At 72.7% G+C, this 52,925-nt stretch carries 45 protein-coding genes and 1 tRNA gene; 22 read left to right on the top strand and 24 right to left on the bottom strand.

Annotation, left to right across the window (positions count from 1 at the left end):
• Positions 1–29 precede the first annotated feature (29 nt).
• Positions 30–419 carry a DUF4440 domain-containing protein gene (locus tag ABZ810_RS31220; protein ID WP_358409535.1) on the bottom strand — a complete coding sequence of 130 codons (390 nt, stop codon included), beginning with the start codon at positions 417–419 and terminating at the stop codon, positions 30–32.
• A 49-nt stretch (positions 420–468) separates the two neighbouring features.
• Here ABZ810_RS31220 and ABZ810_RS31225 point away from each other — a divergent pair, with 49 nt between their 5' ends.
• Positions 469–873 (top strand): helix-turn-helix domain-containing protein, encoded by a 405-nt coding sequence (locus ABZ810_RS31225; RefSeq protein ID WP_358409421.1) that lies wholly within the window; start codon positions 469–471, stop codon positions 871–873.
• Between the two features lie 365 nt (positions 874–1,238).
• On the opposite strand, the gene ABZ810_RS31230 is transcribed toward ABZ810_RS31225, so the two are convergent.
• The 4 genes from ABZ810_RS31230 to ABZ810_RS31245 form a co-directional block, all read right to left on the bottom strand.
• A tRNA-Met gene (locus tag ABZ810_RS31230) sits at positions 1,239–1,312 on the bottom strand.
• A gap of 74 nt (positions 1,313–1,386) precedes the next feature.
• The gene (locus ABZ810_RS31235; protein WP_358409423.1) at positions 1,387–2,436 is read right to left on the bottom strand and encodes a PDZ domain-containing protein; all 1,050 of its coding nucleotides are present in this window, start codon (positions 2,434–2,436) and stop codon (positions 1,387–1,389) included.
• 28 nt (positions 2,437–2,464) lie between these two features.
• On the bottom strand, positions 2,465–2,908 hold the full coding sequence (locus ABZ810_RS31240) for a molybdenum cofactor biosynthesis protein MoaE (RefSeq protein ID WP_358409424.1): 444 nt from the start codon (positions 2,906–2,908) through the stop codon (positions 2,465–2,467).
• A 10-nt stretch (positions 2,909–2,918) separates the two neighbouring features.
• Positions 2,919–3,464 (bottom strand): PPA1309 family protein, encoded by a 546-nt coding sequence (locus ABZ810_RS31245; protein WP_358409425.1) that lies wholly within the window; start codon positions 3,462–3,464, stop codon positions 2,919–2,921.
• A gap of 118 nt (positions 3,465–3,582) precedes the next feature.
• Here ABZ810_RS31245 and ABZ810_RS31250 point away from each other — a divergent pair, with 118 nt between their 5' ends.
• Positions 3,583–6,525 (top strand): UPF0182 family protein, encoded by a 2,943-nt coding sequence (locus tag ABZ810_RS31250; protein WP_358409427.1) that lies wholly within the window; start codon positions 3,583–3,585, stop codon positions 6,523–6,525.
• Positions 6,526–6,690: 165 nt separating this feature from the next.
• Here the strand turns inward: ABZ810_RS31250 and ABZ810_RS31255 are convergent, their stop codons facing one another.
• Complete coding sequence (locus tag ABZ810_RS31255) at positions 6,691–7,803, bottom strand: NAD-dependent epimerase/dehydratase family protein (protein WP_358409429.1); 1,113 nt, start codon at positions 7,801–7,803, stop codon at positions 6,691–6,693.
• A gap of 86 nt (positions 7,804–7,889) precedes the next feature.
• Here ABZ810_RS31255 and ABZ810_RS31260 point away from each other — a divergent pair, with 86 nt between their 5' ends.
• From ABZ810_RS31260 to ABZ810_RS31270, 3 genes are read left to right on the top strand one after another with little or no spacing between them, the layout of a single operon-like run.
• Complete coding sequence (locus ABZ810_RS31260) at positions 7,890–9,275, top strand: zinc-dependent metalloprotease (RefSeq protein WP_358409430.1); 1,386 nt, start codon at positions 7,890–7,892, stop codon at positions 9,273–9,275.
• Positions 9,272–9,445, top strand: a complete 174-nt coding sequence (locus ABZ810_RS31265; protein ID WP_358409431.1) for a hypothetical protein — start codon at positions 9,272–9,274, stop codon at positions 9,443–9,445. Before ABZ810_RS31260 ends, ABZ810_RS31265 begins: the two co-directional genes overlap by 4 nt.
• Positions 9,442–10,023 (top strand): NUDIX hydrolase, encoded by a 582-nt coding sequence (locus tag ABZ810_RS31270; RefSeq protein WP_358409433.1) that lies wholly within the window; start codon positions 9,442–9,444, stop codon positions 10,021–10,023. The genes ABZ810_RS31265 and ABZ810_RS31270 overlap by 4 nt, the downstream gene beginning before the upstream one ends.
• A 66-nt stretch (positions 10,024–10,089) precedes the next feature.
• Here the strand turns inward: ABZ810_RS31270 and ABZ810_RS31275 are convergent, their stop codons facing one another.
• The gene (locus tag ABZ810_RS31275) at positions 10,090–10,728 is read right to left on the bottom strand and encodes a hypothetical protein (RefSeq protein ID WP_358409435.1); all 639 of its coding nucleotides are present in this window, start codon (positions 10,726–10,728) and stop codon (positions 10,090–10,092) included.
• Positions 10,725–11,267, bottom strand: a complete 543-nt coding sequence (locus tag ABZ810_RS31280; protein WP_358409437.1) for a M48 family metallopeptidase — start codon at positions 11,265–11,267, stop codon at positions 10,725–10,727. The genes ABZ810_RS31275 and ABZ810_RS31280 overlap by 4 nt, the downstream gene beginning before the upstream one ends.
• Before the next feature lie 334 nt (positions 11,268–11,601).
• On the opposite strand from ABZ810_RS31280, the gene ABZ810_RS31285 reads away from it, so the two are divergent.
• The gene (locus ABZ810_RS31285; protein WP_358409439.1) at positions 11,602–11,976 is read left to right on the top strand and encodes a hypothetical protein; all 375 of its coding nucleotides are present in this window, start codon (positions 11,602–11,604) and stop codon (positions 11,974–11,976) included.
• Positions 11,977–12,048: 72 nt separating this feature from the next.
• Here ABZ810_RS31285 and ABZ810_RS31290 read toward each other — a convergent pair whose 3' ends face one another.
• Positions 12,049–12,828, bottom strand: a complete 780-nt coding sequence (locus ABZ810_RS31290; protein ID WP_358409441.1) for an enoyl-CoA hydratase/isomerase family protein — start codon at positions 12,826–12,828, stop codon at positions 12,049–12,051.
• A 164-nt stretch (positions 12,829–12,992) separates the two neighbouring features.
• Between ABZ810_RS31290 and ABZ810_RS31295 the strand changes: the two genes are divergently transcribed.
• Entirely contained in the window at positions 12,993–14,372 is a 1,380-nt protein-coding gene (locus tag ABZ810_RS31295; protein WP_358409443.1) for an AarF/ABC1/UbiB kinase family protein, read from the top strand.
• Between the two features lie 646 nt (positions 14,373–15,018).
• Here ABZ810_RS31295 and ABZ810_RS31300 read toward each other — a convergent pair.
• Both ABZ810_RS31300 and ABZ810_RS31305 read right to left on the bottom strand, forming a co-directional pair.
• The gene (locus ABZ810_RS31300) at positions 15,019–15,297 is read right to left on the bottom strand and encodes a WhiB family transcriptional regulator (RefSeq protein WP_151566282.1); all 279 of its coding nucleotides are present in this window, start codon (positions 15,295–15,297) and stop codon (positions 15,019–15,021) included.
• Between the two features lie 122 nt (positions 15,298–15,419).
• Positions 15,420–15,779, bottom strand: coding sequence for a hypothetical protein (locus tag ABZ810_RS31305; protein ID WP_358409444.1), 360 nt, complete (start codon positions 15,777–15,779; stop codon positions 15,420–15,422).
• 305 nt (positions 15,780–16,084) lie between these two features.
• Between ABZ810_RS31305 and ABZ810_RS31310 the strand changes: the two genes are divergently transcribed.
• Entirely contained in the window at positions 16,085–17,212 is a 1,128-nt protein-coding gene (locus ABZ810_RS31310) for a hypothetical protein (RefSeq protein WP_358409446.1), read from the top strand.
• Here ABZ810_RS31310 and ABZ810_RS31315 read toward each other — a convergent pair.
• Both ABZ810_RS31315 and ABZ810_RS31320 read right to left on the bottom strand, forming a co-directional pair.
• Entirely contained in the window at positions 17,209–17,814 is a 606-nt protein-coding gene (locus tag ABZ810_RS31315) for an FMN reductase (RefSeq protein ID WP_358409447.1), read from the bottom strand. The two genes, ABZ810_RS31310 and ABZ810_RS31315, sit on opposite strands and share 4 nt — an antisense overlap.
• Positions 17,811–18,908, bottom strand: coding sequence for an LLM class flavin-dependent oxidoreductase (locus ABZ810_RS31320; protein ID WP_358409448.1), 1,098 nt, complete (start codon positions 18,906–18,908; stop codon positions 17,811–17,813). The genes ABZ810_RS31315 and ABZ810_RS31320 overlap by 4 nt, the downstream gene beginning before the upstream one ends.
• A gap of 133 nt (positions 18,909–19,041) precedes the next feature.
• On the opposite strand from ABZ810_RS31320, the gene ABZ810_RS31325 reads away from it, so the two are divergent.
• The 4 genes from ABZ810_RS31325 to ABZ810_RS31340 all read left to right on the top strand — a co-directional run bounded on the left by ABZ810_RS31325 (position 19,042) and on the right by ABZ810_RS31340 (position 22,648).
• The gene (locus ABZ810_RS31325) at positions 19,042–19,971 is read left to right on the top strand and encodes an FAD-dependent oxidoreductase (protein ID WP_358409450.1); all 930 of its coding nucleotides are present in this window, start codon (positions 19,042–19,044) and stop codon (positions 19,969–19,971) included.
• Between the two features lie 91 nt (positions 19,972–20,062).
• The gene (locus ABZ810_RS31330; protein WP_358409451.1) at positions 20,063–20,419 is read left to right on the top strand and encodes a YciI family protein; all 357 of its coding nucleotides are present in this window, start codon (positions 20,063–20,065) and stop codon (positions 20,417–20,419) included.
• A gap of 78 nt (positions 20,420–20,497) precedes the next feature.
• Positions 20,498–21,688 carry an RNA polymerase sigma factor gene (locus ABZ810_RS31335; RefSeq protein ID WP_358409537.1) on the top strand — a complete coding sequence of 397 codons (1,191 nt, stop codon included), beginning with the start codon at positions 20,498–20,500 and terminating at the stop codon, positions 21,686–21,688.
• Between the two features lie 369 nt (positions 21,689–22,057).
• Positions 22,058–22,648, top strand: coding sequence for a dihydrofolate reductase family protein (locus ABZ810_RS31340; protein ID WP_358409453.1), 591 nt, complete (start codon positions 22,058–22,060; stop codon positions 22,646–22,648).
• 32 nt (positions 22,649–22,680) lie between these two features.
• Here ABZ810_RS31340 and ABZ810_RS31345 read toward each other — a convergent pair whose 3' ends face one another.
• Together ABZ810_RS31345 and ABZ810_RS31350 are read right to left on the bottom strand one after the other, a co-directional pair.
• The gene (locus ABZ810_RS31345; RefSeq protein ID WP_358409455.1) at positions 22,681–25,842 is read right to left on the bottom strand and encodes a BTAD domain-containing putative transcriptional regulator; all 3,162 of its coding nucleotides are present in this window, start codon (positions 25,840–25,842) and stop codon (positions 22,681–22,683) included.
• Positions 25,843–26,089: 247 nt separating this feature from the next.
• Entirely contained in the window at positions 26,090–26,761 is a 672-nt protein-coding gene (locus ABZ810_RS31350) for a TetR/AcrR family transcriptional regulator C-terminal domain-containing protein (protein ID WP_358409456.1), read from the bottom strand.
• Positions 26,762–26,907: 146 nt separating this feature from the next.
• Here ABZ810_RS31350 and ABZ810_RS31355 point away from each other — a divergent pair, with 146 nt between their 5' ends.
• The 3 genes from ABZ810_RS31355 (at position 26,908) to ABZ810_RS31365 (ending at position 31,605) form a co-directional block, all read left to right on the top strand.
• Positions 26,908–27,426, top strand: a complete 519-nt coding sequence (locus tag ABZ810_RS31355) for a hypothetical protein (protein WP_358409458.1) — start codon at positions 26,908–26,910, stop codon at positions 27,424–27,426.
• 199 nt (positions 27,427–27,625) lie between these two features.
• On the top strand, positions 27,626–29,407 hold the full coding sequence (locus ABZ810_RS31360; protein WP_358409460.1) for a hypothetical protein: 1,782 nt from the start codon (positions 27,626–27,628) through the stop codon (positions 29,405–29,407).
• Positions 29,404–31,605, top strand: a complete 2,202-nt coding sequence (locus ABZ810_RS31365) for a hypothetical protein (protein ID WP_358409461.1) — start codon at positions 29,404–29,406, stop codon at positions 31,603–31,605. Before ABZ810_RS31360 ends, ABZ810_RS31365 begins: the two co-directional genes overlap by 4 nt.
• Before the next feature lie 74 nt (positions 31,606–31,679).
• On the opposite strand, the gene tesB is transcribed toward ABZ810_RS31365, so the two are convergent.
• Positions 31,680–32,543 (bottom strand): acyl-CoA thioesterase II, encoded by an 864-nt coding sequence (tesB, locus tag ABZ810_RS31370; protein WP_358409463.1) that lies wholly within the window; start codon positions 32,541–32,543, stop codon positions 31,680–31,682.
• 64 nt (positions 32,544–32,607) lie between these two features.
• Complete coding sequence (locus ABZ810_RS31375) at positions 32,608–34,683, bottom strand: ATP-dependent DNA helicase UvrD2 (RefSeq protein WP_358409465.1); 2,076 nt, start codon at positions 34,681–34,683, stop codon at positions 32,608–32,610.
• A 138-nt stretch (positions 34,684–34,821) separates the two neighbouring features.
• Here ABZ810_RS31375 and ABZ810_RS31380 point away from each other — a divergent pair, with 138 nt between their 5' ends.
• Positions 34,822–35,109: a mycoredoxin gene (locus ABZ810_RS31380; protein ID WP_358409467.1), complete on the top strand. Its 288-nt coding sequence runs from the start codon at positions 34,822–34,824 to the stop codon at positions 35,107–35,109.
• 106 nt (positions 35,110–35,215) lie between these two features.
• On the opposite strand, the gene nudC is transcribed toward ABZ810_RS31380, so the two are convergent.
• Together nudC and ABZ810_RS31390 are read right to left on the bottom strand one after the other, a co-directional pair.
• Positions 35,216–36,121, bottom strand: a complete 906-nt coding sequence (gene nudC / locus ABZ810_RS31385; RefSeq protein WP_358409469.1) for an NAD(+) diphosphatase — start codon at positions 36,119–36,121, stop codon at positions 35,216–35,218.
• 8 nt (positions 36,122–36,129) lie between these two features.
• On the bottom strand, positions 36,130–37,512 hold the full coding sequence (locus tag ABZ810_RS31390) for a dipeptidase (protein ID WP_358409471.1): 1,383 nt from the start codon (positions 37,510–37,512) through the stop codon (positions 36,130–36,132).
• Between the two features lie 69 nt (positions 37,513–37,581).
• Here ABZ810_RS31390 and ABZ810_RS31395 point away from each other — a divergent pair, with 69 nt between their 5' ends.
• Positions 37,582–37,902: a DUF4031 domain-containing protein gene (locus ABZ810_RS31395; protein WP_358409472.1), complete on the top strand. Its 321-nt coding sequence runs from the start codon at positions 37,582–37,584 to the stop codon at positions 37,900–37,902.
• Here the strand turns inward: ABZ810_RS31395 and ABZ810_RS31400 are convergent.
• Positions 37,883–38,491, bottom strand: coding sequence for a metal-dependent phosphohydrolase (locus ABZ810_RS31400; protein WP_358409474.1), 609 nt, complete (start codon positions 38,489–38,491; stop codon positions 37,883–37,885). The genes ABZ810_RS31395 and ABZ810_RS31400 overlap by 20 nt on opposite strands.
• Before the next feature lie 134 nt (positions 38,492–38,625).
• Between ABZ810_RS31400 and ABZ810_RS31405 the strand changes: the two genes are divergently transcribed.
• Genes ABZ810_RS31405 through ABZ810_RS31415 form a run of 3 tightly spaced genes read left to right on the top strand, consistent with a single transcriptional unit; the run spans position 38,626 to position 42,979 of the window.
• A complete protein-coding gene (locus ABZ810_RS31405; RefSeq protein WP_358409476.1) occupies positions 38,626–39,789 on the top strand; it encodes a siderophore biosynthesis protein in 1,164 nt (387 codons plus the stop codon).
• On the top strand, positions 39,786–41,375 hold the full coding sequence (locus ABZ810_RS31410) for an IucA/IucC family protein (protein WP_358409478.1): 1,590 nt from the start codon (positions 39,786–39,788) through the stop codon (positions 41,373–41,375). Before ABZ810_RS31405 ends, ABZ810_RS31410 begins: the two co-directional genes overlap by 4 nt.
• Positions 41,366–42,979, top strand: coding sequence for an IucA/IucC family protein (locus ABZ810_RS31415; RefSeq protein ID WP_358409479.1), 1,614 nt, complete (start codon positions 41,366–41,368; stop codon positions 42,977–42,979). The genes ABZ810_RS31410 and ABZ810_RS31415 overlap by 10 nt, the downstream gene beginning before the upstream one ends.
• On the opposite strand, the gene htpX is transcribed toward ABZ810_RS31415, so the two are convergent.
• Positions 42,972–43,835, bottom strand: a complete 864-nt coding sequence (gene htpX, locus ABZ810_RS31420; protein ID WP_358409481.1) for a zinc metalloprotease HtpX — start codon at positions 43,833–43,835, stop codon at positions 42,972–42,974. The genes ABZ810_RS31415 and htpX overlap by 8 nt on opposite strands.
• A gap of 133 nt (positions 43,836–43,968) precedes the next feature.
• On the opposite strand from htpX, the gene ABZ810_RS31425 reads away from it, so the two are divergent.
• Together ABZ810_RS31425 and ABZ810_RS31430 are read left to right on the top strand one after the other, a co-directional pair.
• On the top strand, positions 43,969–45,585 hold the full coding sequence (locus ABZ810_RS31425; RefSeq protein WP_358409482.1) for an AMP-binding protein: 1,617 nt from the start codon (positions 43,969–43,971) through the stop codon (positions 45,583–45,585).
• Between the two features lie 177 nt (positions 45,586–45,762).
• The gene (locus tag ABZ810_RS31430) at positions 45,763–48,705 is read left to right on the top strand and encodes a LuxR C-terminal-related transcriptional regulator (protein WP_358409484.1); all 2,943 of its coding nucleotides are present in this window, start codon (positions 45,763–45,765) and stop codon (positions 48,703–48,705) included.
• Here ABZ810_RS31430 and ABZ810_RS31435 read toward each other — a convergent pair.
• The 3 genes from ABZ810_RS31435 to ABZ810_RS31445 are packed head-to-tail and all read right to left on the bottom strand — an operon-like array spanning position 48,684 to position 52,797.
• Entirely contained in the window at positions 48,684–49,157 is a 474-nt protein-coding gene (locus ABZ810_RS31435) for an SRPBCC family protein (RefSeq protein WP_358409485.1), read from the bottom strand. The genes ABZ810_RS31430 and ABZ810_RS31435 overlap by 22 nt on opposite strands.
• A 32-nt stretch (positions 49,158–49,189) precedes the next feature.
• Positions 49,190–50,887, bottom strand: coding sequence for an aldehyde dehydrogenase (locus ABZ810_RS31440; RefSeq protein ID WP_358409486.1), 1,698 nt, complete (start codon positions 50,885–50,887; stop codon positions 49,190–49,192).
• Positions 50,884–52,797 (bottom strand): MFS transporter, encoded by a 1,914-nt coding sequence (locus ABZ810_RS31445; RefSeq protein ID WP_358409488.1) that lies wholly within the window; start codon positions 52,795–52,797, stop codon positions 50,884–50,886. Before ABZ810_RS31445 ends, ABZ810_RS31440 begins: the two co-directional genes overlap by 4 nt.
• Positions 52,798–52,925 lie beyond the last annotated feature (128 nt).

Below are 52,925 nucleotides of genomic sequence, written 5' to 3' on the forward strand. Positions count from 1 at the left end.
CTCACCGCGCGGCCCGCCAAGGAAGATCGTTACCGGCCGCCGTCCCCCCGAAACCCGGCCGTCCCGAACGGGTTGTCGATGACATAGCGCCACCGCCCGTCCCGCCCCCGCCGAGCCACGTCCGTCGCCGTCCCCTCAACGTGCACCGGCCGCCCGTCACCCCCGATGACCCAGTCCACGATGAGCAACGCGATGTCGCCCGCCACATACACGTGCCGCGGCCGCACATCGATCGGCTCCCCCAGGCCCATGAACCGGGCGTTGGCCTCATGGGCCCGCTCCCCTGTCAAAGGCGAGCCCGGCTCGGGAACGAACACACCCCCACCCTCATAGACCTCCGCGACCGACTCGGCGTCACCACCGTTGAACCGTTCGGCGAAGACCGAGGGCACATCCTCAGGACGTTGAGCGAGCATCATCACTCCCTGCTGGTAGAAACTCCCGGAACGGAAGCTAGGAGGCGCCCTCGTGACTCACCAAACGGTTGGCCACCCTCCAGGCCTGCCCGACGACCCCCGCGCGCACGTCACCGAACCCACCCCGTCCTGCCCGGTCGAGATCACCCTCGAGGCCCTGCGCGGCCGCTGGACGACCTTGGTGATCCGCGAACTCCTGCAAGGCGAACGCACCTACACCGACCTCCGCCAAGCCCTCCCCGCCCTGTCCGACAAGGTTCTCAGCGACCGCCTCGCACACCTGGCCCGCTCCAACGTCGTCCACCGCGAACGCCACCCAGGCTGGCCGCCCCGAACCCACTACACCCTCACCCCCCAAGGCCACCGCCTCGCCCCAGTCCTCCAAGCCCTATGGGACTGGGCCTCCGACAACCACCAACCCCCTAATCCGCCGCACCGCACCGACCAGAGGACTTGAACGCGAATTCAGGGCGAGGGACACCCAAAGAGCAGCAAGGCGCAAACCCTGGCCCCAAAGCGCAGAAGCAGAGGCCCCCACCACCCGCACAACCAAAACCCCGCAGGGGCGAGGGGCCGAAGGCCACGAGGGGCGAAGCCCCGAGAGGGAGCGAGGGCCGAAGGCCACGAGGGGCGAAGCCCCGAGAGGGAGCGAGGGCCGCAGGCCACGAGGGGCGAAGCCCCGAGAGGGGGCAAGGGGCGAAGCCCCAAGGGGGCGTGGGGGCGAAGCCACCACATCGGGGGTTCCAGGGGGTCGTCCCCCTGGGAAAAGGCGAAGGGGTTAGCGGCTCGCGCTTTCCGCGAGCACACCAACCCCAAACCTCGTAGCGGGGACAGGATTTGAACCTGCGACCTCTGGGTTATGAGCCCAGCGAGCTACCGAACTGCTCCACCCCGCGGCGGTGTCTTCACTCTATGGCATCGGTGGGGGATGACCAAATCGGCGGCGCGCGGGGCGGGTGGGGCGGGTGGGTCAGCCGGCGCAGGTGGGGACCTGGCCCTTGCCGCTGTTGAGGGCGTCGATGGATTTGATGGTGCCGTCGAGGGTGTCGGCGCGGACGAGGCGGAGGCCGTCGGGGCGGGCGGACGCGGCGTCGGCGCAGTTGTCGGCGGGCGTCAGGAAGACGGTGGCGCCGGCCTCGCGGGCGGCGATCATCTTCTGCTGGATGCCGCCGATGGGGCCGACCTTGCCCTCGGGCGTGATGGTGCCGGTGCCGGCGATGAACTTGCCGCCGGTGAGCGGGCCGGGGGTGAGCTTGTCGACGATGGCGAGGGAGAACATCAGGCCGGCGCTGGGGCCGCCGACGTCGCCGACGCTGATGTCGACCTTGAACGGGAACTTGTACTGGTCGCCGAGGACGATGCCGACGACGGCGCGTTTGCCGTCGGGTGACGCGACGGTGGTGAGGGTGACCTTCTGCTCCTTGCCGGAGCGCTTGAGCGTGACGGTCACCGGGTCGCCGATCTTGCGCTTGGCCATCAGGTCGGTGACCTGGGCGACGCTGGTGACCTTGTTGTCGTCGACCGCGAGGAGCTCGTCGCCGGCCTTGATCTTGCCGTCGGCGGGCTTGCCCTTCTGGACGGAGTCGACGATCACCTGGGTGGAGATCGGGATCTTGAGCTGGTTGAGCGCGGCGGCCTCGGCGTTCTGCTGCGAGTCGCGCATCTGGCGGGTGTTCTCCTCGTCCACCTGCTGCTGCGTCTCGTTCTTGGGGAAGATCGTCTCTTCCGGGACGATCGCCACGTCGCCGTCGACCCAGCCGCGCAGCGCGGTGAACAGGTCGATGCGGGCGCCGGGGCCGCCGCGGTAGGTGACGGTGGTGAAGTTGAGGTGCCCGTTGTCCTGGTACGTCTGCCGCCCCTCGATCCTGACGAGCGGCTGGCCTTTCTCGTTCGTGCCGAGCGTGTTGCTCGTCGGGCCGGGCATGAGCGCCACGTAGGGCACCGGCATGAACGAGCCCACGAGGGCGAAGATGAGGACGATCACGCTCGCGAGGGTGAGCGTGGCGGCACGACGGGACATGTCGGAAACTCTATGCGGCACGGGGGCCTCAGCAGGCCCCGACCCACTCGTCGCCGCCGTCCTCGAACTCCTGGTGCTTCCAGATGGGCACCTGGGCCTTGAGGTCGTCGATGAGGCGGCGGCAGGCCTCGAAGGCCTCGCCGCGGTGCGGGCAGGACGCCGCGACCACCACGGCGAGGTCGCCGATCTCCAGGTCACCGACCCGGTGGACGGCCGCGACGGCCTTGACCGGGAAGTCGGCGACGATCTTCTCGACCACGCCGCGGAGTTCGCGTTCGACGGTCGGGTGGGCGCTGTAGGAGAGCCGGCGGACGGCGCGGGCGTGGTCGTTGTCGCGGACCGTGCCCACGAAGACGGTGGTGCCGCCCGCGCCGGGGTCGCCGACCGCGTTGAAGACCTCGTCGACCGACAGTGGGGTTTCGCGGACGCCGATCAGCCGGATGACGTTCCCGGACGGTATGACCTCGCTCACGTCAGGCAGGTTACCCGCCGGACGGCGCGCCTGTTTCGTCCGGCTCGTCGGGCTCGAACGTGGCGACGAGGGCGTCGGCGAGCGCGGGCACCAGGTCGGGGCCGACCAGGACCTCGTCGTCGGCGTCGTGCCGGCGCAGCCGCAGCGCCGAGTGGCGGGTGCCGTCGCGGAGCACCCCGACGATCATCCGGACGTCCTCGCGCTTGGGGTGCTCGGCGGCCCAGGTCACGGCCTCCCGCTCGTCCTCGGGGATCTCCTCCTCGGCGTCGGGCGGCAGCACCACCCGCTCGATGACCAGGGCACATCCGGCCACCGCCTCGGGCCACGCGATCGTCGCCAGCGCGTCCTCGACCGCGGACTGCTCGGGGAGCGCCGGCTGCTCCAGCGCGGCGAGCGTGTCGGTGTCGGCCGACAGTCCCAGTTCGTTCGCCAGCTCGGGCTCGGCCTGCCGGAGTTCGGCGCTCTGCACGAGCGCGTAGAGTTTCGGCGCGGCGTCCCATCCTTCCTGGGCGGAGTGGCGTTCGAGGTCCAGCACGACTTCTTCCAGAAGACTCACGGGGTCATCTTCCCCCCAATCCGATGAAGGAAATGCGGGAACCCCCGGCCAAGTCGGTAAGTTGCATAGACAGCACCGGTTCGGACGCCGGTGGGCATGACCAGGAACGGAGAGGCTCTTGACCTTCCGGACTCCCGGATTCGGGCGACGGCTCGGCACCGGCCGGACACGTCTGGTGTTGCCGGTGCTCATCGCATTGGCGATCCTGCTGGTCGCGTTCATGGTGTTCACGTCCGTCTGGACGAATCTGCTCTGGTACCGCTCGGTCAACTTCTCGTCGGTCTACACGACGCAGTTGTGGGCACGGGTGGGGCTCTTCCTCGGAGCGGGGCTGCTGATGGCGGCCGTGGTGGGCGCCAACATGGTGATCGCCTACAAGCTCCGCCCCGCGTACCGGCCGCTGTCGGTCGAACAGCAGGGGCTCGAGCGTTACCGCGCCGTGGTCGACCCGCACCGCAAGCTGATCGCGGGCGGCCTGCTCGGCCTGCTCGGCCTGCTCACCGGCTCGTCGGTGGCGGGTCAGTGGCCGGTGTTCCTGGCCTTCCTCAACCGCACGTCGTTCGGTGAGGAGGATCCGCAGTTCGGCAAGGACATCTCGTTCTACGTCTTCACGTACCCGTTCGTCCGGCTCGTGCTGGGCGTGGTCTTCGCGACGGTGATCCTGTCGATCCTGGCGTCGGTGGCGGTGCACTACCTGTACGGCGGGCTGCGTTTGCAGGGGCCCGGCGACAAGGCCAGCGGCCCGGCGCGCGCGCACCTGTCGGTGCTGGTCGGGCTGTTCGTGCTGCTGAAGGCGTTCGCCTACTGGTTCGACCGTTACGGGCTCGCGCATTCCGAACGCGGCGTGGTGACCGGCGCGCTCTATACCGACGTCAACGCGCTGTTGCCGGCCAAGACGATCCTGGCGGTCATCGCGCTGATCTGTGCCGCGCTGTTCTTCGTCAACATCACCCGGCGCGGCATGATGCTGCCCGGCGTGGGCTTCACGCTGCTGGTGGTGTCGGCGATCCTGGTCGGCGGCGTCTACCCGCTGCTGATCCAGCAGTTCCAGGTCAAGCCGGACGAGCTCGCCAAGGAGCGCCAGTTCATCCAGCGCAACATCGAGGCCACCCGCGCCGCCTACGGCGTCGGCAACGTCAAGCCGGAGGCCTACGGCGCGACGCCGGTCGGCGACCCCAAGCAGCTGAACCAGCAGTCGGGCCGGCTGCAGACCGACGGGGTGCGCCTGGTCGATCCGAACGTGGTCGGCGAGACGTTCCAGCGTCTCCAGCAGGGCCGCAACTTCTACAAGTTTCCGGACACGCTCGACGTGGACCGCTACAGGATCGACAACAAGACGATCGACACGATCGTGGCGATGCGCGAGGTCCCCGGTGCCCCCGCGGGCCAGCAGAGCTGGGTCAAGGACCGCATGGTCTACACGCACGGCTACGGGTTCGTGTCCGCCTACGGCGACCGCATCGCCGAGGGCGGCAACCCCGACTTCGTGACCAAGGACATGCCGGTCGACCCCAACGCCAAGATCAAGATCGACAAGCCGCAGATCTACTTCGGCGAGCGCTCGCCCGCGTACTCGGTGGTCGGCGGCCAGGGCCAGCAGGAGCTGGACTTCCCCGACGACAAGAGCCAGGGCGGCCAGGCCTACACGACCTACGAGGGCTCGCGCGGCGTGCCGATCGACTCGTTCTTCAACAAGCTGCTGTTCGCCACCAAGTTCCAGGAGAAGAACCTCCTGCTCTCGGGCGCGATCAACGACGGCGCGAAGATCCTCTACAACCGCAGCCCGCGCGAGATGGTGCAGCGCACCGCGCCCTGGCTGACGATCGACGGCGACCCCTACCCCGCCGTCGTGAACGGCCGGATCCTGTGGATCCTGGACGGCTACACCACGTCCAACGGCTACCCGTACTCCGAGCAGATGAGCCTCGGCGACGCCACCCGCGACACCGTCACCGACACCCGGTCGGCGGTCGCGCGGCAGGCCAACGACCGCATCAACTACATGCGCAACTCGGTCAAGGCCACCGTGGACGCCTACGACGGCACCATCCACCTCTACCAGTGGGACGACACCGACCCGGTGGTCAAGACCTGGATGAAGGTCTTCAAGAACACCGTGGAGCCCAAGAGCGCCATCGACAAGGTGCCCGGGCTCAAGGAGCACTTCCGCTACCCGCAGGACATGTTCAAGGTGCAGCGGCGCGTGCTGGCCAAGTACCACGTGACCGAGCCCGGCCCGTTCTTCAACGGCGAGGGTTTCTGGTCGGTGCCGGAGGACCCGGGAGCGAAGGGCCGCACCCAGCCGCCGTACTACCAGACCCTGCGGATGCCCGGCAGTGACGCGCCACAGTTCTCGCTGACCTCGGTGTTCACGCCTCGGGGCCGGGGCAACCTGGCGGCCTTCATGTCGGTCGACACCAGCAAGGATCCGGCGCAGATCCGCATCCTGGAGTTGCCGCGCAACTCGCTGGTGGACGGTCCCGAGCTCGTCCAGGGATCGTTCGGCAGCGATACCGCCGTGCAGAACCAGCTGCTGCCGCTGAAACAGTCGGGCACCACGCTGGTCTACGGCAACCTGCTCACCCTGCCGTTCGCCGACGGCATCCTCTATGTCGAACCGGTCTACGCGAAGGTCTCGGGCGGCACCGGCCAGCAGCCGTACCCGATCCTGCGCAAGGTGCTGGTGAGATGGGGTGAGAAGGCGGCCGCGGGCGACACCCTCGAAGCCGCGCTCAAGGAGGTCTTCGGCGGGACGACCGCGGTGACGCCGCCGACGACGGGCGGGCAACCCCCGGCGCAGGGCGGCGGGCAGCTGACCCCCGGGGTGCAGAACGCCATCGACGACCTCCAGACGGCGATCAACGCCTTCGAGGAGGCCCAGCGCAAGAACGACTACGCCGCGATGGGCAAGGCCTGGGCCGACATCAAGGCGGCGCGGGACGCGCTGGCCGCGGCCCGCCAGGCGGCCGCCAAGGCCGCCACGGCGTCGCCGTCGCCGAGCCCGAGCCCGTCGGTCACCCCGTCCGCGACCCCGACCGGATCACCCACGCCCACGAGCTGACGCTCCGCCGCCGCCGGGCCGTTCCCCCCACCGGGGACCGGCCCGGCGCCGTTTTCGGGGCCCCGGCCCGGCGAACCCTGAACGCGGGTCCGGCGGCGCCGGTGCGCCGCCGGACCTCCCGCCGGGCGGAGGCCGCCCAGGTCGGTGGCGCGGTCGGCGGCGCGGTCAGCGGCGGCGTTTGCGGGCGCGGCGGATGGCCGCGGCGGCGCCGAGCGCGGCCACGGTCGCACCGGCCGCGGTGGCCATGGTGGCCTCCTTGCCGCCGACGCGGCGGCCGACCACGGCGTGCCGCCCGGCGGTCTCGTCCATGAGCACCCGGAGCGCGGTGGCGTTGTCGTACGCCGGTTTCCAGCCCGCGGCCCGCAGCCGGGCGGTGTCGACCACCCAGGGGTACGTCACGTAGTGCAGGTCGGTGGCGGGCGCCGGGGTCATGCCGAGCCGGTGCAGGCGCTCGGCCATCCCGAACGTGACCGCGGCGGGCAGCTCGAAGCCCCGCTTGCCGGTGATCTCGGTGACCTCGTCCGGGCCGAGCCAGCCCTCGCAGCCCACCGTGACCGGGCCGGTGAGTCCCGCGACCACGACCACCTCCAGGGCGGACGCCAGGTCCTCGACGTGGCAGAACTGCCAGGCGGGCGCGCTGCCCTTGACCGACAGCAGCCGCGGCGCCTCGAAGTGGCGCGTCATCACGGTGTCGACGTCCGGGCCGACCAGGGCCGCCGGACGCACCACCGTGACCTCCAGACCCGGGTGGGAGGCCGGCGCGCCGGCGGCCAGATCCTCGATCTCCAGGAAGTCGCCCGCGATGCTGGCGTTGGCCTCGGCGAGCAGCGGCGCGTCCTCGTTCAGCGGCACCTCGTTGTCGGGGGACGCCCCGTACACCATCGCGCTGGTGACCAGGATCACCCTGCGGACCCGCGCGGCGGCCGCGGCGGTGACCACCGTCTGGGCGCCGCGCACGTTGTGGGTGCGCCGGTCGCGCGGATCGAGCTCGGGCGACCGCTGGACGTCGGCGTGCACGATCACGTCCACGTCCGACAGCCGGTTGGACAGCAGCGGATCGCGGACGTCCACCACCCGCCAGGTGACGCCCGGCACGTCGCCGCGGTGGCCGTCGATCGCCACCACCTTGCGCACCTGGTCTTTCCCGTCGGCGCCGCCGGTGCCCGCGGCCCTGTCGGCGAGCCGGGCGGCCAGCAGGCGCCCCGCACCGGAGGCGGCGCCGGTGACGGCGACGACCGGGCCCTTGCTACGCCGAGGGCGAACCTTGCCGGTTGCCACGGAGGTGCCCCCTTCCTTGTGTACGCGAGTTCGCCAGGACCGGCTAACGTGGCCGGTATGAGCCCATCATGCCCAGGGGCAAACCTATGAGTGACACACCGTTCGGCTTCAACCGTCCCGGAGACGGCGACGACGACAGGCCCCAGGACCCGTTCAAGGCCATGGGCGGCGACATGCAGCAGTTCGCCGACATGCTGCACCGCTTCGCCGACATGATCGGCGGCCAGGGCGCCGCCGGCGCCGGCGGCGGCCCGCTCAACTGGGACCTGGCCAAGAACATCGCGCGTCACTCCGTGGTCGAGCAGGGCGATCCCTCGATCGTGGACGCCGAGCGGCGCCAGGTCGAGGAGGCGCTGCGGCTGGCCGACCTGTGGCTGGACGAGGGCACCACGCTGCCCGCCGGCATCAAGAAGCCGCAGGCCTGGAGCCGGTCGGAGTGGATCGAGCAGACGCTGCCGGTGTGGGCGAAGGTCTGCGACCCGATCGCCACCCGCATGGTCGAGTCGATGGGCGGCGCGCTGGGCGGCGCCGGTGAGATGCCCGCCGAGATGCAGGCGATGGCCGGTCCGCTGATCGGCATGGTCAAGCAGATGGCCGGGGCCATGGTGGGCGGCCAGGCCGGGCAGGCGCTGGGCGCGCTGGCCCGCGAGGTCGTCGGCTCGGCCGACGTCGGCCTCCCGCTGGCCCCCGACGGCGTCGGGGCGCTGCTGCCCGCGGGCGTCGAGGCGTTCGGCTCGGGCCTCGAGGTCTCCGACGACGAGGTCCGGCTCTACCTGGCGCTGCGCGAGGCCGCGCACCAGCGCCTCTTCGCGCACGTGCCGTGGTTGCGGGCGCACCTCCTGAACGCGGTCGAGGACTACGCGCGCGGCATCACCGTCGACCTGTCCGGCATCGAGCAGGCGGTCCAGGGCCTGGACATCTCCAACCCGGAGGCGATCCAGGAGGCCCTCGGCGGCGAGATCAGCCTCCAGCCCGAGGAGACCCCGCAGCAGAAGGCGGCGCTGGCCCGCCTGGAGACCACGCTCGCCCTGGTCGAGGGCTGGGTCGACACCGTGGTCAACGAGGTCGCCGAGGGCCGCCTGCCCGGCGCGGTCAAGCTGGCCGAGGCCGTCCGGCGCCGCCGCGCGACCGGCGGCCCCGCCGAGCGTACGTTCGCCACGCTGGTGGGCCTGGAGCTGCGGCCGCGCCGCCTCCGCGAGGCCGCCACCCTGTGGCGGACGCTCACCGAGGCGCGCGGCGTCCAGGGGCGCGACGCGGTCTGGGAGCACCCGGACCTGCTGCCGACCACCGAGGACCTGGACGACCCCGAGGGCTTCGTGCACGGCAAGCCCGGGTTCGAGGGCCTGGACGACCTCGACATCTCGGCCCTCACCGACGAGGCGTCCGGCAAGCCCGGCGACGGCGAGGGCCCGGACGAGGGCTCGGACGGGGGCTCGGCCGGCGACGGCGACGACCCCAAAGCGGGCTCGTGAGGTATCACCGCCCCCGCGTCAACGGCTGCCTGATCGACCCGAAGGCCTCCTCGGCCGCGATCAGGCGGCGTACCGCGCGCGCCTCCCTGTGCTGGCAGCGTCCGACCGACCACGAGCGGCGCCGCCGCCACCCGGCCAACTCGCTCTACCCGCGCATCGGCCGGACGTGACCCCGCACACCGACCCGCACACCGACCCGCAGACCGACCTGCACGCCGACGCCGTTCGTGTGCTCGCGTCCTGGCAGGCGCCCGACGCCGGCCAGGACGCGCTCCGCCGCGACTTCCTGCGGCATCTGGAGGAGCACGCCGACGGCACCTGGCGGGAGTGCGTCCCGGGCCACATCACCGCCAGCACGCTGGTCGTGGACGCCACCGGCACCCGGGTCCTGCTGACGCTGCACAGCAAGATCAAGGCCTGGCTGCAGCTGGGCGGTCACTGCGAGCCCGGCGACCGGAGCCTGGCCTCCGCCGCCCTCCGCGAGGCGACCGAGGAGTCGGGGATCTCCGGCCTGGAGCTCTCCCCCGGGCCCGTCCAGCTCGACCGTCACGCGGTCCGCTGCCACCCCGGGGGATCGTGGCACCTGGACGTCCAGTACGTCGCGTACGCCCCGGACGACGCCCGCCACGTGATCAGCGACGAGTCGGACGATCTTCGCTGGTTCCCCGCCGACGGCCTCCCCACCCCCACCGACGACGCCCTCCGCCGCCTCGTCGACCGCTCCCGCGGCCTCGACTCCCTCGCCTAGGTGTACTGCCCAGGGACGTACATCTAGCGGCTCGGGAGCGCGCTCGCGCGCCGGCCGAGGTGGTGGTCAGCCGAAGCGACGCCCTTCGAGGAGGGCTCGGGTGTTGTCCCAGCCTTCGAGGCCCTGGTCGAGGAAGCCCAGGTCTCCGGGGGTGCGCAGGCGGTGCCAGGACGGGCCCTGTGGCACCTGGCCGGGGCGCGGGGCGGCGGCGCGCAGGCGTCCGAGGGCGTCGGGGACGTCGAGATCGGTGTCCTTGAGCGCGGTGTCCAGCCAGCCGGGCAGCGGGAGGCGGGCGGCGAGGGCGACCAGGCCGCCGCCGTCGGACTGGCAGGCGGCGGCCGGCGCGCTGCCGAGGGCGCGGAAGAGCTTGCCCAGGAGGAGCTGCGGCAGATCGGGGGCGTCCGGTGCGAGGAGCGCGGCCTCCTCGGCGCCGGCCGCGTGCAGGGCGGCGAACGCCCCGGGCAGCGTGCCCTCGCGGACGATCAAGGTGCCCGGCCAGGTGATCGCCTCGGCGTCGGGCTGGTCGGGCGGGCTCAGCACCAGCGCGGGCTGGACCAGTTCGAGACCCGCGACGACCTCGTAGGTGTCCTCCAGCAGGGCCAGCCGGAACTCGTCGGCGTCCAGCCCGGGCGGCGTGGGCCCGGACGGCCGTTCGGAGGGTCGTTCGGGCAGGACGGACAGGACCGCGGCGTAACGGACGGTCACCCGGCGACCCGATCACCGGGCAGGTCGTCCTCGTCCTCCAGCGGGAGGTGCTCGGCGGCGGCGACGCCCTCCAGGTAGCCCCGGGCCCGCTCGGTCTTGGGGTAGGTGCCCACCAGCGCCCAGAAATCCGCTCCGTGCCCGGGGATCAGCAGGTGGGCCAGCTCGTGCACCAGGACGTAGTCGACCACCCAGGACGGCATCCCGCGCAACCGGGTGGACAGCCTGATCGTGGCGTCGTCGGGCGTGCACGATCCCCAGCGGGTGCGCTGGTTGCCGACCCACCGGACGCTGACGGGCTCGGCCCGGCCACCGAGATAGCGCCGGGACAGGTCGCGGGCCCTCGCCTCGAGATCGGCGTCGCTCGGCCGGCGGCGGCGTTCACGCTCGGCGAGTCGCTCGAGGATGGTGGCGATCCACTGCTCCTCCTCGGCCTTGCTGAGCCGGGACGGAAGCATGACCACGACCTTGTCGCCGTCGCGGTAGGCGGACACGGTCCGCCGACGTCGGTTGCTGCGGCGGACCTCAACGTTGGGGGGCACCCAAGAACCGTACCCAAAAATTTGCCCCCTCCACAGGGGGTGTTGGACGTCGCCCCAGGTCAGCCCCGGTGTTTTTGACCATCCCCAGACTGTTTCCACAGGCTCTCCCCCGGTTGTCCACAGCAACACCCCGAGGCGTCCCCAGGGGCCTCCACACGCTGTCCACACCACCCCGTTGACGGCCCCGGGACCCCCTCCTACTGTCGGGGTCCGAGACGGCTCCGGCCGCCGGACGACCGCTTCGAAAGGGGAAGGGAAGCGGGCGGCCGGCGGCTGGGGCTTTTTCCGTGTTCCGGCTGGGTACGTACGGTGCAGTCGAAATTCGGGGGGCACTGTGAGCAGGCGTGACAAGGGATCCGACGAGGTCCTGGAGGGCGTTCCGCTGTCCGCGGAGGAGAGCGCGCAACGATCGGCGGCGGCCCGGGTGGGCGGCGGCCTCGTCGGGGTCGTCGCGGGCCGGGTCGCCGGACGGGCCCTGCGGCCGGTGGCCCGCAGGGTCGCCCACCGCGTCGGGCTTCCCGCGTCCTCCATCGAGCGGGTGATCGCCGTGGGCACGCCGGTGGTGGCGGCCGTGGTGGCCGGCCAGCTGGCCAAGTACCGGACCCGCAGGCGCGAGGAGCCGGGCACCTTCAAGGCCTCCCCCTCCGACCCGCCCGGCCCCGTCCCGCTGCGCCGCGACGGCACTCCCACGAGCTCCAAGCACCACTGACCGGCCGCGGACCACGGGCCGGGCTCAGGCCCACGCGTCCCTGACCGGGGGCTCAGGAGCGCGGGCAGGTGATCACTCGCCGGTGAAGTCGGGGCGGCGCCTCTCGCGCTGGGCCTTGATGCCCTCGACCATGTCCCGGGAGCTCATGGTGACCGGCTGGGCCAGGGACTCCCAGCGCAGGGCGGTCTCCATGTCGGCGTGCCCGCCGTTCGCCAGCGCGACCTTGGTGAGGCGGGTGGCGATGGGCGCCTGGGCGGCGATCTTCTCGGCGACCTGGAGGGCTTCGGCGAGCACGGATTCGCGCGGCACGGCCCGGTTGACCAGGCCGTACGCCTCGGCCTCGGTGCCCGTGACGGCGCGTCCGGTGAAGAGGAGCTCGCGGGCCAGCGGCAGCCCGGCGACCTCGGGCAGCAGCCAGGTGGTGGCCATGCCGGGGTGCAGGCCGAGGGCGGTGAACGGGACGAGCAGCTTGGCGTCCGCGGCCGCGTACCGGAGGTCGCAGGCCAGGGCGAGGGCGAATCCGGCGCCGACGGCGTGGCCGTTGATCGCGGCGATCGTGGGCACTTCGAGGTCCCTGATCGACAGCCAGGTCCGGTAGAACTCCAGCATCCGGTCGCGCAGCGGCGGCACGGCCACGGCGTTGGTGTCGGCCAGCCAGGACAGGTCGCCGCCCGAGGTGAACGCGCTGCCGGCGCCGGTCACCACGACGCAGCGGAGATCGCGGTCGGCCCGCAGCGCCGCGATGACGTCCTTCCATTCCGCGGTCATCTCGTCGGTCATGGCGTTGCGCCGGTCGGGATCGTTCAGGGTGAGGACGGTGATACCGCCGGGACGGCTTTCCTGCGAGAGCATGGCCCGCACGGTATCGCGGCCTTTGGCAAGCCCTTCGAGTGGAGGGTGAGAAAGCGCACACTTACAGTGTTCATGCAGGTCACCGCATTGTGACTGGAGACGCCCTCAGATACTTACCAGGGGCCTGTGGCGGGATCGAGCAACGATCACCGACAATGAATCTTGTGAGTGACCTTCCCCGCCGCGCGGTGACGCGGTCCGCAAAGCTGGCGTCCCTTCCGCTTGGTTTCGCCGGGCGCACCGCCCTGGGCGTCGGGAAACGCACGTTCGGCAAGCCCGCCGAGGCCGTGGCCATGGAGATCCAGCAGCGCACCGCCGAGCAGCTCTTCAAGGTGCTCGGCGAGCTCAAGGGCGGGGCGATGAAGCTCGGCCAGATGTTGTCGATCTTCGAGGCGGCGCTGCCGCCGGAGATCGCCGGGCCCTACCGTGCCACGCTCACCAAGCTCCAGGAGGCGGCGCCGCCGCTGCCCGCCGCGGCCGTGCACAAGGTGCTCGCCGAGGGGCTGGGCGAGGACTGGCGGGACGAGTTCGAGTCGTTCGAGGACAAGCCGTCCGCGGCCGCGTCGATCGGCCAGGTCCACAAGGCGGTCTGGAAGGACGGCCGCCAGGTCGCGGTCAAGGTCCAGTATCCGGGCGCGGGCAAGGCGCTGATCAGCGACTTCAACCAGCTCGCGCGGCTGGGCAAGCTCTTCGGGATCCTGATGCCGGGGCTCGACGTCAAGTCGATGCTCGCCGAGCTGAAGGAACGGGTGATCGAGGAGCTCGACTACACGATCGAGGCCGAGTCGCAGACCGCGATGCGCGCGGGCTTCCCGGCCGACGACCCCGACTTCTACGTTCCCGAGGTCGTCGCCCAGGCCGGGAACGTGCTGGTCACCGAGTGGATCGACGGCACCCCGCTCTCGAAGATCATCTCGGACGGGTCGCCGGACGAGCGCGACCATGCGGCGCTGCTCTACTGCCGGTTCCTGCTGTCGGGCCCGAAGCGGGCCGGCATGCTGCACGGCGACCCCCACCCCGGCAACTTCCGCCTCCTGGCGGACGGCCGGCTGGGCGTGCTCGACTTCGGCGCGGTCGACCGCATCCCGGAGGAGTTCCAGTACCGCATGGGCCGGCTGCTGCGGATCGGCACGCTGGAGGACATCGACGAGGTCGAGCAGGCCCTGCGCGACGAGGACTTCATCCGCGAGGGCGTCGAGATCGACGCCGAGTCGCTCCAGGTGTTCCTGGCCCCGATCACCGAGCCGTTCGTCAACGAGACGTTCAAGTTCAACCGCGAGTGGCTGCGCGACATGGCCGCCAAGGTCACCGACCTGCGGCCGACGAACGTGGTGCGCCAGCTCAACCTGCCGCCGGACTACGTGATCGTGCACCGGGTGCTGTCGGCCGGGACCGGCGTGTTGTGCCAGCTCGAATGCGAGATCCCGGCCCGCGCCGAGTCGCTCGCCTGGGTGCCGGGGTTCGCGGACGAGGACGAAGAGATCGCCGCCCTCGATGCCGCGCTCGATGCCGACCCCGCCGAGGACGACGAGCTCGCGGGCTGACCACCTCGCCGGAGGGACGTTCAGGGACGGCGAACGGGCCCCGCCGCACCGATGAAGTGCGGCGGGGCCCGTTCACGTGCGCGCCGAGGAGAGGTGGCGTAGGACCTCAGGCGCGCTCTGTCCACCGGGAGGCCACCGCCGCCAAACCATCCATGAAGGGCGGCGGCGGCCTGCTACCGGCGGACGGATCGGGGTGCCCGCCCAGTGGGACGGCGGGCCCCCTCCACGAAAGTTCTCCGGGATCCCGCCCGCGCACAACGCGGCGCGGGCGGGATCCATTCCCCCGAGGGACGTACGACCGCAAGCCGTACGAGCTGGTCACCGGGCTCGGCTTACCGGGCGGGCCGGCCGCCCAAGGGGCAGACCGGGCGACCGCGCGAGCGGCGGTGGTCAGCGGGTCAGCAGGATCCGGCGGACACGGGCCGCCCTCACCTGGGCCTCACGGCGCGCACGGCGGCGCGCCCTGACTCGTGCGGCCATCTGGGCCTGCGCGAGCTCATGCTCGAGGTCCCGTATTCGTACCCGGGACAGTTCCTGGCTGAGCAAGATCATTTTGTTCTCCCTGGCGGCCCGGGAGCGCAGCCCCTGCGCGGGGACTGCGCTCCCCAGCTCTGCACGGTCGAGTGTCGGCGTGGTCATGGGTGCCTCACACGGCCACTTCGTCCGGGCGCGGGTGCTTGCGCGGACGGCCACGCGGCCGCTTCCGAGCGACGATCACACCGCGGACGAACAGCTCGCCACCCCAGACACCCCAGGGCTCGGCGCGCTCGAGAGCGCCGGCGAGGCAGGCCTTGCGGAGCGGGCACTCGAGGCACATGGCCTTGGCCAGCTCGACGTCGGCGGGAGCCTCGGCGAAGAAGAGCTCGGGGTCGGTCCGGCACGGAAGGGTGAGGTCCTCCTCGCTCACGGCGAGAACCCCCTGCATCACAGTCACCCTTGGTCCTCTCGTTGGATCTCAACGGGTTGTGTCGTGGGTTGTCTGGGCAAATAAGAAGGCCGCGGATCCGATGTCCTGGATCCGCGGCCCTGGGGGCTTGCCGTGTCTTGTTAGACCGGTCGCCTCCAGGGGTACGGACCCAGTTCGCCACCCTTGACGGTGACTCCCACGTGGGCCGTGGCCGGAGCGAAGACGTTCATGGCTTCGATCTTGTGACCGAAGACATTCGTCTCCTGCTCGTCCTGGACTCGCTGCTTGCTCAGGCTCCCCAGGCGCTCCTGCGCCTGGATCTGCTGCCGCTGTAGCCGCGCGGAGCCCGCATCGCCGCCGCCGGGCCGCGGCATCGCGCCGCCGAGCGTGACGCTCAACGGCGAGAGGCCGGACGCACCGGCATAGGACGGCCAGGGGGACGAGAAGCCAAGGCAGACGTCAGCCCAGGTTGGCTGTGACGTGCAAATCATGCTGATCACCGGACTGAACACCACCTCTCTGGCTGCTCGGGGCCTGACCGCCGGTTTCATGATCCACCAACGGAGGTCGTCTGATTGCTCGCGTAGAGCCTACGGCGACTCTCTCAAATCAATCAAGGTATTTTTGACCTGCGGTTTTGTGGGCCAGTTCACCACGTTCGAGCGGAACCGATCTTGCTTCGCCGGCGTCGGAACTCGCGACGAGCGTCTGTCGTTCAGCCCTGAACGGGAGACCTGTCCCCCAGTCCCCGCACCACCCATGATCCCCCATGAAGGCCCATGATCAAAAGCCGTCGGGGTGGCAGATGACGGACAGTTTCGACGAATGTTCGGTGCCGTACGCGATTTTGGCCGCCAGGCTGCACGCCTTCCTGCGCCTGGCGATCGCCACGATCGAGACCCACCTCTACCTGGCGCCGGCCCTGGACGAGGACGCGCCCGCGCCGATCATCGAGCGTTCCCTCACGGTGGTGTACCGCAGGGCTCACGACCGGCGGCCGGCGCGCTTCCAGGATCTCGCCGGCCCGCTCGGGCTCATGCCGATCGTCCACGCGCTGGTCGGCATGGACCAGTCTCTGGCCAGAGCACTGCTCGCCCTGACCTCGCTGCACACCAGGACCGACGCCGACGAAAGCGACACGGGCGTTCGCCCCGGCGTTGAAGATGACCTGAGGCATGAGCCGCCGTCCTCCCCTGCCGAGCATGAGGGCTCGCCGGTCACGGCCGCACGCGACGTCGCGTGGGAGGACTTTGTGCGCGTGGTGACCGGCGTCGAGGAGAGCCTCCGGTTCGCGGAATCGGTGTACGGCAAGGCCGATCGGGAGATGCGGGCGGCCGAGGCCGACCAGCGGTGGCGCATCGCCCGCGAGGAGTTCGAGCGGTCGGCGGGGCGGTGGATCGACCTGCCCGTTCTCCACGATGAGCTGGAGGCCGCCCGGCAGGAGAGGCTGAGGATCGCGGAGGCGCTGCCGCCGCTGCGCGAGCTGGCCGCGAATCTGGCGGCGCGGGTGGCGGCCGTGCGGCCCGCCGACCAGATGCTGGTGCGCGGCGGCGACGTGTACGACGTGGTGATCGGCTCGGCGCTGGAGAAAGCCCTCGACGCCGCTCTCCAGGCCCTTCCGTCCACCGACCCGGAGGCGCCCGGTCGTGACTGGCGGGCCTTCGCGGCGGCGTTCGAGCGTTCGCTGGCTCGGGCCACCGAGGGCCCCGCGGACGTCGGGAAGGTCGATCCGGCGGAGCTCCGTGACACGGTCCACCGGCTTGCTCCGTCGATGGACGACCGCGTTCGGCGATGGGTCCGCACGGTCTCGGACCGGCTGGCGGACGAGACCGACCGCGCCACCGTCAGGTTGGCCGCGGCCTGCCTCGCCGCCGAGGTCGAACCGCATTCGGCGGAGCTCGCCGCGCGGCTGAGGGTTCTGACCCGGGGTTAGCCGCCTGCCAGGAGCCGCTCGAAGGGGATCGGGTCCTCGAACGGGTCGGCCCGCTCGGCGGTGACGGGTGCCCGGCCCGCGACCAGGCCGGCGAGCTCGGCGCCCGCGCGCTCGACGCGTTCGACCAGGTCACCGGACGCCTCGCCGGCGGCGCCCCAGTCGGCCGTCGCCGCGTACACCGCGGTCGGCGCCACGACCGACCGCAGGTAGGCGAACATCGGCCGCACCGCGAACTCCAGGGCGAGCGAGTGCCGCGCCGTGCCGCCGGTGGCGCCGATGAGCACCGGCCTGCCCTCCAGCGCGCCCGGCTCCAGGACGTCGAAGAACGTCTTGAACAGGCCGCTGTAGGAGGCGTTGAAGACCGGCGTCACCGCGATGAGGGCGTCGGCCCGTTCGACCCGCTCGATCGCCGACCGCAGGTCCCCGGCCGCGAAGCCGGTCAGCAGGTTGTTGGTGAGGTCGTGGGCGTGGTCGCGCAGCGGGACGTGCACGATCTCGGCGTCGCCGAGCGCGCGTGCCGTCGCGTCCGCCAGCCGGTCGGCCAGCAGGCGGGTGGACGACGGCTCGCGCAGCCCCGCCGAGACCACCGCCAGCGTGGTCATCGGGTCGCCTCCTTCTCTCCGCCCTTGGCCGCGACCAGCTCGAGGTGGCTCGGCGCGGCGGCCGGGACGTGGCCGGGGCGCAGCGCCTCGAACTCCTTGCGCAGCACCGGCACGACCTCCTCGCCGAGCAGGTCGAGCTGCTCCAGCACGGTCTTGAGCGGGAGCCCGGCGTGGTCGATCAGGAACAGCTGCCGCTGGTAGTCGCCGAAGTGGTCGCGGAACGTCAGGGTGCGCTCGATGACCTCCTGCGGGCTGCCCACGGTCAGCGGCGTCTCGCGGGTGAACTCCTCCAGCGACGGCCCGTGGCCGTACACCGGGGCGTTGTCGAAGTACGGGCGGAACTCCTTGACCGCGTCCTGGGAGTTCTTGCGCATGAAGACCTGGCCGCCGAGCCCGACGATCGCCTGGTCGGCGCTGCCGTGCCCGTAGTGCTCGTAGCGGCGGCGGTAGAGGTCGATGAGCCGCTGGAAGTGCTCCGTCGGCCAGAAGATGTGGTTGGCGAAGAAGCCGTCGCCGTAGAACGCGGCCTGCTCGGCGATCTCCGGGCTGCGGATCGAGCCGTGCCACACGAACGGCGGCGCCCCATCCAGCGGGCGCGGGGTCGAGGTGAAGCCCTGGAGCGGCGTGCGGAACTTGCCCTCCCAGTCGACGACGTCCTCGCGCCACAGGCGGTGCAGCAGGTGGTAGTTCTCGATCGCCAGCGGGATGCCCTGCCGGATGTCCTGGCCGAACCAGGGGTAGACCGGGCCGGTGTTGCCGCGGCCCATCATCAGGTCCACCCGGCCGTCCGCCAGGTGCTGGAGCATGGCGAAGTCCTCGGCGATCTTCACCGGGTCGTTCGTGGTGATCAGGGTGGTGGAGGTGGAGAGGATCAGCCGCTCGGTCCGCGCGGCGATGTAGCCCAGCATCGTCGTCGGGGACGACGGCACGAACGGCGGGTTGTGGTGCTCACCGGTCGCGAAGACGTCCAGCCCGACCTCCTCGGCCTTCCTGGCGATCGTCACCATGGCCTTGATCCGCTCGGCCTCGGTCGGCGTGCGCCCGTTGGTCGGGTCGGTGGTCACGTCCCCCACGGAGAAGATCCCGAACTGCATGACGCCCTCCACCTAGTAGAACTTTCAACTAACCTACCAAACCCGGACCCCGTCCCGCCTATTCCCCCGTCAGTCGAAGTCGGGTCCGGCTGGTGCGGCGCGGAGCCGTAGCCGCCTGCGCGATGATCGTTCCATGGCTTCGGTGACCGTGGTGGGGGCGGGGGTGATCGGGCTCAGCTGTGCCGTACGGCTGGCGGAGGCCGGTCACGAGGTGCGGGTCCTGGCCCGGGAGCGGCCGGAGGAGACGACCTCGGCGGTGGCGGCGGCGCTCTGGTACCCGTACCTGGCGTTCCCGGCCGAACGGGTCACGGCGTGGTCCACCACGGCCTACCGGGAGTTCGCCCGGCTCTCCGAGACGGCCGGGCCCGCCGCCGGGATCTCCGTCCGCGCGGGCACCGAGCTGTTGCGGGAGAGACAGCCGGACCCCTGGTGGAAGCCCGCGGTGCCGGACTTCGCCAGGCTGGCCGACCCGCCGCCGGGGTACGAGGACGGCTGGCGCTTCGCCGCGCCGGTGATCGACATGGCCGTCTACCTGCCCTGGCTGCGCGCACGGCTGGAGGAGCTCGGCGGCGGGCTCGGGCACGCCGAGCTGACCCGCCTGCCCGCGGACCCCCTGGTGGTCGACTGCGCCGGGCTGGGCGCCCGCGAGCTGGCCGCCGATCCCTCGGTGGCGCCCGTCCGCGGCCAGGTGATCGTCCTGGAGCAGGTCGGGCTGGACGAGTGGTGCATCGACGACGGCGACGCCGAGCGCCCCTGCTACGTCGTGCCGAGGACGAACGACATCGTCGTAGGCGGCACCGCCCAGCAGGGCGACTGGAACCGCGAACCCGACGCCGACACCGCCCGGACCATCCTCGACCGGGCCGAGGCGATGGTCCCCGCGATCAAGGGGGCGCGGGTGCTGCGCCACAAGGTGGGCCTGCGCCCGGCCCGTCCCACCGTACGGCTGGAGGCCGAGACGGCGGCCGGCGGCGGCCGGATCGTGCACTGCTACGGGCACGGCGGCGCCGGCGTCACCCTGTCCTGGGGCTGCGCCGACGAGGTCGCCGCGCTGGTCTCGTGAAATCTTTGAGGCGGGTGTCGATCCGGGTCGTGCTCGTTCGACGCAGGGGTGAGAGGCGGGGAAGGGTCCCGCCCGGACACGAGGAGAGAGCATGCCGCGGTTCCTGACGATGATCCGTCTCGAGGAGAACACCGTGAACGCGGAGGACCGGGACGAGGGCTTCGACGAGCGCATGGGCGCGCTGTACGAGGAGATCACCAAGGCCGGGGTGATGCTCGACACCGGCGGACTGCTGCCCACCGCGGAGGGCACCCGGCTGACCTGGTCCGGCGGCAAGATCGATTACACCGACGGGCCGTTCACCGAGACCAAGGAGGTCATCGCCGGCTACTCGATCAGCCAGTGCAAGGACAAGGCCGAGGCGCTGGAGTGGACCCGGCGTTTCCTCGAGGTGCACCCGGCCGGCTGGACCATCACCGCCGAGGTGCGGGAGATCGAGGAGGGCTGACCTGCTTGCCCGCGCCCCGCACGGCTGCTCTGATGTGTGGTCGTGACGACGCAGAGCACGGTCGAGGCGGTCTTCCGGATGGAGTCCGCGCGGATCATCGCCGGGGTCGCCCGCATCGTGCGGGACGTGGGCATCGCCGAGGAGCTGGCGCAGGACGCCCTGGTCGCGGCCCTGGAGCAGTGGCCGGAGTCAGGCATCCCGGACAAGCCGGGTGCCTGGCTCATGGCCACGGCCAAGCACCGCGCGATCGACCTCGTCCGGCGCAAGGAGACCTACGCGCGCAAGCTCGCCGAGGTCGGGCGGACGCTGGAGGACGCGCCGCCGCCGGAGCCCGCGGAGCCGGACGCCATCGACGACGACCTGCTGCGGCTGATCTTCACCGCCTGCCATCCGCTGCTGTCGGCCGAGGCCCGCGCCGCGCTCACGCTGCGGCTGCTGGGCGGGCTGACGACCGAGGAGATCGCGCGGGCCTTCCTGGTCGCCGAGAGCACCGTCGCGCAGCGCGTCGTGCGGGCGAAGCGGGCGCTGGCCAAGGCGGGCGTGCCGTTCGAGGTGCCGTACGGGGCCGACCGGGCCGAACGCCTGTCGTCGGTGCTCGAGGTCATCTACCTGATCTTCAATGAGGGCTACTCCGCGACGGCCGGCGACGACCTCGTCCGCCCTGCGCTCTGCGAGGACGCGCTGCGCCTCGCCCGCGTCCTGCAAGGCCTGATGCCCGGCGAGCCGGAGGTCCACGGGCTGGCCGCGCTGCTGGAGATCCAGGCGTCCCGCATGGCGACCCGTACCGGCCCGGACGGCGAGCCGGTGCTGCTCGCCGACCAGAACCGCGCCCGCTGGAACCGCGCCCTGATCCTGCGCGGCATGGGGGCGCTCAAGCGGGCGGGCACCGGACCGTACTCCGTCCAGGCCGCGATCGCCGCCTGCCACGCGCGGGCCGTCCGCTACGACGACACCGACTGGGCGACGATCGCCAAGCTGTACGGGCGGCTGCTGGCGCTGACCCCGTCGCCGGTGGTCGAGCTCAACCGGGCCGTCGCCGTCTCGATGGCGGACGGCCCGGCGGCGGGCCTCGACCTGGTGGACGCGCTGGCCGAGGCGCCCGGCATGGACGCCTACCACCTGCTCCCGAGCGTCCGCGGCGACCTGCTCGAACGGCTGGGCCGGACGGGCGAGGCACGCGCGGAGTACGAGCGCGCCGCCTCCCTCACCCGCAACGCCCGCGAACGCGCCCTCCTCCTCGAACGAGCCGCCCGCACCCGCGGCAGCTGACCCCAGCGCCCGCACACCTCCGCCCCGCACGCGCCCGCCCCACACACCTCCACCCCGCACACCTCCACCCCGCACGCCCCCGCCCCACACACCTCCACCCCGCGCGCCCCCGCCCCACACACCTCCATCCCACACACCTCCGCCCCGCACGCGCCCGCCCCACACACCTCCGCCCCGCGCGCCCCCGCTCCGCACGCCTCCGCCCTCGCGCCCCGCACAGCGGCGCGCGACATGCTCACCTCAGGCGGCGCTGAACGTGCTCCGGGGGGCGCCGACGGCGACCTGAAGGTCGCCCGCCGGAACCTGAAGGTATCCGTAAGGGTGCCCCGGCAGGCTCTAGGTCATGAGGAGGGCGGCACGGAGCCGCCGTTGAAGGACCTTGAGGAGCAGACGATGCGCAAGCTGATCGAGTCGACGTTCGTGTCCCTGGACGGGATCATCGACGACACCCGCCCGTCCACCGCCTCGCGGGCCGAGCCGCAGCACTGGGGCCAGCCGTACTGGGACGAGGACCACAACGGCTACGCCGCCAAGCTGTCGGCCGAGGCGGACGCCATGCTGCTCGGCCGGGTGACCTACGAGGGCTTCGCCGAGGCCTGGTCGGCACAGGAGGGCGAGGCCGCCGACCACATGAACAACATGCCGAAGTACGTGGCGTCGCGGACGCTGACCGAGGCCACCTGGAACGCCACCCTCATCAAGGGCGACGTGGCCGAGGAGGTCGCCAAGATCAAGGAGCAGCCGGGCCGGAACATCATCAAGTGGGGCACCGGTGAGCTCGACCGCACCCTGGTCGAGCACGGCCTGGTCGACGAGTTCCACTTCTGGTACTTCCCGGTCATCGTCGGCGCCGGCAAGCACCTCTTCGAGGGCGCCGGGTTCGACACCACCCACCTCAAGCTGGCGGACGTCAACCGGTTCGACTCGGGGATCGTCGTCCACATCTACGTCCCCAAGTAAACCCGCGCCGGGTAAGGCGATGTGTCTCCCGTTCAGGCCAGGTCCCCGTCCAGCAGGGACCTGGCCTCTTCGGGCGTGAGCTTGCCGCCGTACGCGAAGTGGTCGTGGAAGTCCGGCCCGGCGGCCCGGACGGCGACGGTGATGCGTTCGACCTCGTGACGGTCGGAGGCGGACAGGTTCCGCTCCTGCGCCGTCTCGGCCGCGCCGAGCAGGCGCGCGGCCAGGCTCGCGCGTCCGTCCAGCAGCAGCGCGGCGGCCATGCCCGTCAGTACCCAGGCCATGCCCTGGGTGGACTTCTGCTCGCGGTAGAGGTCGAACACCTCCCGTTGCAGGGCCAGCGCCTCGTCCGCGTCTCCCTGCCGCGCGGCCAGCAGGCCCAGCTCCGCCAGGACCATCGTCAGGTACGGCGGGTGGCCGCCGTCGGTCTGCTGCGACCGGGCGGTGGCCAGCAGCCAGCGCAGGTGCCGCGCGGCCGCCTCGAGGTCGCCGCCGCGGTGGGCGGCGAAGGCCAGGCTGATCGTGGCGAAGACCTCGCCCGTGCGCTCGCCCTGCTCGGCGGTCAGGCGCCGCGCCCGCTCCGCGTGCTCCCGCGCCTCCGCATGGTCGCCGTTCTGGAACGAGATCCAGGCGAGCCAGGACACCATCCCGGCGACGCTCGACCACAGGCCCAGCTCTTCGGCGATCCGCAGGCCCTCCCGGCTCAGCCGGGCCCCCTCCGCCCGGTCGCCGGTCATGTCCGCCAGCCCGACGAGCCACTCGGTGGCCTGGAGCACGCCCCAGTCGTCGCCCAGCGCGCCGAACAGCTCGGCGCCGCGGCGGGCGTCGCGTTCCAGCGCCTCCAGGTCGCCGCGCATGTGGCCGAGCATGGCCCGGGTGCTCAGGACCGCGGCCTCGCCCCACCGGTCACCGCTCCGCCGGAACGTGTCGAGGGCGCCGGTGAGCAGGGCGACCGTGGCGGTCTCGTCGCCGAAGTCGATGATCGCCGTGGCCAGGAACCACTCCGTTCGGGCCCGTTCGACCGGGTCGGCCGGCTCCGCGGAGCCGCGCAGCACCTCGGCCGCGTGTTCCGGCCCGGCCTGCCCCTGCCGGATCTCCAGGCCCGCGTGCCAGGCCTCGGCCATGCTCCGCAGCGCGGCCGGCGCGTGCCCCGGGACCGCGAGCGCCTCGGCCAGCGCCCGGCGCGCCTCGGTGAGCCGGCCGCGCAGCACCCGGTACCAGACCAGCGCGCAGGCCAGCCGCAGCGCCGGTTCGGCCGCCTCCTCCCGCCGGAACGTGTCGTGGGCGGCCCGCAGGTTCGCCGACTCGGCGTCCAGCCGGCGCAGCGCCTCCCGCTGCCCCGCGCCGCGCAGCCGCGGATCGGTCTCCTCCGCCAGGGCCAGATAGTGGCCGGCGTGACGGCGCCGCAGCTCCGCCTCCTCGCCCTCCTCGCGCAGCCGGTCGAGGCAGTACGCGAAGACCGACTCCAGCAGCCGGAACCGCGTTCCCTCGCCGCGCACCACCAGCGACCGGTCGACGAGCCCGGCCAGCAGGTCGAGGACGTCGTCACCGCCGCACACCGCCTCGGCCGCCGCCAGCGTGCAGCCGCCCGAGTGCACGGCCAGCCGCCGCAACACCGCGCGTTCGGGCTCGCTCAGCAGCCGCCAGCTCCAGTCGATCACCGCGGCCAGCGTGCGCTGCCGGGCGGGCGCGTCGCGCGGCCCGGTCCCCAGCAGCCCGAACCGGTCGCCGGGCACCCGCAACCGCGCGGCCAGCTCGGTCACGCCCAGAGCGGGGGCCCTGGTCGCGGCCAGCTCCAGCGCCAGCGGAATGCCGTCCAGCCGCCGGCACACCTCGGCGACCTCGCCGACGACACCCGGTTCGGCGGCGAGCCCGGCCCGTTCCAGGAACAGCCGTACGGCGGCGGACCGCGCCAGCCTGCCCGGATCGTCCGTCTCCGGAACGTCCAGCGGCGGCACGTCCCACCGGACCTCGCCCCGCAACCTCAGCGGCTCGCGGCTCGTGGCCAGCACCCGCAGGCCGGGCGCGACCGCCAGCAGCTCCCCCGCCAGCCCGGCGACCGGCTCGGCCACGTGCTCGCAGTTGTCCAGCACCAGCAACATCCGCCGTTCGCGGAGCACCGCGGCCAGCCGTTCCCCGGCCCGCTCCACCGCGCCGGGCGCCTCCGGTACGGCCAGGACGGCCAGCACCACGTCGGCCGGATCGCCGGTCCCGTCCCAGGTGGTCAGGTCGACGAGCCACACGCCGTCGGGGTACGTCTCGGCCAGTGACCGCGCGACCGCGAGGGCGACCGTCGTCTTGCCGACGCCGCCGGGCCCGGTGAGCGTCACCAGCCGCCCCGACTCCAGCAGCTCCCGCCCCCGCTGGACGGCGTGGTCGCGCCCGATCAGCTCGGTGACCGGCGCCGGCAGGTTGGTGACGGGCCGGAACCGCGCGGTCGCCTCCGGCGCCCCCTCCCCCGGGTCGCCGGACAGGATCGCCTGATGCAGCGCCGCCAGCTCGGGCCCCGGATCGAGCCCCGTCTCCTCGGCGAGGCTCCGCCGCAGCTCCTGGTAACTGTCGAGCGCCTCCCCCGTCCGTCCCGCCCGGTGCAGGGCCCGCATGTGAGCCGCCCGCAGCCGTTCCCGGTACGGGTGAGCGCTCACCCGCTCGCCGAGCTCACCGACCAGCTCGTGGTGCTCGCCCAGCTCCAGCCTGGCCTCGGCGTGCGCCTCGACCGCCGCCAGCCGCTGCTCCTCCCACCGCGCCACGGCCGGCCGCGCGAACTCCTCGTCCGCGAAGTCGGCCAGCGCGGGCCCGCGCCACAACCCCAGCGCCTCGGCCAGCAGCCCGGCCCTGGTCCGCGCGTCGCCCGCCGCCTGCGCCTGCCCGGCCAGCACGGCGAACCGTTCGGCGTCCACGTTCCCCGACGCCCGCAGCGCGTACCCCGGAGACTGCGACGCCACCAGATCCCGCCCGCCCGGCTCGGCCCCCTCCAGCGCCCGCCGCAGCTGCGACACCCGCACGTACAACGCCGCCGTGGGATCGGCGGGCGCCGCCTCGCCCCACAGATCCTCGACCAGCCGGTCCCCCGACACCGGGCTGCCCTCGTGCACGAGAAGGTCGGCCAGCAGCGCCCGCACCTTCCGCCCGGGAATCGTGACCGGCTCGCCCTGGTCCGTCCACACGGCCAGCGGCCCCAGCACCCCGAATCGCATGCCCCAAGGCTACGGTCCGTCGCGAAGATCCCCGAACGCCTGATCCCACCACTCCCGCGGCGCTTCCAGCCCCGACTCCCGGAACCTCCCCCGCGCCTCGGCCCGCACCTCCCGTGACAACCGCCCGGCATCCGCCGCGAGCCGCCGCAACACGCGCCGGTAGAAGAGATTCCTGGAGTCCGCGTCCTGTCGTGCTCCACCTTCGGGTCCATGGTCAGCGGCTCGAGCCCGTGCCACCGCCTCGCGGCTATCCGGGCAGCCGCCGTTCGAGCCCTTCCAGCAGGGCCTGGAGGCCGAACTCGAAGCCCTGCTCGGGCCCGGCGGCGTAGTCGGTCGCGGCGGGGGTCTCCAAACGTTCGCGCAGCCGCGGGTGTCCCATGGCGATCTCCTGCGCTCTCGCCATCGAGTCCTTGACCTGCTGTTCCGCGGACTCGTCCCCGTCAAGGCGCCGGGCCAGCGACGCACCGGCCGCGACGCCCGCCGCGTTCCCGAGCACGTACGTGAACACCGCCGCGGCGGCCTGGTCCGCCAGCGCGCCCTCGAAGCCCGCGGCCTCGTAGACGGCGAGCTGGTGGTCGTCGTGCCGGGCCTTGCCCTCTCCGTAGACCACATGACCGGCGAACACCTGCACCAGCCAGGGGTGCCGGGTGAACATCCCGTACAGGTCGGTGGCCATTCCGGTGGCCGCGGCCCGCCAGCCGACCGCGTCCGGGTCGGGCAGGGTGAGCTCGCCCCAGACCAGGTCGGTGGCCAGCAGGACCAGGTTGTCCTTGCTCTTCACGTGCCAGTAGACGGCGGTGGCGGCCGAGTCGAGCCGCTTGCCCAGGGCGCGCATGTTGAGGCCTTCGAGGCCCTCCTCGTCCAGGAGCTCGACGGCGGTCCGGACGATCTGGTCTCGGGTGAGGGTGTCGCGTGGCATGACCCCACCGTACGACCCCTCTTGCACAGTGTTCAAGAAGGCACTTGCACAGCGTTCAAGAAAGTACTTGCACAGCGTTCAAGTCGTGGGTTACCGTTCACGGCATCAGCCACTTGAACTAAGTGCAAGGCCGAAGGAGAACCGTCGTGAACACCCTCGCCGCCGTCATGCAGCTGCTGGTCGCCGCCGCCTTCGTCAGCATCCCGATCGTCCGCCACCGCTTCGGCCCCGCCGCCAAGGCCGCCGCGGTCGCCGAGCTCCGCCGCCAGAACGTCCGCCCCGAGGTGCTGGAGGAGAACAGGCTGCGCTTCGACGCCGGCGGCCACGAGACCGCCGCCCCCGCCGCCGTCGCCGCGATCATGATCGCCGTCGCCGCCCTCAACCTCGCCGGCGCCGGCCTGGCCCAACCGCTGACCTGGATCTTCTCCTCGCTCGTCATCCTGATGAACGTGGTGATCGTCTACAGCAACCTCACCGCGGTGAAGTCCGTCCAGGCCGCCTTCCGCCGCAAGGGCGACCCGGAGCTGGCCCGCGTCGAGGTCGCCCCTTTCCTCGAGGCCGCCGAGGGCGCCTTCCCCGGCTGGGTCCGCGCCCAGACCTACGTCCGCAACACCATCGTCTTCGCCGGCTCCGCCATCGCCCTCATCGCCGTCACCCTCACCTGACCCGCCACACCGGCCTCTCACGAGGATTGAGCCTCAGTCCTCATCCGGTCACCTGGAGACTGTCCGGGGTGCGGTGCACGGGGTATCTCAGCGAGGGCCGCCAAAGCCACCTCGGATCGCCATTGACCCGACTTCCCCTCGTCCAGGAGCACCTGAACGAGGGGGAATCCGCGAGGGTCAAGCCGTACGCAGGACGCCGATGCGAGAGGGGGCGGCGCGCCGGCTCACCGGCCGCGACGACAGGAAGGCGACCATGCCCACACCAACGACGAACTGCGGGACGGGCGAACCGCTCATCCGGCTCGGCGGCGGCGAAGCGCCGGTACTCAACTACAACCTCCCGCAGAGCGGCTGCTTCTCGGCACAGGGGTCCATCCCCCTGGGCGTCGACCCGTCCTGGTTCCGCGACGAAGTGACGGCGGAGCCGGAGGTCCACTGGTGGAAGGTGCCGGTGCCGAGCCCCGACGAGCTCGTCGACGACATCGTCAAGGGAACGCTCTCGCCGCAGCTCACGGCCCAGCTGCTCGACCCCCGCATCCCGGCGCTCCTCCAGGCGGCGGCGCCCCCCGACCAGATCGCGCGGGCGCCGCGCACCACCTCGGCCCGTCTCCCGCAACCGGCCGGGCCGGCCCGCGTCCCGGCCGCGACCAGTCCCTCGACGCGGCCCACTCGCCGCCGGGTCGCACCCAAGCCGACCTTCACGGCGTCGCACGTCGTGCGCGCCGTCGAGGACCGCCTGCGACCGATGGTCGCGACGGGCTTCAGCGGCGATCTGCAGATCAAGTTCCTGCCGCAGCCGGAGCGGCCGGTCGCCCGGCTCGCGGTGATCGAGTACTACCGCGTGTGCTCGTACCTCGGCGACTACGGCGCGGGCCGGACGTTGTCGACGACGTCGCTGTTCCCGGGCGAGTCCACGACGATCACGCTCGCCACCTACCGCGACGAGGAGACGACGGCCACGGAGTCCTCCAACATCCTCGACTCGTTCACCGAGTCCGCAGCCGACGAGATGGAGTCGCTGGTCGAGGAGCAGATCGGCACGACGATCGGAAGCACGACCTCGAACACGCAGTCGAGCACCACGGGGGGCGGTGTGAACTTCGGCGTGGGCATCGACCTCTTCGGCCTCGTCGAGCTCGGCTTCGGCGCCGAGCACAGCGGCTCGCAGACCGACGCCACGACCGTGGCGATGACGAGCGAGATCAACACCCAGGCGATCAACCACGCGCTCAGCTCGCACGTGGAGACCAGCAGCTCATCGCGGCAGGTCGAGGTCAACACGACCACGAGCGCCACCGTCAGCACCGGGGAATCGACGACCACCGTGCGCCAGATCGCGAACATCAACCACAGCCGGGTGCTGAACATCGTGTTCCGGCAGCTGCTTCAGGCCTACGACACCGTGACGTACCTCCACGACGTCAAAGTGCTGTTCTCCAACGGCTATCCGGAGTCCGTCCGGCTCATAGAGCTCGGGCAGCTCGACGACGTACTCCCGCAGCTCGTGTCCGCCAAGCACGTCGCCGCCGTGCGAAACCGGATCCTGCAGCCGTACTGCGCGGTGTTCAACTACGAGGGCCGGGCGATCCCCTTCCTCGAGAAGGTGGAGCGCGAGGCGCCGTGCGACCTGACCGGGCAGACCGAGCGCATCGTGTACATCCGCCGGCGGCCGGATCTGCGCGACGAGGTCGGGAACATCAGCGTGCCGGGCGTCATCAAGAACGTCGAGCGGTTCGTGCTGCCGACCCCGGCCGTGATCGCCGAGGCGCTGCTCGGCGGAGGCGAGGCGCTCGACTGTTACAACCAGGAGCTCCAGTCGACCACCGTCGACGCCGCCGAGCTGCAGAACCGCAAGCTCACGCAGGCGATCGGCATCGTCGGCGACATCGAGGACCCGCAGGCCCAGGCCGCCGCGTGGGCACGCATGCACAACCCGGCGCCCACCGTCGAGGAGCCGCCCGAGACCCAGCCACCGGCATGAACGGCGCCACGGGCGTGCTCGCCACGCCCGCGCTCGACACTCCGGCGGCCTCTTCCGCCGATGTGGTCCCGTCGCCGTTCGCAGCGGCGAGCGGAGGTCCGCCGCTGCTCGATCCGTCGGCGCTGCGGGCGGAGCCGACCAGCGCGGACGTGCAGGCCTGGTGGGACGCCCTCGTCGCCGCGGGGCTCGACGTCCGCCAGCCGGCGGCGCTGCTGACCCAGCTCGATGCGCTACTGGTCGCCGCCACGAGCCTCGACGGCCAGGACCTGCTCGACAATCTCGCCGCCCGCGCGGCGCTCGTCCGAGGGCTGGTCGACCACGCGCTGGTACAGCTCGGCCCCGCGCTCGAGCGGGCGGGCACCGTGGCCGGCGCCCTGCCGGTCACGTCGCCGATCGTCGACTACGTCGCCGGCCGGGAGAACCTCGTGAGCGCGGCGCTACAGTCGGCCGCCGACATCACCGTTCTCGTCCCGTTCCCGCTGTCGGCGGCCGTCTCGTCGAGCACGCGGCTGGCCGGGTTCCTGACGAGCGACGCGCCGGAGGCGCAGGCCGTCAAGGCCGCGGCGATCGAATTCGCACAGGGCGTCTACGACGGCTTCATGATGTCGGGCCTGGTCGACCCCTCCTTCGGGAACCGGTTCTACGAGCAGGCGGTCGCGAACGCGCGTGCCCTGCACGTCCTGCTGCCCACCGTCGTCGACGCCGGCCTGGCGTACGGGATCGTCATCCAGCCGCTGGTCGACGTGCTGGACCTCGTCAAGCTCGTCTTCGGTGACCTCATGGGCATAGTGAAGACGCTGCAGTTGCTGGGGTCCGCCGCGGTGGCCGATCCCACCGTCGCGCACGGCCTCGGGGTGCTGATCGGACAGCAGCAGGCGTCGTCGTTCGAGGCGTCCCTGTTCGAGGCCGGTCCGGCGACGTTCTACTTCACTCTGTCCACGGCGATCGGCGAGCTGCTCCAGAACACCGTGCTGAGCGCCACGGGTGCCGGTCTCGTCGTGGTGGTGGGCACGAAGGCGCTGCGCGCCACCAAGATCACGGCCGCGGCGGCGAAGCTGCTCGTCACCGTGGTCGAGCACCTGCCCGGCTCGGCGCCGGGACGCGAGCGACTGGTCGCCGCGCTGCGCGCCATGGCCGACGCGTTCGACAACCGCTGGCGGCTGTTGGAGGAGCTCGCCGGCGACTCGGAGGAGGTGCTCGCGGCGATCCGGCGCCTGCTGGCCCGCGATGATCTGCGCAAGCTGCTCTACGACCTCTCCGACCACGTTGAGGAGGCACGGGCCGACCTCGATCCGGCGCTTCCCGGCGGGCTCGACGCGAACCTGGCGGCCGAGATCACGGCGCGCGAGGCGCAGGTGCTCGCCGTCCTCACGCGTCTGGGAGGCATGACCGACGTCGAACTCGACGGCGTGTCGGCCTACCGCCGCATCTGGTCCGAGGACGGCCCGCCGCGCGGCATGACCAAGCCCTGGACGGACGCCCTCGGCTCGCCGGAGGGCGCCAAGGGCGGCAACCAGGACACGCGATGGTTCGACCTCCTCGACGAACCGGCCGACGGCATGCCCGGACCGCTCGAGCGGGTCGCGCCGGACCATCCTGTCGCCACGGGCCTCTGGGCGCTCCTCGGCGAGCTCGATCCCGTCACCAACGGCCGCGGCCTCTACGCCGTCCTCGTCGACTTCTGGGCCGGGGACTCCAAGACCGCCGGCGCGATCGGCAGCCTCTACGGCGCGCGAGACCTCTACCGCGAGCTCAGTCCCGGCCACCCCGACGTGCGGTTCGACTTCGAGATCACCTTCACCGGTCCCGAGGGGCGCCGCGACCTCGACGTCGTCGTCTTCCGCGGCGACGACTCCCCGCCGGATGGCGTGATGGGGTTCCTCCTGGTGGCCGAGATCAAGAACATCGTCGGCGGATTCATCAGCGATCGGCTCAAGAGCCAGATGGCACGCGACCTCGCACGGCACATCGGCGCGGGCGACGTCGATTTCGAGAAGCTGCGCTGGCTGGTGCCCGAGGACCAGCTCGCGATGCTCGAAGGGCCGCTCGGCGACGCGTTCCGCGCAGCGATCAACGACGACCGCGTCCAGGACGCCATCGCGACGTCGCCACACGACATGATCGACGTGATGACCCGGCTCGACACCGCGATCAGGAACGGCCGCCTGATCGGCTCCTTCGGCGTGAACGCGCCCTGAGCTTGCGATGTCCGCCGTGGCGGGCAGCGCTCGCACGAGGCTCCGGGGTCGCTTCTGGGCCGAGAAGACCCTGGTCAGGCGTCGGTGACGCGGACCAGGCCTTCTTGCATGACCGAGCAGACGAGGTCGCCCTCGCGGGTGAAGACCTGGCCTCTCGCAAGGCCTCGGGCGCCGCCGGCGAAAGGGGTGTCCTGGTAGTAGAGGAGCCAGTCGTCGGCACGGAAGGGGCGGTGGAACCACATCGCGTGGTCGAGGCTGGCGCCCATGGTGCGCTTGTCGCCCCAGGCCAGGCCGTGGTTGAGCAGGACCGTGTCGAGCAGCGTCATGTCGGAGGCGTACGTCATCAGGCAGACGTGCAGGGTGGGGTCGTCGGGGAGCTCGCCGTCGACCTTGAGCCAGACCTTGGACTCGGGGGTGGCCAGCGCGGGGTCCTTGGCGGCCTCCCAGGTGAGGGGGGTGGCGTGCCGGACGTCGAAGGGGCGGCGGTTGACGAACTCGGTGGCGAAACGTTCGCCGAACAGCGGGGTGAGCCGTTCGAGGGCGGGCGGCAGGCTCTCCGGGTCGGGGGTGTCGGGCATGGGGGCCTGGTGGACCGGGCCCTCCTCGACGATCTGGAACGAGGCGGAGAGGCTGAAGATGGCCTTGCCGTGCTGGATGGCCAGGACGCGGCGGGTGGTGAACGAGCGGCCGTCGCGGACCCGGTCGACCGTGTAGACGATCGGGACCGAGGGGTCGCCGGGCCGGATGAAGTAGGCGTGGAGGGAATGCACCGGCCGGTTGGGCGGCACCGTGCGGCCGGCGGCGACGAGGGCCTGGCCGGCGACCTGGCCGCCGAACACGCGCTGCTGGCGGTCTTCGGGGCTGCGCCCGCGGAAGATGTCGTTCTCGATCTGCTCGAGATCGAGGATGTCCAGCAGGTCCTTCAGCGATTCCTTCACGACGGTCAGTCTTGCAGGCCGGAGGGTGTGGCGAGGCTCTCACCCCCGCGGAACGGCGGGCCGGTCAGCCCCGGCACAGGGCCAGCACGGCCTCCCCGTACTTGTCGAGCTTGATCTTGCCCACGCCGGGGATCTGGGCGAGGTCCTCGAACGAGCCGGGATCGCGCTCGGCGATGGCCTGGAGCGTGGCGTCGGTGAAGACGACGTAGGCGGGCACGCGCTGCTCGGCGCTGACCTCGGCGCGCCAGTCCTTGAGGGCGAGGAGGAGTCCCTCGTTGAACTCGGCGGGGCAGTCTTCGCAGCGGCCCAGCTTGCGTTCGATGGCGGCGGTGAGCGGGCGGGCGCACACGCGGCAGGGTTGCGGGCCCTTGCGGCCGGTGCGCTTGGTGCGCTCGACGCGGGCCGGGGTGGGGGTCGCGGTCTTGGCCGTGAGGCCGTCGAGGAAGCGGGACGGGCGGCGGTTGCGGCGGCCGCCCGGCGACCGGGACAGGGCCCAGGAGAGCGACAGGTGCTCGCGGGCGCGGGTGACGCCGACGTAGAGGAGGCGGCGCTCCTCCTCGACCTGCTCCGGGGTCTCGGCGTAGATGATCGGAAGGGTGCCCTCGACCAGGCCGACCAGGAACACCGCGTCCCATTCGAGGCCCTTGGCGGAGTGGAGGGAGGCGAGGGTGACGCCTTCGAGGGTGGGGGCGTGCTGGGCGGCGGCGCGCTCCTCCAGCTCGGTGACGAACTCGGGCAGGCCGGCCCTCGGGTCGTCGGCCGCCATGTCCTCGGCGAGCTGGGCGAGGGCGGCGAGGGACTCCCACTTCTCGCGGGCGGCGCCGGTGCCCTCGGGCGCCTGCTCGGTGAAGCCGGCGCCCGCCAGGACGTGCCGCACCGTCAGTATCAAGCCGAGGCCGTCGGTCTCGGCGTCGGCGCCGGCACGGGCGGCGCCGCGCAGCCGGACGACCGCCTCGCGCACGGCGGGGCGGTCGAAGAAACGCTCTGCGCCGCGCAGGACGTAGGGCACGCCGGCCGCGGCGAGCGCGGACTCGTAGGTCTCGGACTGGGCGTTGATGCGGTAGAGGACGGCGATCTCGCTGGCGGGCACGCCCTCGTCGATGAGCTTGCGCGCCCGCCGCGCCATGTCGTCGGCCTCGGCGACCTCGTCGTCGTATTCGCTGAACAGCGGCTCGGGGCCGGCGCGGCGCTGGGCCACCAGCTCCAGCTTGTGGCGGCGCGCGGTCTCGCTGCGGGACTGGCCGATGACGCCGTTGGCCAGGGCGACCACCTGCGGGGTGGACCGGTAGTCGCGGACGAGCTTGACGACCTTGGCGCCGGGGTGGTCGCGGGTGAAGTCGAGCAGGTGGTCGGGGCTGGCACCGGTGAACGAGTAGATCGTCTGGTTGGGGTCGCCCACCACGCACAGGTCGTCGCGGTCGCCGAGCCAGGCGTCGAGCAGCAGCTTCTGCAGCGGGTTGACGTCCTGGAACTCGTCGACGACGAAGTAGCGGTATTGCTCGCGCACCTGGTTGGCGACGTCGCGGTTGTCGGTGAGGACGGCGACGGTCAGCTCCAGCATGCCCTCGAAGTCGAGCAGGTTGCGCTCGCGCCGCAGCTGCTCGTACATCGCGTAGACGCGGGCGACGTCGATCACGTCGGTGGGCGCCTTGCGGGCCGTGCGCGTGACGGCCGCGGCGTAGTCCTCCGGCCGGGTCTGGGTGACCTTGGCCCACTCGATCTCGGACGCGATGTCGCGCAGCTCGGTGCGGCCGAACGACAGCCGGCAGGCCCGCGCGGCGTCGGCGACCACCGGGATCTTGGACTCGATGATCTTGGGAGGCTCGCCGCCGATGACGCGCGGCCAGAAGTACGACAGCTGCCGCAGCGCCGCCGCGTGGAAGGTGCGCGCCTGCACGCCGGGCGCGCCGAGGGCGCGCAGCCGCCCGCGCAGCTCGCCCGCGGCGCGGGTGGTGAACGTCACGGCCAGCACGCGCTGCGGCGCGACGACGCCGGTCAGCGTGGCGTACGCGATGCGATGGGTGATCGCCCGGGTCTTGCCCGTGCCCGCGCCCGCCAGCACGCAGACCGGCCCCTGGACCGCCTCGGCGACGGCCCGCTGGTCCGGGTCGAGCCCCTCCAGAACCCCCTCAGCCTCCATGGCCCCATCCTTGCAGCAGCGGGCGACGGAATCGGCCCACCGCACCAACTGTGGATAACCTCTGGAATGCGACCGGGTGATCGAATGTTGTTCCGTTCGACCAGCCCCACCCGATCACGACGAGGAGACGACGCACCGATGGCGACGCCGACCACCGACCAGGCCAAGGGCCCGATCGGCCAGCTCACCATGTACACCACGACATGGTGCGGCTTCTGCCGTCGGCTCAAGAGCCAGCTGGCCCGTGACGGCATCGAGATGGCCGAGGTCGACATCGAGCGCGACCCGGCCGCGGCCGAGTTCGTGATGAGCGTCAACGGCGGCAACCAGACCGTGCCGACCGTGACCCTGGTCGACCCGACCGGTGAGAAGCACGTCCTCACCAACCCCAGCGCCAAGACCGTCAAGCGCCTCCTCGGCGTCTGACCCGCCGAGGCTCGCGGAGACCTGCAGAGGCTCGCGGAGACCTGTAGAGACTCGCGGAGACCTCAGAGACCTGCGACGGCCGTCAGAACGGCGGCATCGACGGCCGTCAGAACGGCGGCATGGAGGGCAGGTCCCCGCCGTACCACCGCATGATGAGCTGCGCCGCGATCGACAGCGGCCCGGGGGCGATGATCTCACCGGCCTCGATGGCGGCCGTCAGCTCGTCCCGGGTGAACCAGGCGGCGTCGAGGATCTCCTCCGGATCCGGCCGCAGCTCCAGGGACCCGTCGGCGCGGGCGAAGAAACCGATCATCAGGCTCTGCGGCAGCGGCCACGGCTGGCTGCCCAGGTAGCGCACGTCGCGCACGGCGAGCCCGACCTCTTCGAGCACCTCGCGCGCGACCGCCTGCTCCAGCGACTCCCCCGGCTCCACGAAGCCGGCCAGGATCGAGCGGCGGTTCTCCGGCCACTGCGGGCCGCGCGCCAGCAGGATGCGCTCGTCGTCGTCCTGGATCAGCATGATGACGGCCGGGTCGACGCGCGGGAAGTGCTCGGACCCGTCGGCCGGGCAGACGCGCATGTGCCCCGCCGCGGCGATCCGCGACGGGCCGCCGCAGCGCGGGCAGAAACGGTGCGTGGCGTGCCAGTGCTCCAGCGCGACCGCGTGCGTGAGCAGCCCGGAGCCGAGGTCGTCGAGCAGCGCCCCGACCCGGCGGATGCCCGCCTTCTCGGCGCCCTCGACCACCGGCAGTTGCCCGGCCACGGCGAAGTAGGCGACCTCGTCGTCGTCCACGCCCAGCAGGTAACGGTCGCCCTCGGGCGCCTCGCCGGGCGCGACCAGCAGCAGGCTCGGGTCGTCCAGGTGGACGAGCGCCCGCCCGCCCTCCACCACCAGCACCCGCGTCCGCGGGTCGGCCCACGCGGCCTCGATCCAGGCGTCGTCCTTTCGGCGCACGGCGGCCCGGTCGAGGGTGCCGCGCGCCAGCGCGAGCCACTGCAACGTCTCCGACATGGTGGCTCCTAACGCAGCGCGGTCGCGAACTCTTCCCACAGGTAGGCCGCGGACTCGGCGCCCTTGAGGAGCAGCGGCATCTCGACCTTCTCGTTGGGCGCGTGGATGCGGTCGTCGTTCAGCCCCACCGCCACGAAGACCAGCGGCGCCTCCAGGATCTCGGCCAGGTCGGCCTCGGGCCCGCTGCCGCCCTCGCGGGTGAACAGCACCTCCCGGCCGAACGCCCGCTCCATCGCGCGCTTGGCCGCCCGGACGCCCGCCGAGTCGATCGGCGAGAAGCAGGCCCGCACCCCGCCGCCCGGGATCCGCACCTGGCTCCGCACGCCCGGCGGGGTGTGCGCGGCGACGAACGCCTCGAACGCCTCGTGCACCGCGCCCGGCTCCTGCCCGGCCACCAGCCGGAACGAGATCTTCGCGTGCGCCTCGCGCGGGACGATCGTCTTGCCGCCGGGGCCGGTGTGGCCGCCCCACATGCCGTTGACCTCGGCGGTCGGCCGCGCCCAGATGCGCTCCAGCGTCGTGAAGCCCTTCTCGCCGTAGGCCGCGCCGCTGTTGCCCGCGGTCTTCAGCCAGGCGGCCTCGTCGAACGGCAGCCGCGCGAACAGTTCGCGCTCCTCGGCGGTCAGCGGCACCACGCCGTCGTAGAAGCCGGGCAGGGTCACGCGCCCGTCGGCGTCGTGCAGCCCGGCCAGCAGGGCCGCCATCGCGTGCAGCGGGTTGGGCACCGCGCCGCCGAACGAGCCGGAGTGCAGGTCGGTGTCCGACCCGTACAGCGAGATCTCGACCTCGGTCATGCCGCGCATGCCGGTGCACATCGACGGCACGTCGGCCGCCCACATCGTCGTGTCGCTGATGACGACCACGTCGCAGGCGAGCCGGTCGCGGCGTTCCCGCAGCAGCTCGGGGAAGTGGACCGAGCCCGACTCCTCCTCGCCCTCCACCAGCAGCTTGATCGTCACCGGCGGGGCGTCGGCGCCGGACACCGCGAGCCCGGCCCGGATGCCCAGCGTGTGGAAGAAGATCTGGCCCTTGTCGTCGGACGTGCCGCGGCCGTAGAGCCGGTCGCCCTTCTCCACCGGGGCGAACGGGTCGGTGTCCCACTCGGCGAGCGGCTCCACCGGCTGGACGTCGTGGTGCCCGTAGACGACGACCACCGGCGCGCCCGGGTCGGCGGCGGGCCACTCGGCGAAGACCGCGGGCAGCCCCGCCGTCTCCCACACCTCGACGGTCGGGAAGCCCTGCCCCTTCAGGTATCCGGCCAGCCAGTCCGCCGACCGCCGGACGTCGCCGTGGTGGGCCGGGTCTCCGGAGATCGAGGGGATCGCCAGCCATTCCTTGAGATCGGCGAAGAACCGCTCCCGGTTACCCTCGATATAAGCCGTGACGTCCACCCGTGCTCCTTTGCACATCGTTGCCCATGGCACTGTAGGGGAAGGCACCATCCAGCCCAGGAGCCCCACGTGATACTCATCGACCCCCCATTGTGGCCCGCGCGCGGGCGGGTGTGGTCTCACATGGTGAGCGATGTCTCGTATGACGAGCTGCACACGTTCGCCCGTGGCCTGGGCCTGCCGCCCCGCGCCTTCGAGCGCGACCACTACGACGTCCCGTCGCACCTCTATGACCAGGCCGTCGTCCTGGGCGCCGAGGCGGTCGGCTGCCAGGAGCTGGTCGCCCGGCTCATCCGCGCGGGCCTGCGGCACCGCAAGTTCACCGGCCCCGTCACGCCTCCGGCCGTCCACCCGGCGGCGCCGCGGGGCGTCAGGCCCTCAGGAGCATGAGCTCGGTCTCCAGGTTGAGCCGGGCCGCCGCCTCGTAGCGGTCGCGCGCCTCGGCGGTGTGGAAGAGGCGGGGCAGCTTCAGCAGCCCCGCGAGCACCTCGGCGCGTCCTGCGTTGAAGAACTCGTCGGGAACGAACGCGTACTCCTCGCGGACGGCGGCGGCGTAGGCCGCGTAGGCCTCCGGGCCCGCGCCCAGCACCGCGAGGTCGGCGTCGCACAACACCTGGCCGTTGCGGTCGGCGGCGTCGGGGGCGTGGGTCTCGGTGAGAACGACGAGCCGCATGACCTCGGCGACGCGTTCGGGGGTGAGGTCGGTGTCGGCGAGCATGCGTTCGGCGAGCCGGGCGCTGCGCTCCTCGTTGTCGGCGCGCTGCGGGTCGTAGACCGCGTCGTGGAACCAGGCCGCCAGCCGGACGGCGTCGGGGTCGGCGGCGTGCCCGGCCAGCTCGTCGACGAGGTCGAGCACGGCGGTCAGGTGCGCGCGGGTGTGGTAGCGGCGGTGCGGCTCGGCGTAGCGGGCGTCGAGCTCGGCGCCGATGTGGCGCGTCTGCGGCCCGGCCAGCGCGATCCAGCGGTCGGCGAGATCCATGGACCCATCCTGGCGGAACGCCGGACGCGGAGGGACACGCGGTGTCATCGTTCTTGCGCCCGCCATCGTGTCCGCGACGCTATGGTGGGCACTTCGAGTTAGGCAAGCCTTACCTTAAATACCGAAGGGGATGGGTGGCCGTGGCAGCCGCCTCGCTCTGTCTCGTGGCCGGCAAGGTCACCGACTCGGTGACGTACGGGTTCCTCCCGGCCGCGGCCCGGCTCGGTCTCGAGGTCACCCTCCTCACCGACCGTCCCGCCGATCATGCCGGGGTCTTCGACGGCGAGATCGTGGCCTGCGACGTCACCGACCACCGGGAGATCGTCGCACACGCCGGCCGGCCGCAGGCGATCTTCACCAACAGCGACTGGCTCCAGATGCCGGCGGCGCTGGCCGCCGACTACTTCGGGCTCCCGGGCAAGGACTGGCGCGCGGCCCTCCGCACCAAGAACAAGGCGCTCATGCGCCGCCACCTCGCCGCCCTCGACCCGGTCTTCGCGGCGGACGCCGACCTCACCGGCCTCGCCGGCCCGGACACCGTCCCCTACCCGCTGGTCCTCAAGCCGCGCGAGGGCGTGGCCAGCGAGGACGTCTTCCTGGTGCACGACGCGGACGAGCTGGCGGCCCGCCGGGCGGAGATCCGCGCGCGCCGGAGCGACCCCCTGGTCGTCGAGGAGTACCTCCCCGGCCAGCTGCACACCCTGGAGACGCTCGGCGACGGCGACGCGACGCGGGTGCTCGGGTCGTTCCGCACCCGGATCTCGCCGCCGCCCCACTTCGTCGAGGAACGCCTCGAATGGGCGCCGCCCCCGCCGGAGACCGGCCGGATCCTCGACCAGCTCGGCGCGCTGGGCGTGGGGTTCGGCGCCTGCCACACCGAGTTCGTGGTCCACGAGGGCCGGGCGCGCGTCATCGAGGTCAACTACCGGGTGATCGGCGACCACTGCGACTTCCTGATGGCCGACCTGCTGGGCGTTCCGCTGTACGAGCAGATCCTCCGCGTCCACCTGGGCGAGCCGCTCCCCCGCGAGGTGCCGCGGCCGCGCGGCTGCGCGGTCGCCGAGGTGGTGCTGGCCGACCGCGACGGGCGGCTGACCGAGGCCCCGGAGCCGACCGAGATCACCGACGGCGGCGTCCGGCTTGCCTATCGGCCGCAACGCGCCAAAGGTGACGATGTGGAGATCACTCACACCAACCGGGACTACCTCGGCACGATCCGCGCGATCGGGCCGGACGCGGCCCAGGTGGCCGCGGCCGTCGCGCGTTTCCGCGCCGCGCACACCTGGACGATCGCGTGAACGAGGGGCCGCTGGCGGCACGGGTCCTCGACACCCTGCTGCGCGAGGACTACGCGGGCATGCGGCGGTTCGTCGACACCGCCCACCGGACGCTCGACCTGCCCGGCGAGCCCGGCGCGGTGCGGCTGCGGGCCGGCGGTTTCCTCGCAGACCTGGTCGTGGACCCGGCGCAGGACCTGCGCCTCGACGACGTCTTCTCGGCCGTGCGCAGGATCGCCGACCCGCGCGACGACGTGACCGCGTTCGAGCGCGAGTGCCGGGAGGCGGCGGCGACGTTGCGGCTGCACGAGGACGCGCAGCGCGAGGTGCTGCGCCGCCTCGGGCAGGCGCCGGACGACGTGCGGCACGGGCCGGGGACGTTCTACGAGACGCTCGCCGCGTTCACCGACCACCCCGTCTATCCGACCGGGCGGTCCAGGGCCGGGCTCAGCGGCGCCGACCTGCGCCGGTACGCGCCGGAGTTCGGGCCCTCGTTCGAGCTGCGCTGGGCGGCGGTGCCGCGCCACCGGGTCACCGCGGCGGGCGTCCGGCCCGAGTGGTGGCCCCGGCCCGACGAGGTCGGCCTGACCGGAGACGACGCCGGCGACGACGGCTGCGACCTGTTCCCGGTGCACCCGCTCGCGGCGGCGGCGCTGCGCGCCGACCCGGACGTGCGCCTCGCCCCGGACCGGCACCTGCGCGTGCGGCCGACCCTGTCGATGCGGACGCTGGCGGTCACCTCGCTGACCCATCTCAAGGTGCCGCTGCCGACCAGCACGCTCGGCCTGCGCAACCGGCGCACGATCGTGCCGGGCACGCTGCCCGACGGCGCCCGCGTCGAACGCCTCCTGCACCGCGTGCTCGAACGGGAGCCGGCGCTGCCCGTCCTGCTGGCCGACGAGCAGACCTACGGGCACGCGGGCACCCCCTACCTGGGCCACCTCGTCCGGCGGTTCCCGGCCGAGACCGCCCGCGCGCACGTCGTGCCGGTCGCCGCGCTGCTGGCCGAGGACCCGGCCGGCGGGTACGTGATCGAGCGCTGGAACGTGCGGCAGGCCTTCGGCGACTACCTGGACGCCCTCCTGTCCTGGAACGTCGCCCTGTTCCGCTACGGCGTCGCGCTCGAGGCGCACCAGCAGAACGTGTCCCTCGTCCTCGACGAGCGGGAGCCGCTGAAGCTGCTGCTCAAGGACAACGACGGCGCCCTGATCGACCCGGCCCGGCTGGCCTCCGCGCTCGGCTCGACCGAGGAGCTGTGCGAGTTCAGCGACCGGCGCATGACGACGACCGACCGGGAGGCGCTCGCCCGGGTGTTCGTCACCATCACGCTGCATCTGTGCGCGGCGGCCCCGGCCTTCGGGCTGGCCGAACGCGGGCTGCTGCCGCTGCGCACCGGGCTGGCGATGATCCGGGACCGGCTCGACGCGATACTCACGCCGGCCGACGCGTTCCTGCGGGCCCGGACGCTGGACGCCGACCGGCTGCCGACCAAGGCGATGGTCACCGCCGGGACCCTGGTCGACAAGGCCCGCACCGGCGCCGCCGACATCAACAAGCACTACGGCCCGCTGGGGCCCAACTATCTCAGGGACGAACCTTGCTCCTGACAGGACGACCGCTCGGGGCCGGCGACGCCTCCGCCACCGCGCTGCTCAACTGCCTCGTCCGCGAGGTGTGCGCGCCCGAGCACCAGGTGTGGCAGGACGGTGCGCACCTGCTGGCCCGGCTCCCCCGGGTCGGCGTGATGTTGCGCGCGGCCCTCCTGCGCCCGCCCGCCGGGCCGACGTTCCGGATCGCGCCACCGTACGAGGAGCGCCGGGAGGACGCGTGGATCCCGGCGTCCTGGGACCGGCTCGCCGATCTCATCGCGGGCGAGCTGGAGCTGGCGACGGGCCGGGCCAACCCCGAGTTCCTCGGCCAGGTCACCGACGGGCACGCCGCGCTGGAGGCGATCCTGGCGGCGCGCGGCGGGGAGCCCGCGAACGGCGACCGCTACCTGGAGTCGGAGCAGTCGCTGGTGACCGGCCACCGGTTCCACCCGTCCCCCAAGGCCCGCCAGGGGGCGCCGGCCGACTGGCTGCCGTACGCGCCGGAGACGCGGTCGCGGTTCCAGCCGCGCTGGCTGGCCGTGCGCGAGGAGGTCCTGGCCGGGGAGGGCGACCCGGCGGCGTTCGCGCGGCTGGAGGCGTCCGGTCCGGCCGTGCCCGCCGGGTTCCGGCCGCTGCCGGTCCATCCCTGGCAGCTGCGCCTGCTCGCCGAGAGGCCGGCGCTGCGCCGCGCGTTCTCCCGCGACCTGGTCCGCGACCTCGGCACGGCCGGGGCGGAGGCGTTCCCGACGTCCTCGGTGCGCACCGCGTACGTGCCGGCGGCCGACACGTTCTGCAAGTTCAGCCTGGACGTGCGGATCACCAACTGCGTGCGCAAGAACGCGTGGTACGAGCTGACCGGCGCGGTCGTGCTCGACGGCCTGGTCGGCCAGGTCTTCGGGCGGCTCGACGCGACGTTCCTGGCCGAGCCCGCCTACCGCAGCGTGGCGCTGGCCGACCGGCGGCTCTACGAGGGCCTCGGCGTGATCCTGCGGCAGGGCGTGCGCGGGCTGCCCGGGACGCCACTGCTCACCGCGGCCCTGGCCGACCCGTACGGGTCGCTGCTGGGGAGCCTGCCCGCGCTCGCGACGCCGGAGGGCGCGCTGGCCTGGTGGGACGCCTACGTCCGCCATGTCGCGCCGCCCGTCCTGCACGCCTATCTGGACCACGGCGTCGTCCTCGAACCGCACCTGCAGAACGTGCTGATGTGCGTCGACGACGACGGGATGCCGGTGCACGCGGTGTTCCGCGACCTGGAGGGCACCAAGCTCGTCCAGGGCCGCCACCGGCACCTCGACGGGGTGCCGGCCCGCGTGCGTGAGGCCATGACCTACGACGCCGACCTGGGCTGGAACCGGGTCGTCTACTGCCTGCTGGTCAACCACCTCACCGAGGTCGCGGCGGCCGTCGCCGACCTGCACCCGGCCCTGGACTCGTCGTTGTGGCAGGCGGCGCGGCGGCATTTCGCCGTCGCCGACCGCCCGGAGGTGCGGGCGCTGCTGGCCGGGGTCCCGCTGCCGGCCAAGGCCAACCTGCGGGCGCGGTGGGCGCGCACGGCCGACCGCGCGTCGACCTACGTTCCGGTGCCCAACCCGTTCGCGCCGCCCGCGCCGCAGCTCAACTGATCGGCGGGCGGCGGGCCGCCGCGAGCTGCTCCAGCCGGGCGATGCGCTGCGCCATCGGCGGATGCGTGGAGAACAGGTTCGCCATGCCGCCGCCCCGGAACGGGTTGGCGATCATCAGCGAGCTGGTCGAGACGATGGAACTGTCCTGCGGGAGGGGCCGGGCCTGGGCGCCCGCCTCGATCTTCCGCAGGGCGCTCGCCAGCGCGAGCGGGTCCGAGGTGAGCTCGGCGCCGGACGCGTCCGCCTGGTACTCGCGCGTCCGCGAGATCGCCATCCGGATGATCGAGGCTGCCAGCGGCCCGAGGACCATCATCAGGACGGCGCCGAGCGGCCCGATCCCGCCGCGGTCGTTGCGGCCCCCGGCGAAGAACGCCATGTGCGCCACGTAGGTGATCACGGTCGCCAGCGCGGCGGCCACCGACGAGATCAGGATGTCGCGGTTGTAGACGTGCGACAGCTCGTGCCCGAGCACCGCGCGCAGCTCCCGCCGGTCGAGCAGCCGGAGGATGCCGCGCGTGCAGCACACCGCCGCGTTCCTGGGGTTGCGGCCGGTCGCGAACGCGTTGGGCGCCGCCGTCTCCGACACGTACAGGCGCGGCATCGGCTGACCCGCGAGCGACGCGAGCTCCCGCACCATCGCGTACAGGTCGGGCATCTCGGCCTCGTCGACCGGCCGTGCCCGCATCGACCGCAGCGCGAGCCGGTCGCTGAAGAAGTAGGCGATCCCGTTGGTGATCAGCGCGATGACGAGGGCGATGGTCAGCCCGGCGCGGCCCGCTATCAGCCACCCCAAAGCGAGCATCAGGGCGGAGAGCCCGGCGATGAGCAGCGTGGTCTTCAGCCCGTTGGCGTGCATAACCCTTTGGTCCCCACCGGGCGCGCCCCGATCGTCGGTACCGGGCCTTTCTTGACCAATCTTGTTCGACTACATATCTAGTTAAAGACCGGGTATGTCGCTGACTCGCCATGGCAACGAAGGGGAGCGGGCTGTGCTGGAACGGGTTCGAACGCTGGCTGGACTGGGAGTCCGGGCCACCAAGGCCGCGCGCGACCAGGGCATGCTGCGCCCGGTCCGCCCCGACCGGGCGGTGCGCCTGCCCTTCCCCTACCTGCGGTACGGCACGGCCCCGGCCACGGTCGGCGCGATGTCCGCGCTGCGCTTCCCCGGCCGGACGGCGATCATCGACGAGCGCGGGTCGCTGACCTTCGCCGAGTTGGAGGAGCAGGTCGCCGCGCTCGCGACCGCGCTGCGCGAACGGGTCGGCGAGGACGAGCGGGTGGGCGTGTTGTGCCGCAACCACCGGGGCTTCGTCACGGCGGTGCTCGCCGCGTCCCGGCTCGGCGGCGACGTCGTCCTGCTCAACACCGACTTCTCCGCGCCCCAGCTGGGCGAGGTGGCCGAACGCGAGGGCATCGCGCTGCTGATCCACGACCAGGAGTTCGACGGGGTCGTGGACGAGTCGCCGTACTTCGACAAGGGCACCGCGCGGCGCGTGCACGCCTGGGTCGACGACGAGGCCCGCGCCGGGCACCCGTCGATCGCGAGCCTGGTCGCCGGCACCGAGCCGGCGAAGGTCAGGCCCGGCTCCCCCAGCAAGGTCATCATCCTGACCTCGGGGACGACCGGTACGCCCAAGGGCGCCCGGCACGACCTCTCGGTCAGCACGATGATCCCGATCGCCCTGACCCATCTGGTGCGCGTCCCGCTGCGGTCCGGCGCGCCGATGGTGGTCGCGCCGCCGCTGTTCCACGTGCTGGGCTTCGCCTACATGTCGATCGCGCTCGGCATCGGCATGTCGCTGGTGCTCTCGCGCCGCTTCGATCCGGCCGGGACGCTCCGGCTCGTCGAGGAGCACGAGGCCGAGGCCCTGGTGGCCGTCCCGGTCATGCTCCAGCGTGTGCTGGACGCGCTGGACGGGCCGCCGCCCGCCGGGCTGAGGGCGGTGATCTGCGGCGGCTCGGCGCTGCACCCGCACCTGTCCGAGACGTTCATGGACCGGTTCGGCGACATCTTGATCAACATGTACGGCGCGACCGAGACCGGCTGGGCGACCATCGCCACCCCGGAGGACCTGCGGGCCGCGCCCGGCACCGTGGGGCGGCCGTCGTTCCGGGTCACCGTGCGGATCCTGGACGAGGACGGCGGCGAGCTGCCGGCCGGCGAGGTCGGCGAGATCTACACCGGCGGCGGGGTCCGCTTCGCCGGCTACACCGGGGGCGGCGGCAAGGAGGTCAGGGACGGGCTCACCGGCACCGGCGACCTCGGTCACCTCGACGACGAGGGCCGGCTGTTCGTCGACGGCCGTGCCGACGACATGATCGTCTCCGGTGGCGAGAACGTCTTCCCCGGCGAGGTCGAGGACCTGCTCGGCCGGCACCCCGCGGTCGCCGAGGTCGCCGTCACCGGCGCCGACGACGAGAAGTTCGGCCAGCGGCTCGTGGCCTACGTCGTCCGCGCGGAGGGCGAGGAGATCACCGAGGACGGGCTGAAGGACCACGTGAAACGGCAGCTGGCCCGCTACAAGGTCCCGCGCGACGTGCACTTCGTCGACGAGCTCCCCAGGACCAGCACCGGAAAGGTCAGGTCCCGCGCGCTACGAGGCTGACCGGATCGCCCGACCCTGCACCCCTCCGCGGGGTCGGGCCCGGTCCTGACTCCCCGGATGACGGACAGAAAAGAATCACTGCCTATACTTTTTCGGGAAATCGAGAAATCCAGTCGCCCAGCATTGTGTGCTCGCAGCCTTAATTGGAACGCACCAATTCAGCGGGAGCCGTCCTTGGTGAGCAAAGAGACGCCGCTCGACACCGATCTCCGGCTCGGCTCGCTCCCGCTGGTCGGGCGGGCGGCCGAGATCGCGCACATCGAACGCGCCGTCACCGCCCTGGCCGCCGGCACCGGCGGCGTGCTGGTCGTCGAGGCGGCGCGCGGGCTCGGCAAGAGCCGGCTCGTCGCGCACGCCGCCGCGATGGCGGCGCGGTCCGAGCTGACCACCGCCGTGCGCCGGGCGACCGAGCTCGACCACATGACGCCCATGTCCACCCTGCACCGCACCCTCAGCGGCTGCCGGGCCATCGCCCCGCGCCTGGGCCGGCTCGTGGAGGACGAGGAGGAGCGGCCGCTCCCCGACCGGCTGGCCGAACGGCTGGCCGCGCTCACCCCCGAACGCGGGCTGGTCGTCGGCATCGACGACGCGCACCTCGCCGACGAGATGACGGCGACCGTGCTGCGCACCGTGGTCCCGGCGCTGAAGGCCGAGCCGGTGTTGTGGATCCTGTCCACGCGCCCCGGCCCCGACCCCTCGTCCACGCCGGCGGCGTACGAGGCCGTCGAGGCGCTCGTGGCCGGCGGGGCCACCTGCCTCCAGCCGGGCCCCCTCGCCGACGACGACGTGGCGCGGTTGTGCGCCTCGGTGCTCGGCGCCCCCGTCTCGCCCGAGGTGATGGAGCTGGCCGCCCGTGCCGGGGGCAACCCGTTCCTCTGCAAGGAGCTGCTGACCTCGTTCAAGGACACCGGCCGGCTCAAGGTGGCGGGCGGTGTGCCGCACGTCGCCGGGGGCCTGGACGGGCGGGACGGCCCCGAGCTGCCAGGGCGGCTCCTCGCGGCCGTGAACGGATGGCTCGGCGGGCTCTCGGACCCGGCCAGCCGGCTGCTGGAGGCCGGGGCCATCCTCGGCCGGCCGTTCACCGTCCACGAGGTCGTGGGGCTGATCGGCCGGTCCGCGGTCGACCTCGTGCCCGCCGCCACCGAGGCGGTCACCGCGGGGATCCTCACCGGCACCGGCTCCGAGCTCGACTTCCAGCACGGGCTGATCCGCGACGCCGTCTACGCCCGGCTGAGCGAACCCGTCCGGCTCGCCCTGCACCGGGAGGCCGCGGTCGTCGTGGAGGCCGAGGGCCGCGACCTCGGCGAGATCACCGAGCACCTGCTGCGCAGCAGGCATCCGGCCGACGCCCGGGTGACGGGGGTGCTCAAGGACGCCGTCCGCGAGCAGGCCGCGCACTCGCCGGGCGACGCGGCCGACCTGGCCCTGCGGCTGCTCGACCAGCTCGACGAGCAGGACCACGCCACGACCGAGATCACGGTCGAGGCGATCCGGCTGCTGGCCCTGTCCGGACGTGCCCGCCAGGCCAAGGACCTGGCCGAACGCGCGCTGCACACCGCGCCCGACGTGGAGACCGAGACGACCCTGCTCGACGCCTACTCCGAGGTGCTCCGGCTGCTGGGCGACGACGCCGCCGTGGTCGAGCACACCCGCCGGATGCTGGCCCGGCCCGAGGTCACCGAGGCCGCGCGCGCCGAGCTGCTGGCGCTCCAGGCGTACGGGTCGGCCCAGGCGGGCGACGCCGAGACCGCGGAGCAGGTCGGGCTGGAGGCGGTCGAGCTGGCCGAGCTCTCCGGCCGCCGCGGGGCGCTCGTGCTGGGGTCGATCGCGCGCAGCGTCGCGGCGCGTTCGCGCAACGACTTCGGCCTGTCGCTGGAGATGGCCCGCCGCGCGGTCGAGACCGCCGACGGCGCCGGTCCCGGTGCGCCGCGGCAGCACCATCCGCGGTTGTGGCTGATCCCGTCGCTGATCGTGCTCGACCGTTTCGACGAGGCCGACGAGGTGCTGCGGCACTGCCGCAACGAGGCCGCGACGTACGGCACGGACTGGTCCACGCCCCTGTGGTACTCGCACAGCGCGCACCTGCACCTCACCGTCGGCCGTTTCGAGGAGGCGGCCGAGGACGCGCTCGCGGGGTTGCGGCTGGCCGAGGAGTCGTCGTCGGACGCGCTGGCCGTGCCGTTGCTGGCCAGCCTCAGCGAGTCCCAGGTGCGCAGGGACGATCTGAAGGCCGCCCGCGCGAGCCTGCGCCGCGCGCAGCGGCTGTCGCGGTGGCCGGGCGAGACGCGCCGCGGCCATCTCGCCTGGCGGCGGCTGCTCATCCAGCTGGCCGCCGGCCAGGACCGCGAGGCGCTGCGCACCGCCCGCGGGATCTGCGTCGCCTCACCGATCAGGGACACCCTCGTCGCGAGCTGCCCGCTCGTCGCCTCCACCCTGGTCCGCATGATGGTCGCGAACGACGACGCGCCGCGGGCCAGGTCGATGGCCGACTCGGTCCGGGCGATCTCCGCCGCCAATCCCGGGGTGCGATCGCTCGCCGCGGCGGCGGCCCACACCGACGGCCTGATCAGCGACGATCCCGCCCGCCTGGCCACGGCGGTCGAGCTCTACCGGTGGACCCCGCTCACGCCGGTGCGCGCGTCCGCGCTGGAGGACGCGGGACGCGCCGAGCTGCGGCGCGGCGACCGGGAGCACGCGATCGAGCTGCTGGAGGAGGCGCGGGAGACCTGGTACGCCTGCCGCGCGGTCCGCGACGTCGCCCGGGTGGGCAGGCTGCTCAAGCCGGAGGCGGACGGCACGGGCCTGCCCGGCCCGCCCGCCGCCTCCCCTTCCGCCGCCCCGCGCGCCCGCGTCGAGGTCGAGCAGGCGCCGGAGCTCGACCTGCTGACCCGGTCCGAGATGCGGGTCGTCCGGCTGGTCGCCCAGGGGCTGACCAACCGCGAGATCGCGGCCCGCCTGTCGGTCTCGCCCCACACGGTCGACTCCCATCTGCGCCGGAGCTTCCGCAAGTTCGACGTCACCAATCGTGTGGAGCTGACCCGCAAGGTCCTCGCCGCCATCAACGACACCGGCGACGCGGACGACACCGGCGGCGGGCCTCAGGCCGGCGCGAACGACTGATCGTCCAGCAGCCGGCCGCCGGCCAGCACCTCCACCGGGCCCGCGGCGGCGCCCGCCACGACCGCGACGGCCGAGCGCAGCAGGACGCGGCCGACCAGCGGCTCGATCGCGCGCGCCAGGTTGGCCACGCTCGTGCCGGCGTCGGCGCGGTAGGTGACCAGGCTGCCGGTGCTCGTGGGCTCGATGGTCCAGGCACCGGAGAACGCGGCGAAGTCGCCCTCGGTCTGCTCGAAGCCGATGCGGAACGTGTCCGCCGCCTCCTCGGCGCGGTCGTGCTGGGTCCAGCGGATCAGGCCGCCCCGGAAGCGCACCGCCCACCGGCTGGTGTCCCCCTCCACGGCGACCGCCGCCACGTCCTCGGCCCAGCCGGGGAACCGTTCGTAGTCGCGCAGTGCGGCGTACAGGTCCGCGGCCCGGTGCCGCACGGCCATCTCGATCGTGTACGTGGCCATGGTGTTCGCTGCTCCTCTCCCTGCTCCCTCGCTCAGCGTTCGGAGGCGGCCATCTCGGGCCGCACGATGCCCACTCCCTGGAGGTGCGACGTCCGCAACATCAGGTAGTTGGCCTCGCCGAAGACTCCGCCGGTGAGGCCCGTGCCGCCGTGGGTGGGCAGGAACGGGCGGAAACCCGAGTGCGAGTCGTTCACGTTGAGCACGCCGCAGCCGGTCACGCCGTCGACGAAGCGCTGGATCACCCGCTCGTCGTTCGACCAGACCGAGGTGCGCAGCCCGTACCGGTCCCCGGCCAGGAACGCGAGGACCGCGTCGAGGAGCCGATCGTCCGCCGCGCGGGCATCGGTCACGGCGCCGTCCGGGCCGCCGTCCGCCGCTTCGTCCGGCAGACCGTCCGTCAGGTCCGGGACGACGACGGGCAGCAGCGGCGAGAAGGTCTCGTTCCGCACGGCGCCCGTGCCCGCCGCCCGGCGCAGGCCGTCGACCCGCAGGATCGCCGGCTCCAGGAAGAGCCCGGTGTCGGACGGCGACCCGTCCACCTCCAGGCGCCGCCCGCCGTGGACGAGCTCGGCGCCGCCGGCCAGCGCCTCCTGGATGTCGGTGAAGTAGGAGTCCGCCATCAGGACCGGCGTCAGCACCACGCCGGGCTCGTCGGGGAACCCCGGCCTGGTCTCCCGCGCCACGCGCACGAGGCGTTCCAGCAGCTCGCCGGCGATGGCGGGATGGGCGATGACCTGGTTGGGGATGTTGCAGATCTGCCCGGACTGGCGGAAGTTCTCCGCCAGGGAGCGCACCGCCCCGTCCAGGTCCGCGTCCCGCCAGACCACGCAGCAGTCGTTGCCGGCGAGCTCCAGGATCGGCTTCTTGCCCGCCGCCACCGCGGCGCGTTCGAACTCCAGGCCCTTCTCGCTGCCGCCGATGTAGACGATGTCGTCGACGTCGGGGCTGTCCAGCCAGGAGTCCATGGCCGCGGGGGCGCACAGGACGTTGAGGGTGCCCGGCGGCGCGCCGAACTCCTCCAGCACCGGGATCACGACCTCGTGCAGGGCGTACGTCGTCGCCAGCGGAACGCTGCGCGGCGCCCGCACGACGACGGTGTTGCCCGCCAGCAGCGCGGTGATCCCGAACAGCGCGTTCGGCGTCGCGGCGTTCTGCGGCGGGTTGACGCAGACCACCCCGTCCGGGACGCGCCTGACCAGCGACCGGCGGCACCCCTCGTCGCGCTCGTGGTACATCTGCTCGGCGCACCACTGCAACGTCTCGGGGCTGAAGTCGGCGAGCCAGTACTCGTCCAGGCACGGCCCGGCGAGCGACCGGGGCTGTCCCTCGGCGACGAGCACCTCGGCGATGTCGTCGCGGCGTTCGCGCAGCCGTTCGCCGATCCGGCAGCCGATCTCCACCCGGGTGCCGAGCGGGACCTTCGCCCACTCGGGGGCGGCGGCCGCGGCGGCGCGCAGCGCCCGCCGCATCATGTCGTCGTCGGCCAGGGCGCATCCGCCCGTGACGGCCGCGCCGGCGGCGGCCGGGTCCACCCGTCCCGCGTCGAGGTCCTTCTTCAGCCGCAGCGCGGCGAAGGTGTCCTCGAGGACCGAGCGGACCGGCACCGTGTAGACGTACCTCCCGTCCGGGGGTTCGACGTGCTCGCCCCCTATGTAGGCGGGGTACATCAGGGGCCCGTCCGTGAGACCTCCGGCGGTCCGGACGATCTGACCGGTCTGTTCCGTGCTCACCGTCGCACCTCGCTCTCCACGTCGCTGTCCGCGTCCCTGTCCGCGTCCCTGTCCGCGTCCCTGTCCGCGTCGCTTGCGCGCCGGACGTCGACGACCACCCCGTCCGGCTCGATCGCGAAGTTGACCGACGACAGGTCCGGTACGTGCACGTCCGCCCCGATCCCGCCGTTCGCGGCGGTGGGGCCGACGCCGACCGTCGCGCAGCCGGCGGCACGGGCGGAGGAGACGCCGGTCGCCGAGTCCTCGACGACCAGGCAGCGTCCCGGGTCCACGCCGAGCCGGGCGGCGCCCTCCAGGTAGGGGTCGGGGGCGGGCTTCCCGCGTTCGAGGTCGTCGGCCGTGACCACGACGCCGGGCTCGGGCAGGCCGCTCGCCTCCATGCGCGCGGTCGTCACGGGCCTGGTGCAGGAGGTGACGATCGCCAGCCGTTCGCCGACCGAGGAGAGCGCCTCGCCCGCTCCGGGCAGGACGACGACGCCGGTCAGGTCGCGGGTGGCGAAGTCCTCGTACTCGGCCAGCGCCTCGTCGATCCGGTCGGGCGGGACCAGGCCGGCCACGATCTCGCGGGCCGGCCGGCCCTGGGCGCGGGCGGGCAGGTCGGGGTCGAGGCCCTCCTGCTCGGCCCACCGCCGCCACGCCCGCCGCACCGAGTCGGTGGAGTCGATGAGCGTGCCGTCCATGTCGAAGAGAATCGCGTCGAACCGGCGTTCGGAGAACATCTCTCCCTCCTCTGTCGTGCTGGTTTCCGCGGCTCGGGTGGATCGGGTGACCAGAAGGCCGACCAGCGCCAGTGCGAGCAGCGCCAGCGTGGCGCCCAGGATCGCGACGGCGTTCAGCCCGCCGTTGTCGAGGGCGAGGCCGCCCAGCCCGGCGCCGCCGACGATGCCCACGTTGAACGCGGAGACGGCGAAGGAGACCGCCAGGTCGCCGCCGGGTCCGGCCGCCTGGTAGAGGCCGGCCTGCACGGCGGGCACGAACGACCACGCCGCGAGCTGCCAGACCGCGACCAGGGCGATCGCCCCGGCCGGTGTACTGGTGGCCGGCAGGACGAGCAGCAGGGCCGCCGCCGTGATGGCCGCGGTGACCAGCAGCGTGGCCCGCGGCCGCGCGTCCGCGCCGCGCCCGCCGAGCAGGTTGCCGAAGACGGCGCCGAGCCCGGCCAGGAACAGCACGGCCGTCACCGGGGCGCCGTTCAGGCCGGCCCGGGTCTCCAGCAGCGGCACCAGGTAGGTGTAGACGGTGAACGAGCCGCCCCAGAACAGCACGATCGCGCCGAGGCCGATCAAGACCGGGCGCGCGGCCAGCGCGGCCAGACGGGTGCGCAGCGCGGGGCCGTCGTCGGCGCCGGAGCCGGGCACCGCCGCGGCGACCAGGAACAGGCCGGCGAGCGCCAGCCCCGCCACACCGAGGATCGGCAGCCGCCAGCCGCTGTTCTGGCCGAGCAGCGTGGAGACGGGCACGCCCAGTGCCGTGGCGGTGCTGACCCCCGCGACGATCGTGGCCATGGCCCGCGCGCGTCCCTCTGGCGGCGCGAGCTTCGCGGCCACCGCGATCGCCGTGGCCAGGTAGAGGCCCATCATGGCGCCGGTGAACACGCGGGAGGCCAGCAGCACCGCGTAGTTCGGCGCCAGGCCCGCCATCACGTGGCCGGCGATGAACAGGCCCAGCGTGCCGAGCAGCACCCGGCGCCGGTCGACCTTGGCGAAGAGGGCCGCCAGCAGGGGCGCCCCCACCGCGAAGGCGAGCGCGTTCATCGTGACGAGCTGCCCGGCGGTCGCCTCCGAGACCTCCATGGAGCGGGCGATCTGGGGCAGCAGGCCCACCGGGATGAACTCGGTGCAGGAGACGGCGAAGGCGCCGACGAACAGAGCGACGTTCCAGAAACGTCCCGCTCTTTCGGCCCTGGCCATGAGATTCCCTTCGTAGGTCGGGTGCGCGGTAGGTCGGGTGCGCGGTAGGTCGGGTGCGCGGTAGGTCGGGTGCGCGGTAGGTCGGGTGCGCGGTAGGTCGGGTGCGCGGTAGGTCGGGTGCGCGTACG

The organism is Spirillospora sp. NPDC047279, assembly GCF_040643285.1.
Classification (GTDB): Bacteria; Actinomycetota; Actinomycetes; order Streptosporangiales; family Streptosporangiaceae; genus Spirillospora.

Bases quoted from the DNA above. Each gene is read 5' to 3' on its own strand.
- ABZ810_RS31220 (WP_358409535.1), bottom strand. From the start codon at position 419: ATGATGCTCGCTCAACGTCCTGAGGATGTGCCCTCGGTCTTCGCCGAA.
- ABZ810_RS31235 (WP_358409423.1), bottom strand. From the start codon at position 2,436: ATGTCCCGTCGTGCCGCCACGCTCACCCTCGCGAGCGTGATCGTCCTC.
- ABZ810_RS31260 (WP_358409430.1), top strand. From the start codon at position 7,890: ATGAGTGACACACCGTTCGGCTTCAACCGTCCCGGAGACGGCGACGAC.
- ABZ810_RS31290 (WP_358409441.1), bottom strand. From the start codon at position 12,828: ATGCTCTCGCAGGAAAGCCGTCCCGGCGGTATCACCGTCCTCACCCTG.
- ABZ810_RS31300 (WP_151566282.1), bottom strand. From the start codon at position 15,297: ATGCAGGGGGTTCTCGCCGTGAGCGAGGAGGACCTCACCCTTCCGTGC.
- ABZ810_RS31310 (WP_358409446.1), top strand. From the start codon at position 16,085: ATGACGGACAGTTTCGACGAATGTTCGGTGCCGTACGCGATTTTGGCC.
- ABZ810_RS31315 (WP_358409447.1), bottom strand. From the start codon at position 17,814: ATGACCACGCTGGCGGTGGTCTCGGCGGGGCTGCGCGAGCCGTCGTCC.
- ABZ810_RS31320 (WP_358409448.1), bottom strand. From the start codon at position 18,908: ATGCAGTTCGGGATCTTCTCCGTGGGGGACGTGACCACCGACCCGACC.
- ABZ810_RS31325 (WP_358409450.1), top strand. From the start codon at position 19,042: ATGGCTTCGGTGACCGTGGTGGGGGCGGGGGTGATCGGGCTCAGCTGT.
- ABZ810_RS31330 (WP_358409451.1), top strand. From the start codon at position 20,063: ATGCCGCGGTTCCTGACGATGATCCGTCTCGAGGAGAACACCGTGAAC.
- ABZ810_RS31335 (WP_358409537.1), top strand. From the start codon at position 20,498: ATGGAGTCCGCGCGGATCATCGCCGGGGTCGCCCGCATCGTGCGGGAC.
- ABZ810_RS31345 (WP_358409455.1), bottom strand. From the start codon at position 25,842: ATGCGATTCGGGGTGCTGGGGCCGCTGGCCGTGTGGACGGACCAGGGC.
- ABZ810_RS31350 (WP_358409456.1), bottom strand. From the start codon at position 26,761: ATGCCACGCGACACCCTCACCCGAGACCAGATCGTCCGGACCGCCGTC.
- ABZ810_RS31360 (WP_358409460.1), top strand. From the start codon at position 27,626: ATGCGAGAGGGGGCGGCGCGCCGGCTCACCGGCCGCGACGACAGGAAG.
- ABZ810_RS31365 (WP_358409461.1), top strand. From the start codon at position 29,404: ATGAACGGCGCCACGGGCGTGCTCGCCACGCCCGCGCTCGACACTCCG.
- ABZ810_RS31375 (WP_358409465.1), bottom strand. From the start codon at position 34,683: ATGGAGGCTGAGGGGGTTCTGGAGGGGCTCGACCCGGACCAGCGGGCC.
- ABZ810_RS31380 (WP_358409467.1), top strand. From the start codon at position 34,822: ATGGCGACGCCGACCACCGACCAGGCCAAGGGCCCGATCGGCCAGCTC.
- nudC (WP_358409469.1), bottom strand. From the start codon at position 36,121: ATGTCGGAGACGTTGCAGTGGCTCGCGCTGGCGCGCGGCACCCTCGAC.
- ABZ810_RS31400 (WP_358409474.1), bottom strand. From the start codon at position 38,491: ATGGATCTCGCCGACCGCTGGATCGCGCTGGCCGGGCCGCAGACGCGC.
- htpX (WP_358409481.1), bottom strand. From the start codon at position 43,835: ATGCACGCCAACGGGCTGAAGACCACGCTGCTCATCGCCGGGCTCTCC.
- ABZ810_RS31435 (WP_358409485.1), bottom strand. From the start codon at position 49,157: ATGGCCACGTACACGATCGAGATGGCCGTGCGGCACCGGGCCGCGGAC.
- ABZ810_RS31445 (WP_358409488.1), bottom strand. From the start codon at position 52,797: ATGGCCAGGGCCGAAAGAGCGGGACGTTTCTGGAACGTCGCTCTGTTC.